Origin of the sequence: Ilyomonas limi, from assembly GCF_005233845.1 — a bacterium.
Lineage (GTDB): Bacteria > Bacteroidota > Bacteroidia > Chitinophagales > Chitinophagaceae > Ilyomonas > Ilyomonas limi.
On sequence record NZ_SZQL01000001.1, the window covers coordinates 230,686 to 288,356 of the forward strand.

Here is a 57,671-nt window from a genome sequence, read left to right on the forward strand (position 1 = left end):
TGCAAGCCCGCATAGTGTTGCGCCCCATATCCGGTAGTGCACATACCCTATATAAATGCCTAACTGGGCTGCCAGCGGACCGGGCGCAAGCTGTGCCAGTGCTAAGCCATCTTTGTATTCTTCTTCACTTATCCACTTCCTTTCTTCCACCAAATCCCGGTGCATATAGCCTACCAGTGCAACCGGGCCGCCAAAGCCTGCATAGCCCAGTTTTAAAAAATATAATACCAGTTGCTTAAGTGTATAAGCAGGTTTGTATGTTGTAGAAATTGCTTCCATCACAAATATTTAGAGATAGGTTTGTAGTAAGATCAATTTTCTCTGTTATTCATTGCTGCTTCTAAGTGGAGTAAGCTTATATCGGTACTTGCTTTAGCAAGAGGCGTCTCTTGATTGAGCCAGCCTGCCGTTCCACCCAGGAGGTAAAAAGTATTTTTAAACCCTTGATGATAGAGCAATTCTGCAGCCTGCTGAGAGCGCTCTTTACCATGAGTACAGATGCAAACAATAATATCTTCTCTATCAAATACTATAAGGTTATCATTAAGATGCTCTGCCGGAATATTCATAACCCTGGGTATATGCTGCTTTTCATATTCCTCTATAGCACGTATATCAACCATTTTTACACTGGCATTGGTCTGCTGCAACAATTGCACTTCTTGTTTGGTAATAGCTGGCCGCATAAATTATCGGGCTTGAAATGTTTTATAATTAAAATACATTGCTTAGGCATTTACCGCTAAGCTTTCCAAATGTGTTTTTCGTCCTGAACGTATTTTGCCCAACTATATAAAGCATCATACATCTTCATACCGATAGAGAGCATTTCATAATCATCTGTATAGTTGTAAGAAAGTCCTGCCGAAATTGCCCAAAGTCCCGCAGCCTGTGGTGCAAGCTGAAAGCTATCAGTATCGGCACCACGAACAATAGCTGCTATTTGCCGGATAGCCGGATCTGTAAGATTGTGCTTTTTAACAATGTAGTCAAAAGTGCAATAGTCGCCTTCGTGGGTGTATTCTGCGCCGGGAATGTCGTAAGGGATAGCCTGTAATTCATCAGCTTTTATAAATACTTTGTCTTTCGGTACATAAATAAATTGTGCTTCTTTATCTACGAAGTTCTTTATCAGCCAGGGGCAGGCAATTCTGTCTATTTTGGGGCGCTCCCTTGTTATCCATTTCATGTTATACCGTTTAGACGCAAATATTGCTTAACCATACACGTTTAAATAGAATGGAATTAACCTTTTGTATCCTTTTTACTTTTATCCCATTCTTTTTTATAAAGGGAGGGGCTTTTGCCCGTATGCTGTTTGAAAATCCTGGTGAAGTGGCTTTGATCGGAAAAGCCTGTGAGATAGGCAATTTCTGTAAGCGTGTATTTGTTTTGTTGCATCAATTCAATCGCTTTTTCAATGCGTAGCTTTCGGATGTATTCACCAAAAGAAAGATTGTTGAAGTGTTTTGAAAATTCCCTGGATAGATAAGATGGGTTGATATCAAGGCTTTTTGAAATCTGGGTAAGATTGATATTGCTATCTATCTGGTCTTGTATAATCTGTTTTAATTCTTTCACCCAGGCTGGCGTTTTCTTTTGTGCAGATTGCTGTTTGATGAACTTATTATATACATCTATAAAAACGTGATCTACCGGGTTTTGAGTATGCTTTACTTTTTGCAAATACTTTGCCCAGTTATATAAGGCATCGTACAGCATCATCCCTTTTTGTAGTAGCTCGTAATCATCCTGAATATTGTAAGCCAGCCCTGCCGATATAGCCCATAAGCCCGCTGCCTGGCTGGCAATATCGTGCCGGTCGGTATCGGCACCCCTTACAATCAAGGCCATGGTTTGCAGCGCCGGATCTGTTAAGCTATACTTCTCAATGATGTAATCGAAAGTGCATTTATCTTCATGATGAGAAAACTCCACATCGGGAATATCAAACGGAATGGCGCCGATTGCCTGGGCTCGCTCCTTTACCTGCTCAGCCGGAACATACATAAATTCCGCTTCCTTATCCACAAAATGCTTTATCAGCCAGGGGCAGGCAATGCGGTCTATTTTTGGTCGTTCTCTGGTAATCCACTTCATCTTTTAACGGCTTAAAATTTGGTAGTTTTCAACATACAAGCTACAGGAAATATTGGTTGTTATAAAGAAAATATCGGCAGCAATAGAGAAGTTGTACAAAAAGGTAAATAATATACAAAAGGTTATTTATATACAATTTTAAGATAAAGGATTGGTGCACCTTACAAGGTTTCATCCACAATTGTAAAAGCACTAAAAAATTAATCTTTATGAAAAGCGCACCGAGCGTAACCAGGCATGCAGTACTATGCTTATCGTTTATTAGCATTACTGCATTGTATCAAACAACAATTGCACAGGTAAACCAGCAACAAACAAACGCCAATAGTACTATTAAGTGGGTTGATACAACAGCTATAGCAAAGATTACCGGCAGGAAAGGCACTTCCAAAAACGGCGAGTTTAAAATCACTATTCCGCAGAATGATTTGAATGTAATGGTAGATAGCTTTCAAATTATTCCTGCTATGGGTTTAGGCACCTGGGTGGCTTTTTCACCATCAGATGACGGCGTAATGGCAATGGGCGATCTGGTACTTACCGAAACAGACCTCAAGCCCGTGCAACAGGAAGTTATCCGGCAAGGCTTAACCATCACTGCCATTCACAACCATTTCATCCGCAATCATCCCAATATCATGTACATGCACATCGGCGGCTCGGGAAGTACAGAGGCGATGGCTCAAAAGGTAAAAGCCGTATTGGATAAAATAAATGAAGTAAGAGGTAGCGACCCGGCAAAAGGAACAGCATCAAACGGCAGTGTTACCAATACCCTGAATACCCAAAAGCTGGATGATATGTTAGGTAGTAAAGGAGAGATGAGTAAAGGCGTGTATAAATATACCATTGGCCGCCCGGATGTACAACTGATGGAACATGGTATGCCGGTATCAACTTTTTTAGGGTTTAATACCTGGGCTGCTTTTCAGGGCACACCCGACAGGGCGGCAGTAGCCGGCGACTTTACCATGCTGGAAGACGAAGTAGCACCGGTAGTAAAAGCATTGATAGAAAATGGAATAGAAGTAGTGGCATTACACAATCACATGGTGCATGAACAGCCACGCATTTTCTTTCTGCATTATTGGGGTGTTGGCAATGCTGAACAACTGGCTAAAGGGCTCAAAGCGGCATTAAGCCAAACCGGAAAAAAGCAAATGGAGCATGGTACAAAAATGTAAACAGTAGTTACAGGTAATAATACATGTAAATTGCTACTCCTGTAAGGGTAACTTTTTAGATTGTGTTTTTAAACGTATGATGATAAGATATGAACGCTGTTCTTTATAACCCAGGGCTTTAGCCCTGGGTTATATTACAGCAGTTGAGGGAATTAAACAATACACTTTTAACCCTCATCATACAATTGGAAACACTACCGCTTTTTAAAGTCATGTTTATGAAAACAATCCCTTTCTTCATCCTGCTTTACTGCTGCATAAGCTGCAATGGTCAGCCACCTCTTGGCACCGATCACCTGACGCTGGAAAAATCCATTGAAATGCCGGAGGTAAGTGGCAGGATCGACCATTTAACAATTAATCTGAAAGATAATCTGGTGTATGTAGCTGCATTGGGGAGCAACACCGTGGAAGTAGTTGATTTAAACAGGGGTAAAGTAATACACAGCATCAAAGGACTGGATGAGCCCCAAGGTGTTTGCTACCTGCCTGTACAAAACGAACTGGTAGTAGCCAATGGTGGCAATGGCAATTGCATGTTTTATAATGCCGTTACGTATGCCACTATTGCCACGGTGCATTTAGGCAGCGATGCTGATAACGTACGATATGATGCCGGTAATAAAAAGATATATGTTGGTTATGGCAGTGGCGGCATAGCAGTAATTGATGCAGCTACCCATCAGCAAACAGCTAATATACCATTACCTGTCCATCCTGAAAGCCTGCAGATAGATGAAAAGAACAAGCTGTTATTCGTTAATCTTCCGGATAACAACAGCGTTGCAGTTATTGACATGCCAACAGCAAAAGTGATTCACACCTGGAAAATAGACAGCCTGAAGGCAAACTTCCCTATGGCATTGGACACTGCCGGCAACAGCGTTATTATTGGTTATCGCAATCCACCAATGTTGGTAAGTTATAATGCTACAACAGGCAAAGAGCGAAGCCGTACAGCACTGATAGGTGATGTGGATGATGTGTTTTATTATGAACCAAAACAGGAAATTTTTGCAAGTGGTGGCGATGGCGCTATTAATATTTTCAAAAAAGCAAGCAACTCCGGCTTTACAAGAATTGCAAACATACCTACGAGGTCTGGTGCGAGGACTTCTTTGCTTATTCCTTCTTTGCAAAGATTTGTCGTAGCAGAAAGGCCTTCTGGTGGGAAATATGCGGCATTAGCCGTATATAAAATCAATGATTAAACACGCAACTGGGCGTAAGCTGCAAACAACTTTGCTCTTTTATATCCTTTTTATCCGTATGTAAAATCATTCCGGTTCTCCTGAGTGTAATTACCCAAACAAAAGCCGGCTAGAAGTGCAATCATCAGCTAATTATTCCATGCGCTTTTAACCAGCTTATTATTCAACCCAATCCGTTATATCATCACTTTAATAGCGGTAATTCTATATTGGAAGGATAGGTGGCACTGTGGTAAATTTTAATGTCAGCCTTCTTAAAATCTTTCTCGGTTGCCGTGTAAATGTTTACAAACTGCTGCGGATTTCTATCTGCCAGCGGAAACCAGCTACTCTGTATCTGTATCATAATGCGGTGTCCTTTTTGGAACGTATGGGCTAAATCCGCCAGCTTAAAGCTTACTTTCTCTACTTTGCCAGGTGTAAAAGGTGCCGGTTTCTCGAAGCTGTTGCGGAAGCGTCCACGGAATATTTCGCCATGCACCAGCATTTCATAACCTCCCATCGGGTAGCTGCGCGAAAAGGCATCGCCATCGCTACCAGTAGTATGCTCGGGATAAGCAAATACATTTGGAAATACATCAATCACCTTTACTACAAAGTCCGCATCGGTACCCGAAATACTGGTGTATAGGTTAGCAACTACATTGCCTGTTACAGTTACGTCATCGGGTAGTGTATCCGTTTGAAAAACGAGCACATCGGGGCGGCGGGCAGCAAAGCGCTGGTCGTCGGTCATGTACTCACGGGTACGTTCAAAATGCACCGCATCTGTATAAGGCACCGGTTTAGCCGGATCGCTGGTGTATTGGGCATAAGCGCTTTTACCAATAGCTTTATTCCAGCCCAAACGCCCGCTGTCCTGCAGATACAGGTTGGTGCGTTGTGCATTAGCAGGTGGCCACTGGTCATACTGTTTCCACTCATTGCTGCCGCTGAGAAAAATAGTAGCTTCTGCCAGTTTGGAAATATCCCCTTTGCCCAAAAGAAAAAAATTGAAGAATGGAACTTCTATGTTTTGCTGATACCACGTGGAAGTGTTGGCGCCCCACCATACATTACCAAGGTGTGTGCCGTCCTTGCTTGCCCATTGCCCATGATACCAGGGACCCATCACAATCTTATTAAACGGCTTGGCAGGATTGTTTTGTTCTGCGGCTTTGTAGGCATTCCAGGCACCCCAGTTATCTTCTGCATCAAAGTTGCCGCCCACCCACAGCATCGCCGGTTCTAAATGCGCGGTAGCCCTGCGCGCATCGCGTGCCTGCCACCATGCATCGTAGATGGGATGCGCGTATAAGTCTTTCCAAAAATGTATACTATCTCCCATCAGCTTCGCCAAATTGGGCAGTGTACCGGTTTCTAAATAAAATTGGTAATTATCGTGCGTGTAGTAGTCAAACGGCGTAGGGCCAACAGTGGTAGGCTTCGGGCGTGGCTTGCCAAAAGAAGAATAAAATGCAAAAGCATCCATAGCAAAGAAAGCGCCATTGTGATGGAAATCATCGCCAATAAACCAGTTAGTAACGGGTGCCTGCGGACTTACCGCCTTCAGTGCCGGATGGTTGCTCGCGGCCGCCATGGTAGAGTAAAAACCGGGATACGAAATACCGAATACACCCACCTTGCCGTTGTTGCCGGGAATGTTTTTTACCAACCAATCTATGGCATCGTACGTGTCGCTGGATTCATCTGTTTCAGTACCTTTTTTATCGGGGTTAAAAGGACGCACATCCATAAAAGTACCCTCGCTCATCCAGCGGCCACGCACGTCCTGCGTAATCATAATAAAACCTTCTTTCAGGTAAGTCATGGTATAGCTATTCCAATAGGCTTTCCATGCACTGTCACCATACGGTGCGCAGGAGTACGGTGTGCGCGTCATCAATATAGGATGCTTTTCGGTAGTGTCTTTGGGCATATACACTGAGGTAAATAGTTTAACGCCATCGCGCATGGGTATGTACACTTCTTTTTTGGTATAATGTTCCCGCATCCAGGTACTGTCTTCATTTTGTGCGCTTACTGCGAGGATAAAGAATAAAGAGCAAAAGAGTAAAAGTGGTTTCAGCATATTGCTAGCATTATGATTAACAAAAAGGAACGTCTAAAGTACAAAAGGAGCAAGTGGCAATAAAATTATTCTTGCTAATAGCTTACCGCCACTTGCTCCTTTGCATCTTATAGCACATACCGCAAAACAAAGTCTTTACAGTATTCCTTTATCATTTCTCTTACTTTTCTAAACTGTTCTCTAATCTCCGCTTCGGTACCGGTGGCTTTTGCAGGATCAGGAAAATTATGGTGAAATTGTTGTGCTTTTGAAGGGAAATAAGGACAACGTTCTTTGGCATTATCGCATACTGTAATCACATACTCGAAGTCTATATTGCGGTACTCATTTACGTTATTGGAAGTGTGCTGCGAAATATCTATTCCGTCTTCTTTCATCGTGGCAATAGCACGCGGATTTACACCATGTGTTTCTACACCGGCACTATACACTTCGGCTTTGCCGTTTGCAAAATGGCGTAGATATCCTTCTGCTATCTGGCTGCGGCAACTATTGCCGGTGCAGAGCACTAATATCTTCTTCATGTACAAATAATGCTGTTTATTTTATATTCAAAAAGTGAATAAAAGTAGTTATCACAATGGTATAATCTATCTGCAACAATCATCCCCGCAGCAGTCCTTGTTTTCCGCAACCGGTTTTTCGGCATATACAGTAATGCTGAATATACCGGTATTGCCTTCTTTGAATTGTTGTATAGCTCCTTCGCTTAAGTAGTTCTTCAATATCTCATCAGGTATAACTATCGTTTTTTCTTTTTGAACGGTTATGTTGGTGAAGCCATTACCTTTTATCAATTGTAAATAGCTCTCTTTTTGTATAGCGCCTGCCACACAGCCGGCATACATTTCAGCCGCTTCCTGCAAGGCATTTGGCAACGCTCCTCTCAGCACCACATCCGAAATACTGAAGTGTCCACCGGGCTTTAATACCCTGTATATTTCTTTAAAAACAGCATCTTTGTCGGGCACGAGGTTCAATACGCAATTGCTTACTACTACATCAGCTACGTTAGCAGTTACAGGTAGCCTTTGTATATCGCCTTCTCTGAACTCTACATTATTATAACCTCTTTTCTCTGCGTTGGCCCTCGCTTTTTCAATCATGGCAGGTGTAAAATCAACGCCAATAATTTTGCCTTCAGCACCAGCTTCTGCGCGGGCAATAAAGCAATCATTGCCGGCACCGCTACCCAAGTCTATTACCGTATCTCCGTTTTTTATTTGGGCAAATTGTGTAGGCAATCCACAACCTAAACCTAAGTCTGCGTCGGGGTTGTAGCCCTTTAATTCAGTATAATCATCATTCATAATGCTATGCACTTCGGTGCTGCAGCAGCCCGAGCCGCAACACGAAGCGGCATTGGTTTCTTTGCTTTGTAAAGCAATGGCTGCATACTTTTGTTTTACCAGTTCTTTTAATTGTTCTTCTGTTTGCATAATAGTTGTTTTATGTGTTAATACTATTCTTCGTTTTTCCTTCTATATTTCAGAATACTATCGTAATATTACGATAGTATTATTCAAAAAAAATCAGCAGCAATTACTGCTGTTTGTTTTATTATAACTTTCAAATAAGTCATTTAACGCTGTCTGTGCCTTTTTCCATTGCTTTTCATCAATGCAATAGCACACTCTGGCACCTTCTATTTCGCCTTTTATCAGTCCTGCTGCTTTCAGTTCTTTTAAGTGCTGTGAAATGGTGCTTTGCGATAAGGGCAGTTCCTCTACAATATCGCCGCAAATGCAAGCCTGCCGCTTGGTCAGCAGTTTTAGTATGGCAATACGCGCCGGGTGCGATAAAGCCTTTGCATATTTGGCAATACTGTTGTCTTTTATTGAAAATTCGGTTGATTTAGCTGCTCCCATATTCTCTATTCTTATCGCAATATTACGATAGAATTTGAAAATAGCAAATTAAATATGTATGTTCTTAATGCCAATGAATCAACACAGCTACACTGCATTCATTCAGTTTATTAATTAAATGGTACGATAATTTGTATATATCCATTATGCAATCTTTGTCAATACAAAAAACTATACGGGCATTACTGCTGTTGGGTCTGCTTGTTGCTTTAGCAGTTCTTGCCAAGCCTTTCTTAGTGCCGCTCCTGTTTGCGGTTGTGGTAGCTATGCTGCTGCTGCCTGTAACCGTGTGGCTTCAAAAGAAACGGCTGCCCCAATGGCTGGCGGTTTTACTTTCCGTCTTAGTGTTCCTGTCAGCTATCGGGATTATTATTTATGTGCTATCGTGGCAGGTATCCAACCTGGTAGAAGAATCGGGTAATATAGAACAACAGGCTACTAAAAAAGTCAATGAGTTCCAGCATTACATACAGCAAACATTTGGCGTACCGGTTAAGGAGCAAAGCAAAATTGCCAGCGGACAAAGTGGTACTTCATCGGGCAGTTATATTGCTGATGGAGTAGCCAAACTGTTAGCCGGCATAGGTGGTTTTATTACCGATTTTATCCTGTTTATCGTATATACATTCCTGCTTATTTACTATCGCGGGCACCTTAAAGAATTTATGCTTCGCATGTTTTTTTCTAAGAGCCGTTTTAAGGCAGATAAAGTAATAGACGATTGCCGGCTGGTGGCGCAACAGTATATTACCGGGCTGGCATTGATGATTCTTTCCCTTTGCATCATGTACGGCATTGGCTTTAGTATAGTTGGTGTAAAAAATGCAATACTCTTTGCTACATTGGCGGCTGTGCTGGAAACAGTGCCTTTTGTAGGTAATATCACCGGCACTTTATTAGCTATACTTATGACTATTGTGCAAGGCGGCAGCAACACAATGATAGTAGGCGTTATTATTACGTATGCAGCTGTTCAATTTATTCAAACCTATTTATTGGAGCCATTAGTAGTAGGCAAAAAAGTAGATATTAACCCGCTGATAACGATAGCGGGACTTGTATTGGCCGAGCTTATTTGGGGAATACCTGGTATGGTGCTGGCAATACCGCTGATGGGTATTGCCAAAATTATTTTTGATAATGTAGAACCGTTGCAGCCACTGGGATTTTTGATGGGAAAAGTGGAAAAATAAAGCAATAATATGCTGCTTAAAGGATATAGAAGAGCATTAAGCGGCTGTTTAAAAATGATTATTTGGCTCACAAAGTCACGAAGAACACAGAGACTATAATAAGGAATAAAATAGTACTTTGTGCCACTTCTTTTCTTCATGACTTTGTGGTTGCATATACTTAGCGATATATGCAACTGTTAATAGAAAAAGCGGCCACCAGACTTTAACTCAAACGTACATCAAACAAAAGTTTACTCCTCTTCTTCACCAGTATTCTTTAGTTTCATTAAAGCAGAATAAGCATTCTTTTTAATAATGGTTTTATTTATCAAACTATTATTGTCACTGCTAAGTGCAACAAAACCACCACCGCTCACTATTGTTTGCACAGGCGTCATTTCAAACTGTCCCGAATCTTTTTCAACAAACACATATTCTTCACTTCCCGAGCGTACAATGGCATCTTCGGGCACGACAATGCTATTGGTGTTTGAAACCTGTACCTGTGCATTCATAAACATGCCGGGCAGCAATGGTGGCTCTGCGCCAATGAAGTGGCAATGCACTGTTGCACTGCGGTTACTATCCAGTGTTTTGCCTACCAGTATTATTTCTGCAGGATACATTTTAGTGGTATCGGAGGTTAAGTAAGCCTGCACTTTTTGCCCGGAATGAATATGGGGCAAATCTTTCTGGAATATTGTTAATGCCAGATGCAGATCGCTTGTATTCACCAGTTCAAACAACACATCAGATGGATTGACGTATTTGCCCACATTCACATTTACCGATGATACATAACCGCTGATAGGCGAAGGAATGGCAACCGTACTACTAATGTTGGCATCAGTTAAACCATCGGGTTGTATGCCAATAAGCAGCAACTTTTGACGCAGCGCACTTACCAATACTTTTTGCGATTCATAATCGCTTATCGTTTGCTCATATACTTTATCGCTGGTGGCTTTGGTAGTGTTTAATAATTTCTGTCGCTCTGCTTCTTTCTGTAAAAACGAGAGCTTTGTTTTTGCCATTAAATAATCTTCCTGCATCTGCACAAACGAAGGGTCTTGCATTACTGCAAGCGTTTGTCCTTTGCGGATGTGCATGCCGGGCAACAATTCGGTACTTTTTACATAACCACCCAAAGGAAAGCTAACGGTGACCATGCCTTCTGGCGGCACATCAATCAGTCCGTTTACTTTCAGTTGCAAAGGCATGCTGCGCATTTCGGGCTTTCCGGTTTCAATACCTGCGTTTTTCAGTTGTGCATTGGTAAGCATTACGATGTTGGAGGCAGTATCCTGCTGTGTAGTTGTTGTATTGGTTTCTGCCTGTTTTTGCGAGCAGGAAAACAGAAAAATGCAACAGGTAAATATTAATATCTTATTCATTGTTTTCTTTTTAAAAATCAGGACTATAACTGTTCAGTTCGGCAACCGTTTTGTTGCGTTCATTCAGTGCATCTATATAGCTTGCCTCCAGGCTGATGGCCTGGTTGATAAGCATTGCCCATTCTAAATAACTGATGGCGCCGTTCACAAACTGCAATGTTGCATTTTCGTAAATAACCGCTACCTGTTTTGTTACTGCCTGCCGGTAATTATTCAATGTTTGCTCTTGCTTTTGGTATTGCAGTATCAACTGTTGCAATGCGGCTTTTTGCAAAGCCAGTGTATCGGCATATTCCGCCTGTACCGCCCTGTACTGCGCCTCACTGCCGCGGATACGGGCATTGAGTGATTTGCTGAAAATAGGAATACCAATGCCTGCTATCACCGAAGAGAACCGTTTCGAAGCATTGAAATATTTTTCTGTTCCGTTTACATGCTGATAGCCGATAATAGATTGGTTGGAATAACCTGCATTGAGTAATGGCAGCTTCTTTGCACGATTCAGTTTAATTTCCTGCAAGGCAATATGTTGTTGCTGTTGCTTGCGCAATATTGCCGGATATTGACTGACAAAAGAAGTATCGGGCAATGACAGTAAAGGAGTGATGGATTCACTTTCTTCGGGCAGCCATAGTGTATTGCTGTTAAGCAAATAGCTAAAGCGGTTCTGTACGATGCGAAAATCTGCTGCTGCCTGTTGCAGTTGAATAAGCGCCTGCATACGTTGTGTTTCTGCTGAAGTCTTTTCCAGCACGTTCACTTCACCGGCATTAAAGCGTTGTTGCTGCCGTTGCAGAAAAGCAGCATAAATACTATCGGCTTTCGTTAGCAACTTTATTTTTTGCAGCATTGTTGCCATATCGTAATACAAAATGGTAACTTCTTTTTTTATATTCAGCCTGACAACTTTTTCATTCAACAGCCCGCTTTTTGTATGTGCCTCATACAAGGCCCTTTGCCGGTTGTACACCTGCGGAAAAGCCATAGATTGCGATACGTTAATACGGGTATCATTAGCAATAGAATTCATTTGTCCATACTCTGCCTGTACAGTAGTAAAAGGAAGGTCCCAGGCTGTGTTTTCGGTTCGCTTCAACACCGCTGTTTGCAATCTTGCCGCCTGAATGCTTAGGTTTTGGTTTAATGCAGTATCAATAGCCGCCTGCAAGGAAATAGTATGCTCCTGCGCACGTACTGCAAGCGATGATGCGCCGGTAAGTAAGAACAGTATAACGATAGCTTTTGTACTAATGTTTTTTGATAAAACCGCTTTGTGTTTACGCTTTGTTTTGATGTTTTGAAATACGCCATACAATACCGGCAATACTACCAGCGTAAGCAATGTGGCACTGATTAAACCGCCAATCACCACTGTTGCCAATGGTCGTTGCACCTCGGCGCCCGCGCCGGTACTGATTGCCATTGGTAAAAAACCAAGTGATGCTACCGAAGCTGTCATTAATACAGGACGAAGCCGGTTGCGTGTGCCTTCTTTGATGCGCTGCAAAGGGTCTTTTATACCATTTTTTTCCAATTGGTTAAATTCGCTTAAGAGTACAATGCCATTTAACACAGCAATACCAAACAGGGCAATAAAACCAACACCTGCCGATATACTAAAAGGCATACCGCGTATGAAAAGCGCAAACACGCCGCCAATGGCAGAAAGGGGAATAGCCGTAAAAATGAGCAGGCTTTCGCCGAGTGAATGAAAGGCAAAATACAGCATGATAAAGATGAGTGCGAGTGAAACGGGTACGGCAATGCTCAACCGTTGTTTGGCTTCTATCAGGTTTTCAAACTGACCGCCGTACGTAACGTAATAAGCCGGTGGAAGCTTGAGTTGTGCAGCCATTTTTTCCTGTAGTTCTTTTACTACTGTTTGCACGTCTTTTCCGCGCACATTAAAGCCCACGGTTGTTCTCCGTTGTGCATTCTCGCGTTGTATCTGGTTGGGTCCTACTTTTATCTGCACATCAGCTATTTGCTGCAACGGAATCTGTTCGCCGCGCGAAGTAGGAATCAGCAGGTTTTGAACATCAGCCAGATTTTGCCGTTCCGCATTTGCTAAACGAACCGCCAGATCGAACCGGCGCTCATTTTCATACACTTGCCCTGCCACCGCGCCGGCAAACGCCGATTGTACAATGTTGTTTACATCGCTGATGGCAATACCATATTGCGCAAGCGCCTGGCGGTTGTAATTGATTTCAATTTGTGGCAGCCCGGTTTGCGATTCTACATACATATCTTTTGCCCCTTCAATCTTGCTGATGATGTTGCCAATGCGCCCGGCATAATGCGCCAATGTATCGAGGTTTTCTCCAAATATTTTACAGATCACATCCTGCCGTCCGCCGGTCATTAGTTCATTAAAACGCATTTGCACCGGAAACTGAAAGCCGGTGGTAATGCCGGGCACTTCTTCCAAAGAAGTACTCATTTTTTCGGCGAGTTCATCAAAACTTTTGGCAGAAGTCCATTCCTTTTTTGGATTCAATACTACCATCATATCCGATGCTTCCATTGGCATCGGGTCGGTAGGTATTTCGCCGCTGCCAATCTTGGTCACTACCTTTTGCACTTCGGGAAATTGTTGTAATAAAATACGCGCCGCCTGTTGTGTTGATTGAATGGTAGTAGTGATCGAGCTGCCGGTTAATACGCGTGTATCCACTGCAAAATCTCCTTCTTCCAGCTTTGGTATAAACTCACCACCCATGTTGAGGATGATGTACAGTGCCACCGAAAACAGGCTTGCCGCCAGCAACAAAACCGTCCCGGGAAAAGAGAGTGCTTTTTGCAATACAGGCCGGTACCAGCTTTCAAACCGCTTCATCATTTTATCGGAGAATGTTTGCTTTGTAATAAGTTTTTTACTCAATACCAAAGAACTCATCATGGGCACATACGTAAGCGAAAGCAGGAATGCGCCTATAATGGCAAATATCACTGTTTGCGCCATTGGCTTAAACATCTTTCCTTCTATGCCTTGCAGCGATAAAATGGGGAAGTAAACAATAAGAATAATGATTTGTCCAAAGATGGCAGCATTCATCAGTTTGCCGGCAGCATGTTCCACTTCGGTGTTCATTTCCTCCTGACTCAACTGCAGTTTATTCTTGAAAAGACTCTTTTGATGCAAGTGGTGCATCACTGTCTCTACAATAATCACAGCGCCATCTACTATCAGCCCAAAATCAAGCGCACCAAGGCTCATTAAGTTGCCGCTTACACCAAAGAGATTCATCATACTGATGGCAAACAACATGGACAATGGAATGATGGAAGCCACAAGCAAGCCTGCTCTTATATTGCCCAAAAACAGCACTAATATAAACACCACAATAAGCGCTCCTTCAATGAGGTTTTTTTCTACTGTGCCAATTGCATTGTTGACCATTTTGGTTCTGTCCAAAAAGGGCTCAATTATTACCCCTTCGGGCAGTGTTTTGGATATATCGGCAATCTTAGCTTTTACATCTTTTATTACTTTCGAAGAATTGCCACCTTTTAACATCATCACTATTGCACCGGCAACTTCACCCTGATCGTTGTAAGTCATAGCGCCATAGCGCGTGGCAAAACCAATCCCAACTGTAGCAATATCGTTGATGGTAGCCGGTGTGCCATCAGGCAGTGTTTTTACAACGATACTTTTTATATCTTCTTCCTGCTGCACCAATCCTTCACTTCTGATAAACAGCGCGGTTGGACCTTTTTCTATGTAAGCACCGCCGGTATTCTGGTTATTGTTTTGCAACGCATTAAACAAATCGGAGATGGTGAGGTGATAGCTTTTCAGCTTATCAGTATTCACTGCTATTTCGTATTGCTTTAGCTTGCCGCCAAACGAACTGACATCGGCAACACCGGGCGTGCCTAAGAGTTGCCTTCTCACAATCCAATCCTGGATGGTACGCAATTCTACGGGCGTATATTTTCCTTCGTAGCCCCGCTTGGGACGAACCACGTATTGAAAAATTTCGCCCAAGCCGGTAGTAACCGGCCCAAGCGTTGGCGTGCCTAAACCCTCCGGAATCTGGCTTTTGGCTTCGGTCAGCCGTTCACTTACCTGTTGCCGTGCCCAATACACATCGGTCTTATCATCAAATACAATGGTGATAATAGAAAGTCCGAAACGCGAGAATGAGCGTTGCTCAATGATGCCGGGAATATTGCGCGTGGCAATTTCTATGGGGAAGGTGATAAGCCGTTCTATGTCTGCTGCGCCCAGCGAAGGCGAGGAGGTAATAACGAGCACCTGATTGTTGGTAATATCCGGCACCGCATCTATCGGCAACCGGGTAACGTTATAAATGCCCCAGCCAATGAGTGCCAGTATAAGCATACCCACAATGAGTTTGTTGCGGATAGAAAATGCAATAATTCTATTAAGCATGTTGCTGTTTTCTGAAATAAAAAAATGGAAAGTCTCTCACAAATGAGGTATAAGCTGCAAGCTGGAAGCAATGAGCTTCGGGCTATCAATAACATACATGATATGTTTTGATAGCACAGCATTAGTCAGAGCGCTACCACTCTTCTACTAAAGCATTTTACAGAGCAACAGTATCTCAATAAATTATCTGTACTTATCTATGTCTGCCAGCGGGCAGGCATGTCATCTGTGAGAACGAAAGCAAATAATCCTATGCCTCAGCGGCCCGGGGAGGTTGAAAAATAGTATTAATAATTTGAGAAGGTTGCCAGTCACCCTTAAAGCTTTGATATTGCTTTTCTATTTCGAAAGCCGGTGCAGGAGGCACAATAGTAAAACCGGGTATTGGTATAGAAATGCTATGACTTGCCAGGAGCACGCCGGCACAGCTTTTAAACGGTAGCTGCATATCCCGTGCATAATCGGGGTTACGCTCATCGCTGTTGAAGTAATGCTCACGGAGGTAAGATAAAAAAGTAAGGCTTTCATCGCCGCCTTTATGCTCGCGGTAATGCTCTAATAAAACAGGCGCCTTGAACAACTGGCACAGTTCGGTGCCGGTGAACAGTTGTAAGCAAAGTAAAAATATAGCAATAACTCGGCGCAAATTGGTTTGTTTAGCAGGTACAAAAATAAGTCTGGACGAGGATTTTAGGAGAACTTTCTGGTGTGGCAGATTGTTCGGTGCGATTTTAAGAATTAATTTACCGCATCCGGTGTGGCAGATGATAACTGTGGTGAGTGAGTCCACGCGCCATAGCAGCAGAAATCTGCACTATTATATTCTAAAGTAAAGCACCTGCTGTAAGTACTTACAGCAGGTGCTTTACTCTTTTACCATATTCTTTTACTTCGTTATGCCATACTTTGTTTTATAACGTTCATACAACTGCTTTTGCTTATTGTCGAGATTGATTTCACTGCCTTTGATGAAGGCGTTAGTTATTTTATTTGTTTCAATATCCAGCACATCGCCTTCGCTTACAATGATGTTGGCATCTTTGCCAGCTTCGAGCGAGCCGGTGGTTTTATCTATACCGAGAATTTTGGCAGCGTTGAGTGTAATGGCTTGCAATGCCTGCTCTTTCGTTAAACCAAAACCTACTGCTACCCCGGCATTAAACATCAGGTTGCGACCGCGATTCATTTCATCAAAATCATTAATGCAGTATAACACACCAGTTTCTTGTAGCTGGTAGGGCAGCTTTGCATACATATCAATATCATCGTCCTGCATTACAGGCAGCGTATGCATTTGGTTTAGTACCACTGCTATGTTATTTTGCTTCAGGTAATCTGCAATTTTATAGCTGTCGGTACCACCCACAATTACGGTGCGAAAGCCAAACTCTTTTGCCAGTTCTACCGCAATCATCATTTCGTTTACAAGATTGCAATGCACAAAGAATATTTTAGAACCATCAAACAAACCTTTTACTGATTCAAACTTGATATTGGTTTGGACATGTGTTGGCTCATTCAAATATGCTTTTGCTTCGCGGAAAAAAGTTCGTACCCCATCAATCTGGTCGTAGGCTTTTTTGAGTAAATCTGTCGCTGGACTTTTGGTGGATTGTGGCGCTAAACCGGGCATGCGAAAATGAATGCCATTATCCATTTTATACACCGCATCTTCCCAGTTCCAGCCATCCAGTTGCATTACCGAAGAAGTGCCGCTGAGAATGCCGCCATCGGGTACTACATTAGCCAATAAAACCCCATTGCTGCGAACCGTATTGATGATTTTTGAATCGGTATTATACGCCACTACCGAGCGCACATCGGGGTTCAGGTTGCCTATTTCATCCTCATCCCTTTCTGCCCGTACGGCGCCAATTTCTATCAATCCAAGATAGCTGTCGGCTAATATTAGACCTGGGTAAACCTGCTTGCCAGTGCAATCAATTACTTTGGCATCACTTGCTGGCGCAGCGGTTCCTACGCTGGTTATTTTGCCATTGGTAAATACAATGGTCCCATTATTAATTACCTGACCGTTACCTACATGGATGGTAGCATGCGTTAAAGCAATGATGCCTTGCTGCGGCGGAGCAGGTAGTACATTGGCTTGTGAAAAAGCGGTTGAAAGACTTGTTGTTAAAAATATGATGAATGCTATTTTTTTCATGGTTTGATTTTTTGTGTTTAAAGTTTAAGGTTTAATGTTTAAAGTTGGAGTGGCACGAGGCACTTCTTTTTTCGTATCCCGCTTATTTTTGTGGTTAGGAGGTATTCAATAAATTTTTGAATGCAACTGCTGATGTAAATGATATGAGCATATAACTCATTGAATTCTTCCTGTAAAAGATACTTTCTGTCTAACACACGGTAAAGCTGTGAGCGCACTTCGCCCGCAGAACCTTTTGCATAGCCTAAGAAAACAATAAATCCAGCTCTGCTGCCCCTTTCAAATCCTTCGGCAATGTTATCCATAATAGAGCCGCTTGCCCTGTCTGTCTGGTCTATTAGCCCGAAATTATTTTTAAACTTTCCACTATCAATAACATTTCCAATCACGTTATAAAAGCTTCTTGCCAGCTTCCATGCTTCAATCTCTTCAAAACATTTAATCATTGCCATAACATTAAACATTAAACTTTGAACGTTAAACCTGTAAATTGTTATTGAATCCCCGAACTAACACGCCTGTCTTCTTCACATTCGTTAATCACATCCGGTGTAAGTACCGCAGGTGTGGTTTTGGCGCCGCCTTTCTTGGCAGTCAGCATTTTTTGAATGAGGCGATTGCGTTCAGCGGCTATGCGTGTGCGCATGATGGAATCTCTTCCCCTATCAAAATACTCGATGCCATCTACCCATGTTTTTTCTACCGTGGCATACACGCTCAATGGGTTCGCATTCCATAATACTACATCAGCATCTTTACCTACTTTAATGCTGCCGACGCGGTCGGCGATATGCAGCATAGTGGCAGGATTTAATGTGCAGGTTTTAAATGCCTGTTCTTCGCTTAAACCGCCATATTTGATAGACTTTGCAGCTTCCTGGTTGAGGTGCCGCGCCTGCTCGGGATCATCGCTGTTTACGGCAACAGTTAAACCTACATCAGTCATCAAAGCAATGTTGTACGGGATAGCATCCTGCACTTCGGCTTTATAAGCCCACCAGTCGCTAAAGGTGGAAGCATAAGCACCGTGTGCTTTCATCTTATCAGCCATTTTATAACCTTCCAGGATGTGCGTAAAAGTATTTACGGTAAAGTTGAAAGAGTCGGCTACATGCAGCAGCATATTGATTTCGCTTTGCACATACGAATGGCAGGTAATGAATCGCTTGTGATGGAGTATTTCGGAAAGCGCATCTAACTCTAAATCGCGCCTTTTATTAGCGTCCATTTTTTGATAATCTTCAGCACGGGTAAAAGCATCTACCAATACTTGCTCAACACCCATGCGTGTATCCGGAAAACGGTTGTTATTGTTAACGAAAGTGCGCTTTACATTTTCGCCCAAAGCAAACTTGATAAACGGGTCCCAATCTGCAAACTTCAGGTCTTCGGCATCCTTACCCCAGCGCATTTTTATCAGCTGCGTTTGTCCGCCAATGGTGTTGCAGCTACCGTGCAGGAGGTGCGCGCTGGTAACGCCATCTGAGAGCTGGCGGTATATCTGAATATCCTCGGGGTCTATTACATCCGCTACACGTACTTCGGAGGTAACGGATTGAGAACATTCATTGACGCCACCGGTGATGGCAATATGCGAGTGTTCGTCAATAATACCAGGCGACAAATACTTGCCGGTTGCATCAATTTGCTTAGTGCCCGATGCGCTTATATTTTTACCAATAGCTGCAATTTTTCCACCTTTAATTAATACATCGGTATTGGGTAAAATGCCAGCGGATTCATTCGTCCAAACAGTTGCATTTTTTATGAGTATATCTTCCTGCTTCGGCATTTCGGCAAAGCCATAGCCATTAAATGGATAATACACTGTTTTATTAATATCCTGCTTCTTTGCCGTATCTTTTTTAGCCGTATCTGCTTTGGCTATATATGCACTGTTGTACAGCATATTCCAGGTTAACGGCTCGCCGTTAGCTGCATAGCCGGTGCCCACCCAGGTGTTGCCACTGATGATGCCGGTTAAGTGATTTACTTTGCTGCTATCCGTTTTATTGCTCCAGCTAAGATTTACCGAATTGTTAAGGATATTAATTTTTATATCGGTTTTAGCAGTATCGCCGGAAGCTTTCAGCGTGGCAGATATTTTGCCGGGTTTGCCGCCTACTTCTACCGTATATTCTTTGGTTTGATTTGGCTGCTTTACAGTCAGTTTGTAATTGCCGCGATAGTCATTCCAGCCGGCATCATCAATAATAAATTTTTTGCCCTGAATCCAGTTTTGCAAAAACACCGTGCTGTCTTCAAATATGGGTCCGGTAGCGATGATAAAATTTGCGAGCTTACCGGCATCTAAACTGCCAATTTTATCATACACACCAATGAGTGTAGCCGGTGTTTTGGTTAATGCATCCAAAGCTTTGGTGGTGCTCAAACCATTATCAATGGCTTTGCGCAGGTTTTGTAAAAATTCTTTGCTGGTAGTGCCGCTGGCAGTGAGGGTAAAATTGAGTCCTGCCTTATCAAACATACCGGGTTCGAGCGGCGCCATTTCCCAATGTTTCATTACACTTAATGCCACCAATCTTACAGCATTCGGGTCTTCTACATCTATCGCATCGGGAAAGTTTAAGGGCAGAATAAAAGAGGCTTTGGTAGCTTTCATTTCGTCCATACGCTGGTACTCGTTGCCACCGCCGCGAAGGATATAGGGTACGCCAAATTCGTTGGCTATCTTTTGCGCGCGCAATACATTCCATTTATCGGCAGCGTCAAAAATTTGTGGTAAAGATTGGTTATTATTCCATGCTTCGAGTGAAAGATTAGTGCCTTCGCTGGTAGACTTTTCCTTTTGTACAGGCGTGAGGTTTTTATACCATTGTGCATCTAAATATGTTTGCCGCAGCAGCGCAATCGCGCCCATCAGCGAGGTGGGATAATCCTGTGTGGAACTGCCCTTATTAAAAGAATAAAAAGCGGCTGCTTTATCCTTCAGCATATCCATATTCTCCTTATCATCACTTAGCGTTACCAGCGTACCGGTACCCCGCGCAATGCCATCCTGCACATGCGATACGACAGTGCCAAAGCCCATGCTGCGCAGGTCTTTGGCTTTATCGTCATTTACCTTAAACAGTTTGGAGGCGTCGGTTTCCGGCCTAATGGCTTGGTTCCAGCCATACGCGCCTTTGGTATTGCTCACCATTTGCTGGCTAAAGCCGCTACGTTGCGGCTGCTCCTGCGGCGCTACACCGTAATCGCTGTAGAGATCTATAAAAGAAGGATAAATATACTTGCCCTTGCAGTCTATCACGGCGGCATCTTTGGGCACCGCGCCTCCATTTTCGATGCTGATGATTTTGCCTTCTTTAATGATAAGCGTTGCGTTGGGAATGGTGGTTTTTGAATCCTTTACCACCGTGGCATGGGTAAAAGCAAAATAGTTGGTTCGATAGTCGTGTACGCCATTCACCGGGAATGTTTCCTGCGCCGATGCTGCCATAAACAGGCATAGGCACCAACAAAGCAGTCGGTATTTTTTCATGTACAAAATATTAAAATGAAAAGATAAGTAGCGCTGCAAATGTAGAGGTTAGGAGGAAAGAATGACATTTCAACAAACGGTAGTTTTTCATCAAACTGTTACAAGCAGCAGCTATGTTCAATATAAATAGATAAACTGGATTTGTTGACATTGATGTTGTAAGAATATAATGAAGACCTCAACGCTGGGATTAGAAAATAAAGAATAATTGTTTAGCCAAAGTGAGCACAGAGGTTAAAATCAACAAAATTTACTTTGACTCTGAAGATTAAAGTACTGGGCTAATAAATACCACTACTGGACACTTATTTACTATCCCTTAGCTGTTTGAAGTTTTTCGATAATTTTATTCATCTAAAATTTAATGCCCATGAGAAAACACTACTTATTATTGGTGCTTTGCAGTATTTGCATATCTGCCTTCTCCCAGACCGGCAGGCAAATATCAGGAACCGTTACCGCTTCCGGCACCAAACAACCACTTGACAAAGTAACGGTAACAGAAAAGGGAACCAGAAATTTTACGCTTACCGATTCGCTGGGTAATTTCAGCATGGTGCTGAGCACCAATGACGCAACGCTGGTATTCTCATATATTGGTTATCAGGACCTGGAAATTAAAGCAGGTAATGCTACCAATGTGGATGTGCAACTGCTGCCCAACACCAGCGATCTGAGTGAAGTGGTAGTAACTGCTTTAGGCATCAAGCGCGAACTGAGAAGTTTGGGCTATGCTTCGCAGCAGGTAAGCAGTCAACAAATAACACAATCTAAACAGCCTAATCTCATCAATGCACTGCAGGGCAAAGTAGCCGGCGTTACGATCTCCAGCACCGGCGGCGGACCTGGCCAGAGTGCCAGCATTTTAATAAGAGGTATCAATTCTTTAGACCCCGGAAAAAATAACCAGCCGCTCTTTGTAATTGATGGATTGCCCATAGATAATTCCACTTTTACAACCGGCACTGAAGGCGGCCGAGGTGTGCAAATGCCTAACCGCGTATCCGATATTAACCCCGAAGATATTGAGAGTGTAAACATTTTGCGCGGCGGTGCGGCTACGGCTTTGTATGGTTTGCGCGGGGCAAATGGCGTTGTAGTCATTACCACTAAATCGGGGCAGGCAGGCACGCTGAAAGTAAATTATTCTTCTACTTACAGCATTGATAATGTAAACAAGATACCCGATATACAACTGAAATATACACAGGGCTTTTCCGGTGAGTATGACTCAAGTAACTTTTGGCCGGCATGGGGGCCAACGATAGCAGAAGCAAAAGCAATTGATCCCTCTCATCCCGATAAACTCTTTAATAACTGGAAGCGGGCTTATCAAACAGGGCATCAGTACAAGAATGCCGTGACCTTCTCGGGTGGCAGCGAAAAAGCTACTTTTTCTTCCTCGCTCTCGCACTTCAGGCAGGACGGCACTATTCCTTTTACCTGGTACCAGGATGTAACTGCCCGCGTAAATGGTCAGTTGAAATTCAGTGATAAATTTCGCATGGGTACGTCCATCATTTATGCAAATACCGATGGTAACTTTTACGATGCCGACCGCTACAACGAAGAACTGATTTACTGGGCGCCCCGATGGGATGTAATGGATTATAAAAAACCGGATGGCACACAAAAGACTTATGGCAACGGCAACCCGGTGTACCTTGCAGCTACCAACAAGTTTCGCACGAGAGTGGATCATGTGATTGGCAGTCTCAACTTTGCGTATTCGCCCTTTACATGGCTTACCGCCAGCTACCTGCTGGGTATGGATGAATATAGTGATGCCCGCACGGCAACTGCACCGGGCCCGCAAGGTATTCCCGGTGAAATACCAGGCGAAGACAATGGGTTGGGCTTTGTGCATGAATACCGGCTGAATTATCACCAGTTGAATTCTAATTTACTCTTAACCTTTGATAAAACCTGGGCAGGAAAATTCCAGACTACTTTACGCATTGGTAATGATGTATTGAATAGAAAGCTCGACCGTACCAGTGCGATTGGCGATGAACTGGATGTATATAATTTATTTAACCTGAGTAATGCAAAACAAGTAAGCATTGCCCAATATAAAGAAAACTACCGCATTGTGGGCGCCTATGGCGATTTAACGCTTGGCTACGATAATTTCTTATACTTAAATCTCACCGCTAGAAACGACTGGACTTCCACCCTGGAAACAGCTAACCGCTCATTCTTTTATCCATCGGTAAATCTGAGTTACATTTTTACCCAAAACCTCCAATTGCCTGCATGGATTGGATACGGGAAATTGAGGGCTTCGCTTGCCGGTATTGGTAAAGATGCAGCACCCTATCAAACCAGCATTACCTATTCGCCTTCGTTTGGTACGCCGGTAAATGGGGTAATTGGCTGGAGCCGCGATGATAATGGTGGTATTGCTTCATTACAACCAGAGAAAACAACATCATTTGAAGCAGGAACCGATCTGAACTTTTTCAAGGACCGGGTTGGATTGAATTTTACCTGGTATAAATCTAATAGTAAACAGCAAATTATTCCGGTGTCCACCGCACCTTCTACCGGCGGCACTTCGTTTACGCTTAACTCGGGCGAAATAGAGAATAAGGGCGTTGAACTCACCCTGCGCGGAACGCCGGTGAAAACTAAAGATTTTAATTGGGATGTAACTATTAATTATTCTGCCAACCGAAGCAAAATATTATCTATTTATCCCGGATTGGCAGAAATTGTAGTGGGTAGCCAGTTTGGTTATTCCAATTCTACTGTAACCATGAAGTATGTGCCGGGGCAATCGGCAGGCGATATTTTTGGTACGCCGTGGGCAAGATATAATGATACAAAAGATCCTTTATATTCTGATAAAAGCCTGCCTTTGCTGATCGGCGATGATGGCTTCCCGGTGCTAACACCTTATTCTACACAACGCGTGTTGGGCAATGCGTATCCAAAATGGATTGGCTCTATTGGTAACACCTTTAACTATAAAAACTGGAGCCTGTACATGCTTTGGGATGCCAGGCAGGGGCTGGAGAAGTACGACCAGTTCTCCAACTTTATGGCAGCATTTGGTATATCTGAGATAACACTGAACAGAGACCAGACGATTGTATTTGATGGCGTGCTGGCAGATGGTACCAAAAACACCAAGCCCGTTTACCTGGGGCAAGGTGTTGGCCCGGATGGTGTGGACTATAGTGCCGGCTATTACCGCAACCGATACCGGGGCATTGCCGAGAATTTTGTAGAAGATGCATCGTGGGTGCGGCTGCGATCAGCTTCGCTGTCTTATACATTTCCCAATAAAATGTTTGGCAACTCTATTGTAAAGAACCTGAGCCTTGGCGTTACGGGCAACAACCTGCTGCTCTTTACCAAATACAAAGGCTTCGATCCCGAATCAAGCTCTACGCCTGCAGGCAGCAATGCCAATGGCTTTGCCGGCTTTACGTATCCTGCCTTGCGCAGCGTTGTCTTCTCCTTAAATGTTGGCTTTTAAAAAGAAACTACTTATGAAAAAATTATTGCGATATAGTACCGTTTGCCTCCTTTTACTTACCGCTTTCGGCAGTTGTAAAAAGTATTTAGACATCAATAAAAACCCCAATGCGGCCGAAGAGCCGCCCATAAGCGGCTTGCTGGCAAATACCACTTACAATACTGCTTATGAAGTGTACAGTGCCAGCAACTATACTTCGTATTACGTGCAGTATTTAGCATCGCCCAACCCTGCCAGCGATGTGGATATATATAACACCGTTGACCCCAGCACTACATGGTATCGCTTTTACAACATTATGACCGATTTGTATGATATGCGGAAATTTGCTGTGCAAAAAGGGCAAACCGATCATGTTGCCATAAGCGATATACTAATGGCTTTGCACATCAATATGGCTACCAACCTCTGGGGGGATATTCCCTATAGTGAGGCATTTATTGGCGTTAATAACTTAACACCTGCATTTGATAATCAGCAGGCTTTATTTGATACCGCTTTAAATATGCTTGATGCTGGTATTACCCTTTTGCAGCCGATAAACGATACAACAATAGTAGACTCTACCAGCGATTTTATTCACAATGGACAAACTTCGGCATGGCTTAAAACAGCCCATGCTCTTAAAGCCAGAATGTTGAATCAACTATCTAAAACGAACTCTTATAGCCCTGATGCAGTACTGGCAGAACTACAAAATGCTTATACTTCCAACAGAGATGATGCACAGGTTACTTCTTTTGAAGTACGTAATCCCTGGGCGCAGGTAGCTTTAGATAATGCAGGCTTGGACCTTGATGGCTGGCTGTCTGCTTATTTTGTAGGAGTTACCAAAGATTCTATTTATGATGTATTTGACCCCAGGCTTCCCTTAATAGGGACCATTACGCGTTATGGTGACTATCGCGGCACACCAAACGGTAAAGGGCGTACTGGTACCGGTACCGAAAATAAAGAAAGCTATCTTGCCGTAGGTGGCTGGTATTCCTCCGATAACTCGCCTTTGCAGATTATTACGTATTCGGAATGTAAGTTTATAGAAGCAGAAGCGCAATTTAGAAAGGGCAATAAAAATACGGCTTATGCAGCGTATATGGAGGGTATTACAGCCAATATGGAAAAGATGGGCGTTGCTGAAACTGCCATTACAGACTATACCACCAATCCTGTGGTGGCGGTAGGTGCGGATGCACTTACCCTGCAGCGCATCATGGCAGAAAAATATGTAGCTTGTTTCCTGAGCCCCGTAACCTGGGATGATATGCGCCGGATGGATTATGACTACAAAGGTTTTATGCTGCCGCAAAATGCTGCTTTAAACACCTTTATCCGGCGGTTGAGCTATCCGGTAAATGAATCTTCGGCCAACAGCGCCCATGTGCCGGACGTGCAGCTTACAGATAAGTTGTGGTGGGACCAATAATGTGAGTAGCGAGTTGTGAATTATTGTAGGTCGAAAGCTTAAAATAAGTAGTGTTGAAGGCAGTGTGAATACAATATGTGAAGGACATAAAAAATTAGTTTATAAAAAAGTACCTGGATTTTAAATTCAGGCACTTTTTTATATGTATTATGACTATAAAATACCCGGTATGAACAGGACCAAACCAATGTATAGCTTGTTAAGCGCTTTTTTATTGGCAATATGTATTGCATTTACTTTACCCGCCTGTACTGCCAAAACAGATGATGCTTCCATTCAGCAACGGGTGAATGAGGAATTGAAGAAAGACCGCGCAGGTGCGGCATTAAATGCAACAGTAGATAACGGTGTAGTTACCATTACCGGTGAGTGCAGCGGCGATAACTGTGCGCAAGATGTAGCCGACAAAGTAAGAAAGATGCAGGGCGTAAAGGACGTGCAAGTGCAGGTGATTGCCAAACCTTAGTATCAATTTTTATGAAGCATCTTCCATAGCTCCCGAACTGATCTCAACGGGTTGTTTGCAATTGTTACCACACGCAAAGCAATGCCAGATTTGTTCTGCAGCTTTTGTTTTATTGCCAAACAATTTATTGATTAATACAGCAAACAGATTAGTCTCTTTTTGTGGTATGTCAACCATTTGGATCTCGTGGCTGCTGCAATGGGGGCAGGCATAATGCGGATGTTTATTGCCTGCTGCCTGCTTTAATATTTCGACAGCACGGGGCACCTGCACTTTTGCCACCATCAGTTTAATGCCGCCAACCGCATTAGCAAGTATCGGATCAATCGTTACAGTGTATTCATCCTTCAGCCAGCAATTGATGTGCTGCTGCTGCAAATTGCCCATAGCGATATGCGCTTCTACATAATTATTGAAAGACTGTACGGGAATAAATTCCATATTGCTCATGCTTTAGTAATAGCTTTTACATTTATAAGAAAAGATATACAATTAATAGTTCACGAAAGGTTAAACCTATACGCGCCGTTTGAGCGGCGGGTAATGCGGTGTAATACCATTCTCAAATAAGTTACACTGCATAAGCTGCAAGCAGGAAGCTTAGAAGTAAGTATTTGCCGGTGAAGAACACCGGCAAAGGCATGAAATACTATTTTCAATTAAGTTGCCCTATATTTAAGCTGCAAGCGGGAAGCTTAGAGCTTTGAGTCAGGCATATATTATGCTACTTGATCTCACCGCTGCCGGTGTTCTTCACGATAAGTAAAGTATTTGCCGGTGAAGAACACCGGCAAACGCGTGAACACCGGCAAACGCATGAAAAAGGTTCGAAATTTTATCTATCCACCCTTGTAATAGCTGCATTTTTTGTGTACTCCTCCCATAGCTCGCTGAATGTTTTACCGGTATGCTCTCTGGCAAAATCATCTGTATATGTTTTGCTCCGCATAGCAGCATCCAGTTGCTTTACAAAATCTTTATCATGGTTTTGCTCTATCCATACAAAAAAGCGGGCAGTAATGCGGTAGCTGTTATCATAGTTTTGCTTTGCATTATATTCAGTCAGTTTCCAGTTGGCACCGGCATTATCTACGCCCATTTTATAACGCACATAATCGGCAATACCTTCTGTTATCCAACCCGGCCCGGCGTCATCGGGATATGCCTGCACAATATGCATTACTTCGTGCGTTACCACATCAATATCGCCGGGGTGCTTGTGAAACCATTCCGGGTTAAAACGTACTATATCGCCGCTGGTAGCTGCCACACCATCATAGGCCGGGTCTATAATAAATGTTACTTTTTTTGCCGTATTCGGGTTATACATATCGGACTCTTTAGGATATACTGCAAAGAAAGCATCTATCAGGCGCTGCTTTACAGTAGCATCAAGTGCAGTGTCTTTATTAATAAACAGCAAGGTATATTTCCCTTTGGTAATGCTATTGGTGGATATCGTTTTATATTCCTTTGCGGTATCCTGCGCGGAAGAAGAAATGACTGCTGCCAGCAATATGCATAACAGCAAAAAAGAGACTTTTTGATTTTTCATTAGTTATTATTTGAAAAAGAATACGGATAATCTTTTGCATCGGTGCCTTTTGAAGTGTTAGGTTTATTGCCCATTACCACACTAAAGCTGCCGCCAGCTTGTATATCGGGCTGGCTTATCCAGTTATGTGTGTACTGCTTACCATTTAATGTAGCACTTTGCACATAACGGTTGCTATCGCTGTTGTTGGGTGCACTAATAACAAACTGTTTCCCGTTATCCAATGTAAGCGTTACTTTTTTGAACAGCGGCGTACCCAGCACATACTGGTCGGTTGCAGGGCATACGGGATAAAAACCTAATGCCGAAAATACATACCATGCAGAGGTTTGCCCGTTGTCTTCATCGCCGCAATAACCATCGGGTGTGGCTCTGTATAAGCGGTTCATTGCTTCGCGCACCCAATACTGTGTTTTCCACGGTTCACCGGCGTAGTTGTATAAATAAAGCATGTGCTGTATAGGCTGGTTGCCATGCGCGTACTGCCCCATATTGGCTATCTGCATTTCGCGTATTTCGTGTATCACACCCCTATAATAACTATCATCAAAAACGGGTGGCATTTTAAAGACAGAATCGAGCATATTTACAAATACCTTTCTGCCACCCATCAAGTCAATCAAGCCCTGCACATCATGAAATACGCTCCACGAGTAATGCCAGCTATTGCCTTCGGTAAATGCATCGCCCCACTTGAATGGATTGAAAGGCGTTGCAAAAGTGCCATCTTCGTTTTTGCCGCGCATCAGGTTGTGCGAGGAATCAAATAAGTGACGATAGTTCTGACTTCTTTTTGCAAATACATCAATTTCTGTCTGCGGGCGCTTCAATGCTTTCGCCAATTGATAAATGGTAAAATCGTCATACGCATATTCCAATGTGCGCGCTGCATTCTCTCTTATCTTTACATCATAAGGCACATAACCCAGTTTGTTGTAATAGGCAACGCCGGTTCTGCCGGTACCTTCGGGACCTTCGTTGTTGGCACCATGCACCAGTGCTTCATACAGGGTGTTAATATCGTAGCCACGCAAGCCTTTGATATACGCATCCGATACCACTGATGCGGAATTATTGCCTACCATTACATTGGCATAACCGGGACTGCTCCATTCGGGCAAGAAGCCACCTTCTTTATAATCGTTAATCAAGCCTTCCTGCATCTCTCTGTTGATGGATGGGAACATGAGATTTAGAAAAGGATATAAAGCACGGAACGTATCCCAAAAGCCGGTGCCTGCAAACATATAACCGGGTAACACCTGCCCGTTGTAAGGACTCCAATGTACCGGCTTACCATTAGCATCTATCTCATATAATTTGTTGGGAAACATTACCATGCGATATAAGCAAGAGTAAAGTGTACGCACCTGATCTACGCTGCCGCCTGATACGGCTATTTTACCCAGCACTTTGTTCCATGCAGCTTTGGCTTTCCGTTCTACTGTTTCAAAATTGTCGTTACCTATTTCCTTCAGGTTTTGTGCTGCCTGTTCCGGGCTAATGAAAGAGGAAGCTACTTTTACATTTACCTGTCCGCCTTTATTTTTTATGCTAAAGCCCACCAATGCGCCCACATGATCCTGCTGCATTTCCAGGCTATTTTTTTCCAGCACGCTATCGTGCCAGGTGTAGGTAATGGTAAATGGCTGATCGAACTCCATTACAAAGTAATTTTTGAAATTGGTGAGCTTGCCGGCAGCGTATTTGGTAGAATAACCAACAATCTTATTCTCTCCCGGAATTACCTTGATATATGAACCTTTATTAAAAGCATCTACTACTACAAAGGCGCTATCGGTTTTGGGAAAAGTAAAGCGAAAACGTGCGGCGCGTTCGGTAGGCGTTATTTCGGTGGTTACATCGTGGTCGGCAAGATATACGCTGTAATAATAAGGCTTTGCCACTTCGGCTTTGTGTGAAAACCAGCTTGCACGGTCGTCTTCTTTAAACACTGCGTTGCCGGTCACCGGCATAATGGCAAACTGACCATAATCGTTCATCCATGGCGAGGGCTGATGCGTTTGCTTAAAGCCTTTTATTTTATCGGCATCATACGTGTATTGCCAGCCGCTGCCCATATTGCCCGTTTGCGGTGTCCAAAAGTTCATGCCCCAGGGCACAGCAACAGCAGGATAGGTATTCCCGTTGGAAAGTGAAGGTTTGGAATCGGTGCCCATTAAGGTGTTTACATATTCTACGGGGTCTTGTACTTCATTAACCAATTGTGCATTGGTGATAGTGCATACACACATGCACATCATTAATACAAAAAAGCTTTTCATGTTGTTTTATTGGTGTTTTTTGTTTGAATCACAAACCTGCCTGTTGGCAGACAGGGCGTCAAAGTAAAGAAGATTCACAAAGAAGTATCTTGCTTATTTCAAAATTCTTTATGCTCAGCGCACTTTCAGCTAAATATGTTTAGTGTAGGATAAATCTGTTTAGGTTGTAAGTGTTTTTGAGTGTGATTTCTTATAATCAATTATTGTTTTCCTTTTTTCTCCTGAAAGAAAAAGTAACAAAAAAGTATGAATGTATTGATGTCTTTTTAATGGTATTCATGAGAATGCTTCGCTTAGTTATTTCGTGAACTACTATTTTCTTTTGCCTCAATGAGCTACTCCGTGGGTTCAAGGACGGCATGATCGCTCCGCGCGTTTGTCCGGCCAACGCCTCCACTTACTCTAAGATGGATTTTTGTTATTGAGTTTATGGTTTGGCTAATATAAAATATTCTTGACCTTAGCGCCTTTGCATCTTAGCGGTTCAACAAAAAACTACCGATCACCTGCCACCTGCCACTTATATGTTGCAGCAACTGAAAGGAGTTGACTTCAAATGAAGCATTGTATTGTTGGGTTGCATATTCTTTCCAGGCTTCTTTAAATTGTTGCAGATGCAAATCGCGGTAAGCAATGGTAATGTGTGGCGAAAAATGGTATTCATTATTACTAATGAATTCTTTAGAATAAGCTTTTGCAAACTGATGCAACACTTCTTTTTGTAAATGAACAAGTGGTTCGTTCATTACCGGCTGCACATATATTACCGGATTGTGTTTGTTGCTGAAAGCACCAAAGTCTTTTATTTCCTGCGTAAAAGGAGGAGTGGCAATATTCATTTCATTAAACCACTGCAATACCTCTTCGTGCATGTTTGCAGGCACTTTAAACGGTGCCTTGAGTGTGATGTGCGATGCCGTTCTTAATGCCCCTTTGCTTTGGAAACGTTGTGCCATATCGTTTTTAAATCGTATGATTTCCTCATCAATTGAATAGGGCAGCATAATGGCAATAAAGTAAAGCTGTTGCTGTTTCATGTTATTTATTATACGTCAGCCTGTAAGGCGTTTATTACATTTTTGTGCCGGTGTATATTTGCCTGAATAAAATTTTATTGATAGAAACTTATTACCACAGCACAAAGGGAGTATAGGCACGGTGGAACACAGAGTAATTAAAACATACTTTGTGAATTTTTGTGCCGTTGTGACTTCGGGATTCAAAAAGAAGCAGGTGGCTTATAAAAATTACAAAGGCGGCATATACAGCCGCCTTTGTATGTTGTGTTAATAAGAGCATATTTAATCGCGTGTTACCAGTCCTTCGTCATTGCTGGGCAATATAACACTGTCTGATGCATAAGAAGGTTCAATGGCAATCGCCGTGCCGGTGGTAATAAAACTTACCAAATGATTGCTAAGACGATTTTTATCGGTGTAAAACAAACCATGTGGCGACCCTTCATAATTGATGCACTGGTTAACAGGTATCAGTTTGGAAGATTGCTGGCTGCTGGTTTCAGGCGGCACTATCTTATCGGCATCGCCATGAATGATGAGCGCAGGCACATTGATGGCGGTTGCATCTTTACGGAAATCGGTATAGCTGAATGATTTGATACACTCCAAAGTAGCCCTTGGCGATGCCATTGCTGCAATAGTGCGATAATATTGCAGAGAGGCGTCGCTTACCGGATGGCTGAGGAAATGAACACCAAAAAACTCTTTACCAAAATTGTCTAAAAAACCAATGCGATCTTCCTTTACGCCTGCGAGCATACCATCTATGGCATCTGCCGGAACACCGTCTGGGTTATCATCTGTTTTAAGTACAAAAGGTACTATCGAAGATACAAGTACTGCTTTGCTAACCCTTTCGCCGCCATACCTCGTAAAATAACGGGCTACTTCGCCGCCGCCCATAGAGAAGCCCACCAGCGTTATATCATTAAGATCCAGTTGCTCTATCACTGCACGTAAGTCGTCGGTTAAAGTGTCGTAGTCGTAGCCAAACCACGGACGGTCGGACATACCAAAGCCGCGGCGGTCGTAGGCTATTACACGCAAGCCTGCATTGATTAGATCATCTACCTGGTATTCCCACATTTCTTTACTTAATGGCCAGCCATGTATCAATATCACGGGCTTGCCGGTACCATAATCAAAGTAAGCCAGTTGTACTGCTTCGCCGGTGGTCTTGTCTGTTGATTTTATAAATTTCATAGGAGGAGTTTTTAGATGTGTAAGAAGCAGTAGTAAAAGTATGCCATTTTTAAAGAAGGATTTGATAAGGAATAGAACGAAGGTACCAAGACAATGGAAAGACATATCCGTTTTTAACCAAATACAAAATCAGATTTATATTTACTTTATGCTACCTACAGATTCCGTACAAAGCCGCCGCTGAGTTTGATTGTATTTAAGTTTTTGTACTGGCGGCAATTGCGGAATGACGGTGTCAATTATTACATTAGTAGAAAATAATTCTCCGCAGGCACTTAATAAAACATTCGTAGTATATTTATCCATCTATATTTACCGCTGCTGCTTTTATAACCGCCACACTTATACTTTGCTTTAAATCTACATTAAAAAGACGAAGGATGGACGCAGGATGAACGAAGGAACTATGGCTTTACTATAACTTTATCATAAAGCATTCTACGCTATGGCCAAGACTACTGACCCCTTATTTAAACAGGTGAAGGGTACCATTGGAAAGCAAATCGTAATAAAACAATACGGTGATACAACAGTCATCAGCAAGCACCCGGACATGAGCAGGGTGAAGCCGAGTAAACTGCAGCAAAATGGCAGAAAGCTGTTTGCCGAAGCAGTGGCTTATGCAAGAGCTGTTAACAGGAATCCCGAGCAAAAAGCGACTTATATACAAAAGGTACCCTGCGGGCAAAGTGTATATCATTATGCATTGAAGGAGTACTTGGAGAAGAACAGGGAGGGGTGATATCCTTGTATGAGTTTGTTGCAATTGCAACATTATCAGCAGCGATTTTTGATTGCAGAACTATGAAGTTAGAGAAGATACGATTCCGGGTAGAAATCCTTATTTTGTCAATATCTTACTTTGTTTAATATCACCTTTACCGAAAAGGCAATTTTGCTTTTTGCATAGGCTATTGCAATTACCTAACTTGACAGCAAAATCCTACAACTTAATACTATATGAGAAAACAACTTAGCACCACCTGGCTATAATAAACAAGGCGACTTGCGCCGCCTTACATGTTTTCACAACGGAATAATCCTTATTGTGATTTGCTTTCAAATTAGAATGCTAAAATAAAAAATATTAATCAATGAATAAGAAAATTCTTGGACTTGACTTGGGTACTAATTCTATCGGCTGGGCTTTAATTGAGGAAGATTTTGACAAACGTATTGGTAGCATTATTGGAATGGGAAGTCGTATTCTTCCAATGTCGCAAGATGAACTTGGAAAGTTTGATAGCGGTGCGCCTATCAATACAGGTACTGCCGAACGCACTAACTTCAGAGGCATTCGTCGGTTAAGAGAAAGACATTTGTTAAGGCGTGAAAGACTGCATCGTGTTTTAAACCTCTTACGCTTTTTGCCCGAACATTATGCTGCTCAGATTGATTTTAAAAAAAGAGTAGGTCAATTTAAGGAGGAATCGGAGCCCAAATTGGCTTATGCTTTTGATGCTGCAACCAACAAAGCTGAGTTCATTTTTAAAACTTCTTTTAAGGAGATGCTGAACGATTTTGCACAGCATCAACCGCCACTTGTTTCCGATAACAGGAAAGTGCCGTATGATTGGACCATTTATCACCTACGCAAAAAGGCATTAACTGCGAAAATACAAAAGGAAGAGCTTGCATGGATTCTGCTTAATTTCAATCAAAAACGCGGCTATTACCAGTTGCGCGGCGAAGAAGAAGCAAATGAAACGCCTGAGAAAAAGGTGGAATTTTACTCGTTGTTAGTTACAGATGTAGAAGCAGCCGAAGACAAAAAAGGTGCTGATACCTGGTATAACGTGCATCTTGAAAATGGCTGGATTTACAGACGTACCAGCAAAGTGCCATTGGATTGGGCAGGTAAGATGAAAGAGTTTATCGTAACTACCGATTTAAATGAAGATGGTACGGAGAAAACAGATAAGGAAGGGAAAGTAAAAAGATCTTTCAGAGCACCATTGGAGAATGATTGGACACTCATCAAAAAGAAAACAGAGCATGATATTGATAAAAGCCATAAAACCGTTGGCGAATACATTTATGACACCTTGCTTGCCACGCCTAATCAAAAAATCAAAGGCAGGCTGGTAAGAGTAGTAGAACGTAAGTTTTACAAAGAAGAATTAAAAGCTATTTTAGAAAAGCAAAAGGAGTTTCATCCTGAATTGAATGACGGAGATTTATACAATGCCTGCCTTGAAGAATTGTATCAAAATAATGAAGCGCACCAGAATAGTATTGCCAAGAAAGATTTCACACATTTGCTTTTGAATGACATCATTTTTTATCAACGACCACTCAAGAGCAAGAAATCATTAATCAGTAATTGCAAATTTGAAGAGCGCACTTTTGTAAAAGATGGCATTAAGCAAACACAGCCCTTAAAAGGAATTGCAAAGTCTCATCCTTTGTTTCAGGAGTTTAGGTTGTGGCAGTTTATTCAGAATTTAAAGATTTATAAAAAAGCCACACCGGAAGATGAAAATATTACCGACACTTACCTTTCTACAGAAGACGATTATGTAAAGCTGTTTGACTGGTTGAACAGTCGAAAAGACATTGATCAGAAAACACTGCTTAAACAATATTTCAAAGTAAAAAATGCGGATGCTTACCGCTGGAATTATGTAGAAAATAAAATTTATCCTGCCAATGAAACAAGAGCAGAAATACTAAAGCGTTTACATAAAGCCAATGTGCCCGAAGATTTTTTAACTAAAGAAAAACAAGAAGCTCTATGGCATATTCTGTACTCGGTAGAAGATAAAAGTGAAATACAAAAAGCGCTTACAACATTTGCATATAAGAACAGCTTGCCCGATGAATTTATAGAGCAGTTTAAAAGATTTCCACATCTGGAGAAAGAGTATGGTTCTTATTCAGCCAAAGCTTTAAAGAAATTACTCCCGCTGATGCGTATGGGGAAATATTGGGATGAACAAACCATTATTGATAGTACGCCTTTATATCAGCACAATATTCAACAGGTAATAACCAATCTTCAGAATAAAGAAAAAAAACTGACAGAAGAAGATAGGCAAAGAGGTAAAACAATTAATAATAAGCTACTCGAAAAGCTGCAGCGGCTTGCTGATGATCCAGCCGCTTATAAAGGTTTGGAGCATTTCTTAGCCTCCTATCTCGTATATGGAAAACATTCAGAAGATAGTGATGTATTGCAATGGAAAACACCGGCAGCTATTGAAGATTATTTGCGGGAATTTAAGCAACATTCGCTGCGCAACCCGATAGTGGAGCAGGTAATTACAGAAACATTGCGGGTAGTAAAAGATGTATGGAATTTTTATGGAAATGGAGAAGAAAACTTCTTTGATGAGATACATATAGAACTTGGCAGAGAAATGAAAAATCCGGCCGAAGAACGTAAAAAGATTACTGCTCAAATGAATGACAATGAAAATACCAACTTACGTTTGAAGGCCTTATTATCGGAGTTGATGAGGGATAGTGAAGTAGAAAATATACGTTCTTATTCGCCTTATCAGCAGGACATTTTAAAGATATACGAGGAAGGTGTTTTAAATGCCAATGATGGAAATATTCCCGATGATATTTTAAATATTTCCAAACAGGCACTTCCTACTGCTTCTGAATTGAAGCGGTATAAATTGTGGCTGGAACAAGGTTATCGTTCTCCTTACACCGGTTTAATCATTCCGCTAAACAAGCTATTTACACCGGCTTATCAGATAGAACATATCATTCCGCAATCAAGGTATTTTGATGATTCGTTAAGCAATAAAGTGATTTGCGAGGCAGAAGTGAATGCGGATAAAGGCAACATGACTGCTTTTGAATACATAAAGAAAAAAGGTGGTTCTAAAGTAAACGGCTCACCAATAACGCTTCTTGCTCAAAATGACTACGAAGATTTGGTAAAAAGAAGTTTCTCAAAAAGCCGTAGTAAAGCCAAAAAATTGTTGATGGAAGATATACCAGAAGGCTTTATAGAACGGCAATTAAATGATAGCCGATATATCAGTAAAATAGTAAAAAATTTGCTTAGCAATATTGTACGCGAAGATGATGAGCGGGAAGCCATATCCAAAAATGTAGTGCCTGTAACCGGAGCGGTAACTTCGCAATTAAAGCACAACTGGGGCCTGGAACATATTTGGAATGAATCGGTAACACCGCGTTTCATCCGATTAAACACTCTTACCGGCACTACCAACTTTGGTAGTATCAATCCAACAACAAATAAATTTTTACCACAAGTTCCATTGGAGCTACAAAAAGGTTTTAATAAAAAAAGAATTGACCACCGGCATCATGCTTTGGATGCTTTGGTAATTGCATGTACCACCAAAGATCACATCAACTATTTACATTCCCTTAATTCTGAGAGAAAGAACTTCAGTTTGGTTTCAAAGCTGCGTGAAATAGAAGAAGCCCAGGTAAATGGTACTATTCGTAAAGTACCAAAAGCCTTTATTAAGCCCTGGGAAACTTTTACGCAGGATGCTAAAGAAAAGTTTCAACACATTATTGTGAGCTTTAAACAAAATACACGGGTAATTACCAAAACAAACAACAGGTATGAGCACTGGGAAAAAGATACAGACGGTAATTTGAAGAAAGTGCCTATCAGGCAAACCAAGGGTGAAAATAAGGCAATCAGAAAGCCGATGCATAAAGATACAGTAGCTGGTTTGGTTAAGTTGGGATTCAGGAAGATGGTTTCGCTTGCAGCAGCATTAGACAGTTGGGAAATGATTACAGATAAGGAGCTAAGAAATGAAATAAAGCTGCTTGTAAGTAAGGGATATGATAAAAAGAAGCTGCTACATTTTTTTAAGACTAAAGAAAACAAGTGGAATAATAAAGAGATGAGCAAAGTAGAAATTTTTTATTGGGATGTAGATAAATACGGCAAGCCCAACAATGCCGCCTCAAGAGTAAAGCTGGATGAAACATTTAACCCTGTAATGATTGCTTGCATTACCGATACCGGTATTCAAAGAATCCTGTACAATCATCTGTATAAATACAATGAAGAGAAAGGAGGTAAAATTATTGAACATCCTGAATTAGCTTTTTCTCCGGACGGCATTGATGAGCTCAATAAAAATATTCAGGAACTAAATGGGGGTAAATGGCATCAACCTATTTATAAAGTGCGCACGTATGAGCCACGGGGCAATAAGTTTAGCATTGGACACACAGGAAACAAGAAAGACAAATACGTAGAAGCTGCCAAAGGCACTAATTTGTTCTTTGCTATTTATAGAAATGAAAAAGAAAAGCGAAGCTTTGATACCATTCCGTTAAACATAGTAATTGAAAGAAAGAAGCAGCATTTATCGCCTGTACCCGAAAAGAACGAACAGGGAGATATATTGGAAATGTATTTATCACCAAACGATTTGGTGTATGTGCCGGAGGAAGGTGAAAAGCAAAATATTCATTCAATTAATTTTAAAGACTTGTGTAAGGAACAGGTAGATAGAATCTATAAAATAGTTAGTTTTACCAATAACAGATTGTATGCAATTCCTTTTGCAGTTGCAAAATCAATTGTTGACAAAGTAGAGTTTACACAGCTAAATAAACTTGAATTTTCTCTGGACAAACGATCCATAAAAGATGGATGTATTAAGCTAAAAGCCGACCGTCTCGGAAACATAACACTCGCATAAGTTTAATGCTATGGTAAAACGCACTCTCTACTTCGGCAATCCAGCTTATCTCAAAACCAAAACCGAACAACTCGTCATTGAATCGGCAGAAAGAGACGAGCCGGTAACTGTACCTATTGAAGATATTGGATTGCTCATTGTAGATCATGCACAGGTGACCATCACATCGGGACTGATGGCAAAACTGCTGGAAAAGAATGTAGCTTTAGTTACCTGCGATGCCACGCATCATCCCACCGGGCTAATGCTGAACCTTGACGGGCATACGCTGCAAAGCAAGCAATTTGCTGCCCAGTTGGAAGCGCCTTTACCTGTAAAAAAGCAGCTTTGGCAGCAAACCGTAACGGCAAAAATCTATAACCAGGCAATGCTGCTAAAGCAGCAGGGAAGAGAAAATAAGTTGTTGCTCAACTATGCAAAGGATGTAAAAAGCGGCGACAGCGAAAACCACGAGGCTAAAGCTGCCGGCTACTACTGGAAAAATTTGTTTCCGCCAATTATTGAATTTAAACGCGACAGGTTTGGGATGCCACCCAATAATATGCTCAATTACGGTTATGCTGTGTTGCGTGCGGTGGTCGCCCGTAGTTTGGTGGGCAGCGGCTTGTTGCCTACGCTCGGCATTTTTCACCGTAACCAGTACAATGCCTATTGTCTTGCCGATGATATTATGGAGCCTTACCGCCCATTTGTAGATAAGCTCATCTGCACAATGGTGAACCCGCTGGAACCGGAATTTGACCTGACACCAGCGCATAAAAAGCAACTGCTTACAGTGCCTGCCATGGACGTGTGTGTAGATGGCGAAAAAAGTCCGCTGATGGTGGCAATCCAACGCACTACTGCATCACTTGCCAAATGCTTTGAGGGCAAAGCAAAAAAGATAATATATGCCGAACTGGAGTAATTTTTTTGAACCACAAAGAATAAAAGGTACTAAGATTCACAAAGTAGTGGTTTGTGTTTTCCATTGATTTGACAATGAACACTTATACATTTCATGATTGAATGGTAATTCATCAAAACAGCTTGAATGTTTGAAAGACTAAACGCTTACCGCATTATGTGGGTACTTGTACATTTTGATTTGCCTACCGAAACGAAGAAAGAACGGAAAGCTTATACAGAGTTCCGGAAAAAAATTATGCAGGATGGGTTTCAGATGTTTCAGTTCAGCATGTATATACGCCATTGCAGCAGCAAGGAAAATGCAGAAGTACACATGAAAAGAGTAAAGAAAATATTACCAGCAAAGGGGCATATAGGCATCCTTTGCATTACCGATAAGCAGTTTGGGATGATGGAAATTTACCACGGTAAGGAAAACGTAAAAGCGCCAGGAACAATTCAACAACTGGAGATGTTCTGAAGAAAAAAATGTCAAAAAACGAAAAAAGAGGCTCAAATTGCCTCTTTTTTCGTTTGAATAATTTAGTTCTAATGCAGTTCTGATGGGGGATTTAGCAAATGCTGATGCAAAAGAACTAAAGTTGAAAGCAAATCACAACACTTGTCGCGTGATTGGTGAATAATATAGTGATGCAAAAGAACTAAAGTTGAAAGCAAATCACAACTTGTGCCAGTTTTATCAGTGCGTGCCTGTGATGCAAAAGAACTAAAGTTGAAAGCAAATCACAACGCTCTTTCACCCTACTTCCGGCTCAGTGGGATGCAAAAGAACTAAAGTTGAAAGCAAATCACAACTACTAAACGAGGGCAACGAAAAGGATGGGCGATGCAAAAGAACTAAAGTTGAAAGCAAATCACAACGGACACTACGCCCGATAATGTAAAATCATGGATGCAAAAGAACTAAAGTTGAAAGCAAATCACAACTACACTGCCTGATGATTCCGCTATCAGTCTGATGCAAAAGAACTAAAGTTGAAAGCAAATCACAACTAGTTTGCCCTATATATCGCACATTTAAAGGATGCAAAAGAACTAAAGTTGAAAGCAAATCACAACGCCATTCTTGCATACTACTTTACCACAACGATGCAAAAGAACTAAAGTTGAAAGCAAATCACAACAACAGCACATAGGTTTGCGCGTGCCTGATAGATGCAAAAGAACTAAAGTTGAAAGCAAATCACAACGACCCCTTCGGTGGAAGCGGAACAGTGTGGATGCAAAAGAACTAAAGTTGAAAGCAAATCACAACATGTTACTTGTCCCTGCCGCGTTGCTTTGAGATGCAAAAGAACTAAAGTTGAAAGCAAATCACAACAATCCTTCACCTAACCTGTAGTGTTCAAAAGATGCAAAAGAACTAAAGTTGAAAGCAAATCACAACGAAAAGCTGAACGGATTGTGATAGCTTACGATGCAAAAGAACTAAAGTTGAAAGCAAATCACAACGTAGCTGCTACGCCAATTCTCAGTAACCAGATGCAAAAGAACTAAAGTTGAAAGCAAATCACAACGGACTTGCAGCGATAATCCGCTTAATACCGGATGCAAAAGAACTAAAGTTGAAAGCAAATCACAACTATGATGGTGCAGGTAGAACTGCCCACCGGGATGCAAAAGAACTAAAGTTGAAAGCAAATCACAACGCAAGCAGACATTAACAGCCACGAATGTAGATGCAAAAGAACTAAAGTTGAAAGCAAATCACAACAAGCGAATCAAGAATGCCTTGCATTTCATTGATGCAAAAGAACTAAAGTTGAAAGCAAATCACAACTTGAATGTTACTGATGGCAGTTGCCCGCCAGATGCAAAAGAACTAAAGTTGAAAGCAAATCACAACAAGTAAATACTCCAGCATGGCCTTTATATGGATGCAAAAGAACTAAAGTTGAAAGCAAATCACAACCACATCGACGAGTAGGAAAAACGGCTTGCAGATGCAAAAGAACTAAAGTTGAAAGCAAATCACAACCAATACCGCCATCGGGCGAATAGCCTTTAGGATGCAAAAGAACTAAAGTTGAAAGCAAATCACAACGGCACTCTATGCAGTTGCCACACCCTACTGGATGCAAAAGAACTAAAGTTGAAAGCAAATCACAACAATAATGAGACCATTACCATTATGACGGAGATGCAAAAGAACTAAAGTTGAAAGCAAATCACAACATGCACCGATACGCTTTAAATGATTTACGGATGCAAAAGAACTAAAGTTGAAAGCAAATCACAACACCCAAAACAAAGGCGTCGTATTCACCCCCGATGCAAAAGAACTAAAGTTGAAAGCAAATCACAACTCATCTATTACCATTACAAATAAGTCAAAAGATGCAAGAGAACTAAAGTTGAAAGCAAATCACAACCTGGCTCATTAAGACCTATTCCAATGAAAAGATGCAAAAGAACTAAAGTTGAAAGCAAATCACAACTCCTATTTGCAAGGAAACATTACACCTGTTGATGCAAAAGAACTAAAGTTGAAAGCAAATCACAACGCGCAAATAGGTCGCGCATCGGAAACAGAAGATGCAAAAGAACTAAAGTTGAAAGCAAATCACAACTTATATGCAGCATAATTGCAAAAAAACAAGATGCAAAAGAACTAAAGTTGAAAGCAAATCACAACATGTTCGCCGATACGCTGCATAGCATCATTGATGCAAAAGAACTAAAGTTGAAAGCAAATCACAACGGCTTCATGTTCGTGGAGCTTTATTTTCCTGATGCAAAAGAACTAAAGTTGAAAGCAAATCACAACTGATTTGTGAGCGGTTTATAATCTCAAAGGATGCAAAAGAACTAAAGTTGAAAGCAAATCACAACCAATATAGGAGTTGGGACAAATGGTTAAAAGATGCAAAAGAACTAAAGTTGAAAGCAAATCACAACTCATACCACAACAGCACCTCTTCAAAATCAGATGCAAAAGAACTAAAGTTGAAAGCAAATCACAACTTAAATGCTTCTACAAGCGACAGATAGGTGATGCAAAAGAACTAAAGTTGAAAGCAAATCACAACTCGGGCAGTGGTGGTACAAGTGGTTTATCGATGCAAAAGAACTAAAGTTGAAAGCAAATCACAACATGCCTTGTGCGTTGCTGTTTGCTGCCAGTGATGCAAAAGAACTAAAGTTGAAAGCAAATCACAACTATTGCCCTCACAGGGGCTTTGTATTAGATGATGCAAAAGAACTAAAGTTGAAAGCAAATCACAACAGCTTCTTATCCTTCATTCTGCCATCCCAAGATGCAAAAGAACTAAAGTTGAAAGCAAATCACAACACCTTTCTTCAACAGGCTTACCAACGAATAGATGCAAAAGAACTAAAGTTGAAAGCAAATCACAACGGTGTTTGATTGGTTGTAAATGCGCCTAAAGATGCAAAAGAACTAAAGTTGAAAGCAAATCACAACATTATGAGGGCAGACTCTATAACAGTGAGGGATGCAAAAGAACTAAAGTTGAAAGCAAATCACAACATCTTTTTATGCTCGAGCACCACGAGGGATGATGCAAAAGAACTAAAGTTGAAAGCAAATCACAACCTACTATAAATTGGCATGGTGAACAGGATGGATGCAAAAGAACTAAAGTTGAAAGCAAATCACAACCCTTAATCCGCGATGCCGATACGCATGGTAGATGCAAAAGAACTAAAGTTGAAAGCAAATCACAACCTTTCTGCATAATATACGCATCACAGGTAGGATGCAAAAGAACTAAAGTTGAAAGCAAATCACAACGAGCAGTACGGTAAGGCCGCACCGGATATTGATGCAAAAGAACTAAAGTTGAAAGCAAATCACAACGCAGTGTCCATTACTACAGTATCTCTGTACGATGCAAAAGAACTAAAGTTGAAAGCAAATCACAACGAGGACAGGAACCGGATGTCGGGGCCCTCCGATGCAAAAGAACTAAAGTTGAAAGCAAATCACAACAGCTCTACTGCGTACCGCACAAAACGCAAAGATGCAAAAGAACTAAAGTTGAAAGCAAATCACAACCAAGTGGCGTGGTAATACCCAAGCCCCATTGATGCAAAAGAACTAAAGTTGAAAGCAAATCACAACTTCTATATTGTTATTATAACTCATACCATGGATGCAAAAGAACTAAAGTTGAAAGCAAATCACAACACTATCAATAAAGATGTCTTGCCATCTGATGATGCAAAAGAACTAAAGTTGAAAGCAAATCACAACATAATCGGTTATGTCACATCCTTTGAAGATGATGCAAAAGAACTAAAGTTGAATGCAAATCACAACAAAGAGCTTCTTTTTATGTTGCGGGTGCAGGATGCAAAAGAACTAAAGTTGAAAGCAAATCACAACCCGATTGATAAATGGGTGCTAATGCTTTTAGATGCAAAAGAACTAAAGTTGAAAGCAAATCATAACTGTCTGCTATGAAGGCTTAAAGTTTGTCGTGATGCAAAAGAACTAAAGTTGAAAGCAAATCACAACTGCTATTAGAGCATTAATAACATTTACAACGATGCAAAAGAACTAAAGTTGAAAGCAAATCACAACAAGCATTGCGGAAAGGAAGTACCGGTTGGTGATGCAAAAGAACTAAAGTTGAAAGCAAATCACAACTATCTTCCAGAATAATAAGGATTGAAATGCCTTTCGTCCGGAACAGATGCTATTTTATCATTGTGATATAAGGTAATTTCCTTCGTCAGCATAACAAAGCCGGAGTTTGATTACTGAATGTAAATGCAATAAATTCCAGGCATTTTAATGTTTCGGACACCTATGGTAATACACTCCGCCGGGTTTGTAAAATAGAAGCCCTACTAAACCAAGGGTAACAGAACAGTAACAAAAGCAAACAATGCCTTATTCCCCCTCCACATTGTCGCAATTGCACACCCTGCACACGGGTGGTTACCATTAGTTTTGCCATAAATAAATACTATATGAGAAAACTAAAATTACAAATGCAACTATCCGTGGACGGGTATGTTGCAGGACCTAATGGAGAACTGGACTGGATGACCTGGAACCTGGATGACGGGTTAATACAATTCATCAACGATTTAACAGACAGTTCCGGTACCATTTTGCTCGGCAGAAAAATGACCGACGGATTCATGAACTATTGGGAGGGTGTGGTAAATAACCAGCCGGAAAGCCCTGAATACCCGTTTGCTAAAAAGATGGTGGACACTCCTAAAGTTGTTTTCAGCAAAACCCTGCCCGCATCCAAATGGACCAATACGACGCTGGCAAACGGTAACCTGGCTGATGAAATTGCCAACCTGAAAAACCAAAGCGGAAAAGATATTATTGTATATGGCGGAGCCGGCTTTGTTTCGTCTCTCATTAAAGAAGGACATATAGATGAGTTCAACCTGTTTGTAAACCCTGTAATGATTAACAAAGGCATGCGGATTTTTGACCTCGCCGACAAACGGCAAAAGCTGTCTCTAATGGATACCACAGCCTATCCATGCGGCATTACCGTATTGCGCTACCAGCTCGCGCGGGAATAATAATTTATCCTGTACCCATGCCTATGTTCTTCAGAGTGTTGGCGGTGTACGCCCTGAAGAACATAGGATTTTTTACACATACCCTGTGGTATTAACCGGGACAACCCACCGGTTGGCATTTACAGCCGGTTACCTATTTCTTAGCAGGATTTTAGATAGCTATTAGTTAAAAACTGTATTCCCTTAAAGAGGACAGCAGGATTAAAATAGGATGAAAATAGATGGAAGGCAGCTAAAGGTATCCCCTGTTTACATATTTTTATTTTTTTAAATACATTTTGTACATCGTATGTTTAACAGGATATTGCTGACTGCTTGTATCTGCCTTTATTTTTTTTCAACCTTTGCCCAGCCTAAAGTTCCGGAACATGTATTTTATCAAAAGCTGGAAAACGGATTAGAAGTGCTTGTTCTGGAAGACCATACCATTCCATTTACTACCATCGAAATTGCCTGTAAAAATGGCTCGTTTACAGAAACTCCGGACTTCAACGGGTTAAGCCATTTGTACGAACACCTGTTTTTTAAATCGAACAAGGACTACAAAACACAGGATGATTATTTGAAAGAGATAAGTGACCTGAATATAGAATTTAATGGCCGCACGCGGGAAGAAGTGGTTACCTACTATTTTACCCTGCCTAAAGCAAATACGGAAAAAGGTATGCAATTTATGAACGCTGCCATAAGATACCCGGTCTTTAAAAAGAAGGATATGCAGAAGGAAAACAGTACCGTAGATGCAGAGTTTCAAAGACAGGAATCGAGCCCGTACTATATGTTGATTGATACCCTCGACCATATGCTATGGGGCAGCAACTACAGCCGTAAAAACATGATAGGCAACCATAACATTATTCTTACTGCTACTCCCGAAAAAATGGAAACCATACAAAACAGGTATTATTATCCTAATAATTGTTTGCTTGTTGTTGCCGGCGATGTGGAGCACACCGAAATTTTTACAGAAGCAAAAGGCATTTTTGGTTCGTGGAAGCCATCGGAAAGAGACCCTTTTACAAAATGGCCGATACCGGAGGTAACACCTTTACAGCAAAATAAATTTGTAGTTATCGAATCGGAGCTTGCGCAGATGCCTTTGCTGCTTTTTCGCTGGCAAGGCCCCGATACGAGGCACGACTTACAGGCAACTTATACTGCTGATGTGTTTTCTTATATCCTCAACCAGCGGTTGTCTAAACTAACAGCCGCATTGGAGGATAAAGGGCTGGCAACAAACATTGGGGTAAATTATTACTCGCAAAAATATACAGGGCCTATCACCCTATCGCTTACTCCCAATCCACATAAAATTAAAGAATGTTACGAGGCCATACAAAAGGAAATAGCACAATGGGACGACGATAGTTATATAACAGATCAACAGATTGAACGGGCTAAAAAGATATTGTACATTACCCAGGTGGAAGAACGCGAAGAAGTACAAAGTTATGCCGACCTGCTTTGTTTCTGGTGGGCTTCTGCATCCATAGAATACTACACGTTTTACCGGGAAAATCTCAATAAAGTTTCCCGCCAGGATATAAAGGACTATGTGAGAAAATATATTAAAGGAAAACCTTTTTGCGCCGGACTTATTGTTCCGCAAGGTGCAGACATGAATGCTGCCAACAATTTTTACTCGTCTAAATAAATAAGATAATGCAATTGATTGTATGTAAAACCGGTAAGTTAATGAGCTTGCTGGCGCTGCTGTTTTTATCATTCACTGCTTTTGCTCAAACCACTACGGTAGCATTTGAAGTAAATGGCTTAAAAGTGATATTGAAACAAACCCAGAAAGAAACCTTGGTAATGAGTATGTATTATAAGGGTGGCTTAACGAACTACCCGGCTGCGGATGCAGGTATAGAATCGTTGGCCTTATCGGGCATTATAGATGGTGGCAACCATACCTTTTCTGCTAATGATTTTAATGACCAACGGGACGAGTATGGAATACACCTCACCGGGGAAGCTGCCAATGATTATGGCGTTGTTAAGTTAAGATGCATTACCAGGTATGCCGAAGAAGGCTGGAAGTTATTTGCATCGGCTATTACGGCTCCCATCTTTGATGCAAAGAAGTTTGATATTTTAAAACAACAAAAAACAGACGAATTAAATGCAGGGCTTTCCAATGCCGATGCAAGATTGAGCCAACTGGCTACAGCAACAGCTTTTGCCGGCACTCCTTACGCCAATAATCCCGCCGGTACTGTTGAAAACATAGCCCGTTTAACACGCGATGCGGTAGAAGATTACTATTACAATATCCTGTTGAACAGAAAAAGAATGTTCCTGGTAGTTGCCGGCAATATTTCGAAGGAAGATCTTGAACAGAAAGTGAAAAATGCTTTTTCGGACATTCCCGAAAAAGCGTACACACCTGTGCCTGTTAAAGAGGAGCCCTTTACAAGAGATGTGTATAAAATAGAAGGCAGGTCATTGGCTACCAATTATGTTTGTGGTATTGTGAATGCTCCAGGTTTAAACAGCCCGGACTACCCGGCATACAGATTAGCCGTTACTATTTTGCACAGCACGCTATTCAGGGAAATACGGTTATCAAAGCGCCTCTCTTATGCACCTGCCGCCTACCTGTCGGGAGGTAAAATCTCGTATCTTACGATGTATGCCAGTACAACACAACCACAGGAAACGGTAAAAGCAATGTATAATGTGTTATCGCATGTAAGAGCATCCATTTATACAGATAAAACAGTTGCCGACCTGCAGAATAGTGTGTCGCTGAGTTATCTTAAACAGCAGGAATCTATGTCGAATATCGTGGATGCATTGGGTGAAGCGGAAATAATGGGCGACTGGAGACTGGCAGAGAATTTTGATGTCCGGGTGAGTGCAGTTACGGCAAAAGAGATTCAAAGCGTATTCAAGGCTTATACAAACAATATTACCTGGGCTTATATCGGAAATCCTGGTTTAGGGGAGCAGGCGTTTACGCAGTAAGCGCTTGTTGCCGGAAGGAAGGATGCTACAGAGCATTGCAGCATACTTGAGATTCTTTTTATCCTTTTTTCTTCGGGCATCTTCGTCTCCCCGTTATGCAGTGTGGTAATGAAAGAAAGATTCACAAGACGACTATGGAGTTGATATAACGTTGCTGAGTTAGTAGCCTTGGCGACGGCCAAAAGTTGAGATTGCCCCGACGGCTGTACAACCCTATGACATCTTAGCAATCAGATGGTACAAAAGCATATAAAACTTTGTTGAACTGGCAGATTAAAAGTATTTTTCGGTACTATTACTCAAAAATATCAGCCAGACAATACAAGCCTATGCCTGTACAAACAAAGAAACATTGGCAGCAGCGATTGCACGATGTGGTGTATGAGTCTAATACAATAGCGGGCAAAGCATTCGATATTACACTGTTGCTATTGATTTTTACAAGCATACTCGTAGTGATGCTGGATAGTGTAGAAGCATGGCATTCGCGCTATGGTTATATCTTCAACATACTGGAATGGGTTTTTACCTTTTTATTTACTATTGAATATATACTGCGCCTCATTTGCATAAAAAAACCGTGGCGTTATGTTACCAGTTTTTTAGGCATGGTAGATTTAATAGCTATTATTCCCTCTTACCTCAGTGTATTCTTTGCCGGGGCAAATTCGCTGCTGGTGTTCCGGTCGCTACGGCTGTTACGCGTATTCAGAATATTCAAGCTGACGAATTTTATTTCCGAAATGCAGTTTTTAGGTGCTGCCATCAGGGCGAGCCTTAAAAAGATAAGCATCTTCATGTCTATTGTACTGATGCTGGTGGTTATACTCGGTTCGGTGATGTATCTCGTAGAAGGCAGGCAGCATGGCTTTACCTCTATTCCCGAAAGTATTTACTGGGCTATCGTAACCATTACTACGGTAGGTTACGGAGATATATCGCCCGCTACACCGCTGGGCAAGCTGGTAGCCAGTCTTATTATGCTTATGGGCTATGGTATTATAGCGGTGCCTACCGGTATTGTAACCAACGAAATGGTAAATGCCGTACGAAACAAAAAGCTGCATACCGAAACCTGCCCTGTATGTGGCAGGGAAAGCCACGATGCAGATGCGAAATACTGTAAGTACTGCGGTGCCAAGCTGTAAGCCGGTATGTTAGAGAATCTATTACAATTGCTGTTTCTACAGGAATAAATGGATTCGCTTTTGTGCTAAGCCGTGTTAGCGGTAGTAGTTCCATTCATTTGTTCCAATACTTTTGGCAATTTCTTTCTTAGTTGTTTTTTCCAACCCATTTGCATAATCAAACTGATAATTACAAGCTTTAGTCCCTTGTAACCTGAATGCTCCAAAGAGAGAATCGTGCCGCCACAAGTTGGTTCTAATGTAAAATTTAGTACGGTGTCTAACTTTGTAAAAATTCCTTTTGTTAGTTTGTCTGCTCTGTCGGAATGAATACCTGCACAAGCTAATGCCTTTTCGCCTGTTGCTTCGCCACGATAAGTATAAGCAATGTGTTTTTGTGGTTCAACCGCTATTACTTCACAATGTGTTATTCCATCCCAACCTTTTTGCGGGTTCATTTTAAATGTGAAATAATGTCCTACCGTTGGTTCAATATTGTTTTCCATAAACCAGTTGCCCAATTGTTTTGACTCTGTCAATGCCTGCCAAACTCTATCCTGAGAATACGGCAATACCGTTCTTAGTTTAATTGTCCGTGTCATTGGTTATTGCTTACAAAGTGATGATCATATCATTACCGCCAACAAATCAATCAGATGCAAATGTAAAAGCATATCGTAAGATACGCTTTTACATTTGCTTAAGGGTGTACTGAATAGTGAAGCTATGCTATGTATGCTTTACCTGCCAAACGTTCAAATTCCTGCATTAAATTAATGCGTGCCTGTTGCTCATATTTATCGGCGAAATAACGGGTCTTATAAATCTGGTCCATTTGTAAAAAATGCGCTACTACCTTTAGCCTTCCCCGTTTATAAACTGCATCCGGGTAGCAGCGATATTCTTTTCTTATTTGCTCTGTATAAAGCAGATAATTATCACTACCCGCACCTAAAATGGACAGGTCGGCATCGGTGAAGTAGTTGATGTCTGTATCTATACTTTTACTGTGCGATGCAGTAGCCATAATAAACCGGCTTAATTGTTCCAACTGTTCTGTATGAAGTATAGCTGCCAATTCCTTCTGAGCGTACATAGCACTTTCTTCTTCATTATTATGCTTTAGCACATTATAAATTACATCGTGATAAACTATCGCTAACACCAATATATCCCAGTCTTTAATCTGCGGTTGAACCGGTAACAGTTCACTAATAAGATGATCTAAATGTTGGATGGTATGATAGTGGCGTGGAGCAGATGTGTAATGATTAACAATGCTGTTCCATAGCAATGTCACTTCCGATTCATTATTGGTATATTTAGCCAGTATTTCTTTGAAGAGTTGCTCTATCATACAAGAAAATGGTGTTATAGGAACGTACAGTTTGCAATAATACTCAAGGGGATAATATTAGTTGTGTTTTTAAATGTATGAAAAGCAAAAGGAACAGTTCTCCAGCGAGATAAATGATTACATCTTAAAGCATAGTTGCTAACCCGCCGGCATTTCCGGTGAGAAAAATAATTACAGGCTGTTACATACCTATTGTTTCAATTTGTAATTCAGGTAATGGTGAGTGTAAATAAACTGCCTCACCATTCACTCCTCACTATTTCCATTATTTCAATACACACAACGCCAGCACCTTCAAAGAACATTAGCCCTTTTGCCAGGGGCAGGTTGAAAACTGCCTTTATCTTGTACTCCTGCACTGGCGTTAATACCTCGAAAAACAAGGGTATTTATTGAACGAGGCGAATGCCTGTGGATAGGGTACTGAATTTTGTTTCTAATCTATTAATACATTGCTGCATTTCGTCTTTGGCGGCAGTGCCTTTGCGTGTTAAGCCATACAGTGTTTCTGAAAGATTTTTTAAGCCGGTGGCAAGTATAAATAAGTTTTGCTTCCCATCGGTTTTAAGCAGCAGTATAAGGTCACTTATTTTAAGTGATGCATTTGCAATGCTACCTGCATGCGCTTCCATTTCGCCAAACTTGTCTTTATTCATTGCAAGGTGAATACTATTTATCCGCTGTTCTATTTGCTGCAACGATTGATATATTGTATCCAGCAACGGCGCGTTGTTGGAGGTGGTAATGGCAGTAGGATCTACCGCTTCTACCAGCACCGCATGACTGCTGTTTGCTGCCGTGGAGTTGCTGGCTGAACTGTGTTGTTCAACCACCGGCATGCTGTCTGCTTCCACTGCTTCGTTACTCTCTTTGTTGTCCATACCGGATGGCTGCTGTAGTGCCGTTTGATAAGCGGAACGGAGTGCCTTGCGGAAGCTACTTTGCGCCTGTTGCAAAGTGTTGAAAGCCCTGGTTATGAATTTATCCTTGCCCGAAAAAGCATTGTTTAATACTAATTTCTCAAACTCCTCTATATCAGTGCGGCAAGCACTTACAAGCGGGGATAAACGATAGTAATATTCATCGGGCAGGTATTCCATTTCTGCTTCTATCGAATCGATGTACACCTTTATATTTTCTGCCTGTTGCATCGTTGCCTGCTGTTGACCACCTGCTATGCTACTGCTAATTGTTGAAAGGAATTGTTCTATGCGGCCTGCATATTTTTGAATATTACCGAGTGTATAGCCGGTTGAATCGTCCTGGCTTTTTGCCAATGAAAAACACAAGGCTAGTATCAGGAGCATTCCTATCTTTTGCATACTATTTCACTTAAATAATTATAGCGCAGCGGGAGCCGTCGTAACGTATTCTGCTGATACAGACCTTGGAAATTGCAATAAGTTTATACTGCTTTCTATCTTATCAAAACGTTATGGAATTGAATAAAATTTTGCTGTGGGTGCGGGATTCGATTAAAATGGAAGATGCGGGCATAAGAGCTTATTGGACAGGTGGGAAAGAGTTATTTTAATCCTTACTTTGAGGTGCGCTGGCATGGCATCTGCCGCTCCGGTTCGTGTCTTCACGAACCGCAGTTGAGTTAAGTAAAAAGGCCATTTAGTGGTAAAGAGAACACATTCGAAATGTTTAGTACTTTTGAAAAATCATCTTCTGATATAACGCAGTCGGCGGTTCGTGAAGACACGAACCGCGGCGGAGGGATTAAGTAAATAAGGCTATTTAGTGGTAAAGAGCATGCAATCGGATGTTTAGTATTATTGAAGAAAGGTCTTCTAATATAACGCAGTTAGCGGTTCGTGAAGACACGAACCGGAGCTAAGGCTTTTACTTTGATGTGGTGATTCAAGGAAAAAAATCTTTATCATTCTCTTCCAGGTGCGCAGCGCACCTGGAAGAGAATGGGGATAAAAGCGTTCACACAACCTGCTGTTTTATTTCCACCAAATACTTCTCTTTTATCCTTTTACAATTTTATATATCGCGCCACGAACGCCTGCTTTGGAACTATAGAATCCTGATAGGTACAACTCATTATCATACCCTCTGTTGCAATTACAGATAAGAAAAGTTTCTTTGGAAGGATTAGCAACCTTCAATGTTGCTCTTACCCACTTTCCTGCATCATTTTTTGATAAAGAAAAAAGTTTACCTGTAAGATCGGCAAACACATAATTATTCCGGAGAAAAGGAACGCCTTCGCCGTAATAAAAATCACCTCCTATTACACAAATACCTTCTTTGTGCGAATAGGTATTAATGGGCGCGGCATACAGCCCGTGAACTACTTTTGTTGTAGTATCATAAATGGAATCACCTTCCATTGCAGGCCATCCGTAGTTACCGCCCTTTTCAACCGAATCAATTTCTTCCTGGTTTATATCGCCCACGTCACCACCAAACAAAGCACTTGTTTTAGGATCGAATGAAAAATGCCAAAGCCGCCTGAAGCCGTAAGCATAAATTTCGGGCTTTGCATCTTTCCTGTTTATAAAAGGGTTATCGTTGGGTATCGCATAAGGTGCAGCGTTCACATTTATACGCAACAGTTTGCCGTTATAAACGTGCAGGTCTTCCGCCCTGTTAACATAGGCAGGACTTCCATGATCGCCGATGGCGATGTAGAGATAACCATCTGGCCCGAATGCGATCTGACCGGCAAGATCATACACTTCCTTACATTCAAATGAAAATATGCGACGTTCTGATTGTAGATCCGCCTCATCCTTCCTTCCGTTTGTACTAAACTCAGCAATAAGAAGCATGCAATCATCAGCCGTGTCTTTTGCAGGTGCATTGTAACACACATACAACTTACCGTTTTTAGCAAAGTCGGGATGCAGCGCAATGCTGAACATAGAATGCGCACGACCCGTTGCGACTTTCTGTTCAAGCTTTGTACTAAGGTTAAGAAAAGGTTTCTTATTTACAGAATCGTTGTTGAGCATCCATATTTTACCCGATTGATCGGTAATCAACATGCTGTGTGAGTTACCGGGCAAAGGCGTTACCTGTATCGGCATAATATCGACGGCTGAAGTAATCAATTGAAGTTTGATGGAGTCTTGTGCGGATTGCTCCGCTCCATTTTTATCAATTGAATTACAGGCACAGAAAAGGAGGGCAAAAGAGGAAAGGAGGAAGAGAGAAAGCAATTTCATAAAGCGGCTGTTGATGGCGCAATGTAGCTTAGTTTAAGCCGCGCTGCAAATAACCCGCAATGTTTTTCAATGTGTTAGCGTATTAAAAAAATAGCTCTACTGTGAAACGATGTGTAAAGTACTATAGCACTTCATTATTTCAACACATCATTGTTCTTTTAAAATCAGGTAAGATTATTCAACGCTGTTTCGTGCGGTTTTCATAGCCGGTAGGTGCAAGCAGGAGACTTTCCGTTGTAAGAGGTTGCCGTCATGCTGAATTTATTTCAGCATCTCTTGACAAAATGCTTAGGTTCTTCGAAGTATTAGCGCAGAAGTAAAAGATAAAAATATATCTCTAATATGCTCATTCTTCAGATAAGTGGAAGCAGTGCCATTTGCTTTCTTATTATGCTAGCTTACAGTATAAAGAACGATTCTGAAGAATTATTTTTATCCTTCTCTTCGAGGTGCGCTGGGCTAACACCTCGAAGAACGTGGGACGTTGTTGAATAAATTAAATTCTTTCCATTTCTTCGTAAATATTTGATATTATATTACCTAAGACCTTTCCATAGATTTTTTGTACTTGGTTAGGCTGTTTACTTTCCATAGTCTTTAAGTATTCAAAAAAAAGTTTTACGAATCCTTTCCTAAATTCTAAATTTCTAACACCTTCTGAATTTGATTTTGGAAAATCTTCTTTTAATGAGTTAAAATAATTGATATCAAAAATGGGAGTATCTTGAAAAATTAAATCATAATAAAGAAATCTATTAATAAGCTCATTTAAATAATAATGTCCCTTGAGAGTTAAATACAAGTTGAAAGATGTGGGTAGCTCATTCCAGTTTATATCTGACAATTGTTCATCTGTATCAATGAGAGCGCCTTTGATTAAACTTGATAAAGCTGAATTGACGACATTAGATTTATATCCCCTGCTTGGCGTAGTCTCCAGACTACGTCACACCGTCAGCAAATCTCCTGATTTGCATAACGTTTTACAACAAATCTATCTCCAGTACACTCTTCAATCCTGCATAGTTTCTCGCACTGCTATATAAATAATCCTCCGGCTTTTCTACTATACCTGTTCGTACCGGATTGTTGTGAATATACTCCATCTTTTGTTGCGTAAAAGCAGGTGTAAACAATTCAACAGCATGGTTCTCATGCGTCCATAACTGATAATGACTATTTCGTTGATGCTCACGTGCGGCAAACTCAAAACGCTTCATTATCCAATCGCTGCGGCTTTCCTGTGGTAGTTGCAACAGCGGTAACAGTTGATTGGCTGTAAACTTTTTAAAATCACGGATGATATCAGATAATTGAAAAGGTTCTTTGGCACGTGCAATCAGGTGAATGTGGTTGGTCATCAGCACATACGCGTACAGTTCCAACCCTTTATGTTTACGGCAATAATCAAAGCTGTTGATGACGATTTGCTTGTATTCGTTTCTCGTAAAAACATCTACCCATTTCACAACTTGAAACGTGAGATAATAGGGGTTATTCTGGTCGTAGATTTGGAAGCCTTGGCTCATATAGCAAAATAAGAAAAAGGTGGTATATGCAAATCTGGAGATTTGCTGACGGTGTGACGTAGTCGGGAGACTACGCCAAGCGGGGCGCCAGCGCAACCTCGAAGTAAAAGATAAAAGCATATCTCCAGATTTGCTCAAAGCCCTGCCGAAACACAATCATTCATCCTCCAACCCTCTTCCACTCCACAACACTATATTGATTCACACCCCCCTTTGCAACGCCACTTCTTTTTATACTGCCTTTCTTTGCAGCAGCAGCCCACAACAGTTCCACTTTTACCAGAGTTGGATTCAACTGTTCATCACTTTCATATAGCGTAGCAGGTTGAATGTTATTACCAAATACCCATGCAGTTAATTGATAGCTGTCGGGGTCTGCTGTATGCAACGTGGCTTTTGCAAGTGGCAAAATAGTGCCCGATTTAATAAACACCGGAATCTCTTCCAGCGGTACCTCTATTTCGTACTCCTTTTTACCGCTGTACCTTTGATACGACCAGAAATGAAACCACTCACCTTCAGGCAGATATATTTTACGCATCTTTTCTCCTTCCACCACCGGAGCCGCCAGCATGCTGTCACCTACTAAAAACTGGTTGCTGATATCTCTTACTGCTTCATCACTGGGATAATCCATCACTAATGCCCTGAACGGCGGAATACCTTCTTTTTTATAGCGTACAAAAGCTGCATGGAGGTAAGGGATGAGGCTCATTCGTAGCTCAATAATAGCGCGGCATTGTGCTTCCAGTTGTTGCCAGCCTTCGGCAAACTGTCCTTTATTGTTTGCCTCTCTTTCAATCTGCTTCCACGGCGCATTCTTCAGGTACCACGCATTCACCATAGCAAGGGGCGAAAAGATAACAGACTGTAATCTTCTGATAAGGTCTTCATTGCTGCTTGCATCCCGTACTTCGGGTGTCCACAACAGCCCGGTAAAGCCCGATTGTGCAATGGCATGAATAAAGGTGCGATGGTTATACAAATCGCTGTACAACACAAACGGGTAAGGTGCTGCTAATGCACCGGAAGAACGCACCAATCCATACGTAGGCACACCTTTTTGATTGAATACATTCAACAGCGTATCCTGGTAACGCAATCCAAACAAGCTGTGCATTTGCTCACCATCTGCACCGGAAGGAAAGCGGCTTAGTTCGGGAAAAGACCAGTTGCGGGTGAAGTCCGAATTATCACATTCATCTGCTTTATAGCCCGATACACCAATATCCACATGTTCCTTTTTGTGAAAGGCGCCGAATATATTTCTCCCTTCTTTTTGCAGAAAATCAGGCACCAGCCCATCCCACACCAGGTAATCACCGGAGTAAGGTATTAACGCATCATAAAAAGGAGCAGTGGGATGCACAAACGCATGTTCCCACAGGTTTACTCTAAAGTGGTTGTCTTTTAAATCAGCCAGCATTTGTGCAGGATCAGGAAAGTTACTACTCCACACATACGAGCAGGAATAAGAATGTGTTTGCCAGTGCGGTTCCAGCCCTAATACATCACAGGGTATTTTACTATTGCGAAAGTAGTTGCCCATTCCTTTTACTTCCTCCTGGGTAAGATTAGATTCCACTCTATACCAAAAGCCCAGTCCCCAGCGTGGCGGCACAACGCCTCCACCCGAAAATAAGTTGTAGCGCTGCACGGCATTGAGTAGTGTTGGACCACCAAAAATATATACGTCAACACCCTTAGCTACCGGCACTTCAACCAATATTGCACTATCGTCTCCCAAGCCATATCTATCCTCTTTATTTAACCCATTCCATCCGGCAGTACCTTCTTTTGCATTGTCGGGTTTAGCTGCATTGGCAGGCTGTTTCTTTTTATTGCCCATGTAAAAAGTAGCATACCGGGCGGTATCTACCAACACACCATAGCCACCTGTAGATACAAAAAAAGGCACGGGTGCATGGGAGTCGCCGGAGTCTATCACAGGGTCAGCGTTCACCCGTAATTTCTTCTTTAATCCTCTTTGCTGAAACGACTGGAACTGCAATCCTAAACCATATAAATATTCATTTGGCTGTAGTGGCATGCTGATGATAACACCACGTTCATTGATGTCACTGGTAACTGTAACAGGACAATCTTTCACGCCGGGTAAGTGCTGTAGTGATGCAGCGTCGGGAGCTATTAGCCTGGTGGATTGTGGTGTAATATTTTCCGGGGTGCCGAAAGTGAACTTCCAGATGCCCGGATGTACCTGTTGTGGATCGCTAACGGGCGTATCTGCTGATGCAGTCCCTTGTTCAGCAAATGCCGGCGGCATCAGCATCATACCGGATAAAGCACTCACGGTATTGATAAATTTTCTTCTTTGCATAATGCATGTAATCGTTTTTTATTTCGCTATCGGTAGGTGTTTCGCCAACCGGAATAATACATATTGATGAATTGCGGGCTTATCCGTTGCTCCTGAATAATATCAGGTGCTTCGTTGAGACATCAACTAATAGCAATTTGATTTTTTATTGCCTGTAAGAAATCTATCCCCAACCTAATTATCCCCTTTTTCTGATCAACTCCAGCAGTTTCCTATCCAGTTGATGACCATGCCAGTCTTCATACGCCACATCGCTCCTGCCGGAGTCCAGGATGCCGAAATCACCTATAAAGTTCCACAGGGCAAAACCAATCTGGTGAGCATGTAAAATATCTACCACATCACCAAACCATGCAAGAAATACATCATGTGGCGTACGCTTCCAGCAGCCACCTTCGCCACAATGCACGCCCACCCCCTTACCAGCCAATTCAATCCAGGGTTTATAAAAAGCTTCCAGTTTAGCCCTGTCGAAGTACGTATTACCCATTTGTCCCGGATACACAGGTGTAGGCAGGTTGGTGGTGTCTTTATTAGCCCACGGTGCTTTATAATGCGATATCTGCCCGGGATAATACG

General features: G+C 41.8%; 41 protein-coding genes and 1 CRISPR repeat array (2 of these 42 only partly in view). Of the genes, 14 read left to right on the forward strand and 27 right to left on the reverse strand.

Annotation, left to right across the window (positions count from 1 at the left end; all coding sequences use genetic code 11):
- The 4 genes from FC093_RS00950 to FC093_RS00965 form a co-directional block, all read right to left on the reverse strand.
- Positions 1-279, reverse strand: the 5' portion of a protein-coding gene (locus FC093_RS00950; RefSeq protein ID WP_137259863.1) for a chromate transporter. The gene continues 909 nt to the left of window position 1, outside the view; only the first 279 of its 1,188 coding nucleotides appear in the window; its start codon is at positions 277-279; the stop codon falls past the left edge of the window.
- Between the two features lie 32 nt (positions 280-311).
- The gene (locus FC093_RS00955; RefSeq protein ID WP_170970951.1) at positions 312-653 is read right to left on the reverse strand and encodes a rhodanese-like domain-containing protein; all 342 of its coding nucleotides are present in this window, start codon (positions 651-653) and stop codon (positions 312-314) included.
- Positions 654-742: 89 nt separating this feature from the next.
- Positions 743-1,189 carry a chromate resistance protein ChrB domain-containing protein gene (locus FC093_RS00960; RefSeq protein WP_137259865.1) on the reverse strand — a complete coding sequence of 149 codons (447 nt, stop codon included), beginning with the start codon at positions 1,187-1,189 and terminating at the stop codon, positions 743-745.
- Positions 1,190-1,245: 56 nt separating this feature from the next.
- Positions 1,246-2,100, reverse strand: a complete 855-nt coding sequence (locus tag FC093_RS00965; protein WP_137259866.1) for a chromate resistance protein ChrB domain-containing protein — start codon at positions 2,098-2,100, stop codon at positions 1,246-1,248.
- A gap of 209 nt (positions 2,101-2,309) precedes the next feature.
- On the opposite strand from FC093_RS00965, the gene FC093_RS00970 reads away from it, so the two are divergent.
- Both FC093_RS00970 and FC093_RS00975 read left to right on the forward strand, forming a co-directional pair.
- Positions 2,310-3,284 (forward strand): DUF1259 domain-containing protein, encoded by a 975-nt coding sequence (locus FC093_RS00970; RefSeq protein ID WP_137259867.1) that lies wholly within the window; start codon positions 2,310-2,312, stop codon positions 3,282-3,284.
- A gap of 218 nt (positions 3,285-3,502) precedes the next feature.
- Positions 3,503-4,495 carry a YncE family protein gene (locus FC093_RS00975; RefSeq protein ID WP_240743141.1) on the forward strand — a complete coding sequence of 331 codons (993 nt, stop codon included), beginning with the start codon at positions 3,503-3,505 and terminating at the stop codon, positions 4,493-4,495.
- A 184-nt stretch (positions 4,496-4,679) separates the two neighbouring features.
- Here the strand turns inward: FC093_RS00975 and FC093_RS00980 are convergent, their stop codons facing one another.
- The 4 genes from FC093_RS00980 to FC093_RS00995 all read right to left on the reverse strand — a co-directional run bounded on the left by FC093_RS00980 (position 4,680) and on the right by FC093_RS00995 (position 8,434).
- Positions 4,680-6,566 carry a CocE/NonD family hydrolase gene (locus FC093_RS00980; RefSeq protein ID WP_137259868.1) on the reverse strand — a complete coding sequence of 629 codons (1,887 nt, stop codon included), beginning with the start codon at positions 6,564-6,566 and terminating at the stop codon, positions 4,680-4,682.
- 107 nt (positions 6,567-6,673) lie between these two features.
- Positions 6,674-7,090 carry an arsenate reductase ArsC gene (locus FC093_RS00985; RefSeq protein ID WP_137259869.1) on the reverse strand — a complete coding sequence of 139 codons (417 nt, stop codon included), beginning with the start codon at positions 7,088-7,090 and terminating at the stop codon, positions 6,674-6,676.
- A gap of 66 nt (positions 7,091-7,156) precedes the next feature.
- Positions 7,157-8,005, reverse strand: a complete 849-nt coding sequence (locus FC093_RS00990) for an arsenite methyltransferase (protein ID WP_137259870.1) — start codon at positions 8,003-8,005, stop codon at positions 7,157-7,159.
- A 93-nt stretch (positions 8,006-8,098) separates the two neighbouring features.
- Positions 8,099-8,434: an ArsR/SmtB family transcription factor gene (locus FC093_RS00995; RefSeq protein WP_137259871.1), complete on the reverse strand. Its 336-nt coding sequence runs from the start codon at positions 8,432-8,434 to the stop codon at positions 8,099-8,101.
- A 146-nt stretch (positions 8,435-8,580) separates the two neighbouring features.
- Between FC093_RS00995 and FC093_RS01000 the strand changes: the two genes are divergently transcribed.
- On the forward strand, positions 8,581-9,627 hold the full coding sequence (locus FC093_RS01000; RefSeq protein WP_137259872.1) for an AI-2E family transporter: 1,047 nt from the start codon (positions 8,581-8,583) through the stop codon (positions 9,625-9,627).
- 233 nt (positions 9,628-9,860) lie between these two features.
- Here FC093_RS01000 and FC093_RS01005 read toward each other — a convergent pair whose 3' ends face one another.
- From FC093_RS01005 to FC093_RS01030, 6 genes are all read right to left on the reverse strand, one after another.
- Complete coding sequence (locus FC093_RS01005; protein ID WP_137259873.1) at positions 9,861-11,003, reverse strand: efflux RND transporter periplasmic adaptor subunit; 1,143 nt, start codon at positions 11,001-11,003, stop codon at positions 9,861-9,863.
- Positions 11,004-11,013: 10 nt separating this feature from the next.
- Positions 11,014-15,405 carry a CusA/CzcA family heavy metal efflux RND transporter gene (locus tag FC093_RS01010; protein WP_137259874.1) on the reverse strand — a complete coding sequence of 1,464 codons (4,392 nt, stop codon included), beginning with the start codon at positions 15,403-15,405 and terminating at the stop codon, positions 11,014-11,016.
- A gap of 250 nt (positions 15,406-15,655) precedes the next feature.
- Entirely contained in the window at positions 15,656-16,051 is a 396-nt protein-coding gene (locus FC093_RS01015; RefSeq protein WP_137259875.1) for a hypothetical protein, read from the reverse strand.
- A gap of 240 nt (positions 16,052-16,291) precedes the next feature.
- The gene (locus FC093_RS01020) at positions 16,292-17,572 is read right to left on the reverse strand and encodes an amidohydrolase family protein (protein ID WP_137259876.1); all 1,281 of its coding nucleotides are present in this window, start codon (positions 17,570-17,572) and stop codon (positions 16,292-16,294) included.
- Between the two features lie 38 nt (positions 17,573-17,610).
- Positions 17,611-18,024, reverse strand: a complete 414-nt coding sequence (locus tag FC093_RS01025) for a four helix bundle protein (protein WP_137259877.1) — start codon at positions 18,022-18,024, stop codon at positions 17,611-17,613.
- A 41-nt stretch (positions 18,025-18,065) separates the two neighbouring features.
- Positions 18,066-21,074, reverse strand: coding sequence for an amidohydrolase family protein (locus FC093_RS01030; RefSeq protein ID WP_137259878.1), 3,009 nt, complete (start codon positions 21,072-21,074; stop codon positions 18,066-18,068).
- A gap of 370 nt (positions 21,075-21,444) precedes the next feature.
- On the opposite strand from FC093_RS01030, the gene FC093_RS01035 reads away from it, so the two are divergent.
- The 3 genes from FC093_RS01035 to FC093_RS01045 all read left to right on the forward strand — a co-directional run bounded on the left by FC093_RS01035 (position 21,445) and on the right by FC093_RS01045 (position 26,447).
- Positions 21,445-24,558 (forward strand): SusC/RagA family TonB-linked outer membrane protein, encoded by a 3,114-nt coding sequence (locus FC093_RS01035; RefSeq protein ID WP_137259879.1) that lies wholly within the window; start codon positions 21,445-21,447, stop codon positions 24,556-24,558.
- Between the two features lie 13 nt (positions 24,559-24,571).
- Positions 24,572-25,981 carry a SusD/RagB family nutrient-binding outer membrane lipoprotein gene (locus tag FC093_RS01040; protein ID WP_170970952.1) on the forward strand — a complete coding sequence of 470 codons (1,410 nt, stop codon included), beginning with the start codon at positions 24,572-24,574 and terminating at the stop codon, positions 25,979-25,981.
- A gap of 169 nt (positions 25,982-26,150) precedes the next feature.
- Positions 26,151-26,447: a BON domain-containing protein gene (locus FC093_RS01045; RefSeq protein WP_170970953.1), complete on the forward strand. Its 297-nt coding sequence runs from the start codon at positions 26,151-26,153 to the stop codon at positions 26,445-26,447.
- 9 nt (positions 26,448-26,456) lie between these two features.
- Here FC093_RS01045 and FC093_RS01050 read toward each other — a convergent pair whose 3' ends face one another.
- The 5 genes from FC093_RS01050 to FC093_RS01070 form a co-directional block, all read right to left on the reverse strand.
- Complete coding sequence (locus FC093_RS01050; protein WP_170970954.1) at positions 26,457-26,888, reverse strand: putative signal transducing protein; 432 nt, start codon at positions 26,886-26,888, stop codon at positions 26,457-26,459.
- 394 nt (positions 26,889-27,282) lie between these two features.
- Positions 27,283-28,002 (reverse strand): basic secretory protein-like protein, encoded by a 720-nt coding sequence (locus FC093_RS01055; RefSeq protein ID WP_137259883.1) that lies wholly within the window; start codon positions 28,000-28,002, stop codon positions 27,283-27,285.
- Positions 28,002-30,287 carry a GH92 family glycosyl hydrolase gene (locus FC093_RS01060; RefSeq protein WP_137259884.1) on the reverse strand — a complete coding sequence of 762 codons (2,286 nt, stop codon included), beginning with the start codon at positions 30,285-30,287 and terminating at the stop codon, positions 28,002-28,004. Before FC093_RS01060 ends, FC093_RS01055 begins: the two co-directional genes overlap by 1 nt.
- Before the next feature lie 476 nt (positions 30,288-30,763).
- Complete coding sequence (locus FC093_RS01065) at positions 30,764-31,324, reverse strand: 2'-5' RNA ligase family protein (RefSeq protein ID WP_137259885.1); 561 nt, start codon at positions 31,322-31,324, stop codon at positions 30,764-30,766.
- A gap of 264 nt (positions 31,325-31,588) precedes the next feature.
- Positions 31,589-32,509: an alpha/beta fold hydrolase gene (locus FC093_RS01070; RefSeq protein ID WP_137259886.1), complete on the reverse strand. Its 921-nt coding sequence runs from the start codon at positions 32,507-32,509 to the stop codon at positions 31,589-31,591.
- A 445-nt stretch (positions 32,510-32,954) separates the two neighbouring features.
- Here FC093_RS01070 and FC093_RS01075 point away from each other — a divergent pair, with 445 nt between their 5' ends.
- From FC093_RS01075 to FC093_RS01110, 8 genes are all read left to right on the forward strand, one after another.
- On the forward strand, positions 32,955-33,251 hold the full coding sequence (locus FC093_RS01075; protein WP_137259887.1) for a hypothetical protein: 297 nt from the start codon (positions 32,955-32,957) through the stop codon (positions 33,249-33,251).
- 352 nt (positions 33,252-33,603) lie between these two features.
- Positions 33,604-38,166, forward strand: a complete 4,563-nt coding sequence (cas9, locus tag FC093_RS01080) for a type II CRISPR RNA-guided endonuclease Cas9 (protein WP_137259888.1) — start codon at positions 33,604-33,606, stop codon at positions 38,164-38,166.
- A gap of 10 nt (positions 38,167-38,176) precedes the next feature.
- Positions 38,177-39,073: a type II CRISPR-associated endonuclease Cas1 gene (gene cas1 / locus FC093_RS01085; RefSeq protein WP_137259889.1), complete on the forward strand. Its 897-nt coding sequence runs from the start codon at positions 38,177-38,179 to the stop codon at positions 39,071-39,073.
- 126 nt (positions 39,074-39,199) lie between these two features.
- Positions 39,200-39,535 (forward strand): CRISPR-associated endonuclease Cas2, encoded by a 336-nt coding sequence (gene cas2, locus FC093_RS01090; RefSeq protein ID WP_240743142.1) that lies wholly within the window; start codon positions 39,200-39,202, stop codon positions 39,533-39,535.
- A 103-nt stretch (positions 39,536-39,638) separates the two neighbouring features.
- Positions 39,639-43,687: direct repeats of the CRISPR family, unit length 36 nt; unit sequence GATGCAAAAGAACTAAAGTTGAAAGCAAATCACAAC.
- 326 nt (positions 43,688-44,013) lie between these two features.
- Positions 44,014-44,589 carry a dihydrofolate reductase family protein gene (locus FC093_RS01095; RefSeq protein ID WP_137259890.1) on the forward strand — a complete coding sequence of 192 codons (576 nt, stop codon included), beginning with the start codon at positions 44,014-44,016 and terminating at the stop codon, positions 44,587-44,589.
- 289 nt (positions 44,590-44,878) lie between these two features.
- The gene (locus FC093_RS01100; RefSeq protein WP_137259891.1) at positions 44,879-46,243 is read left to right on the forward strand and encodes a M16 family metallopeptidase; all 1,365 of its coding nucleotides are present in this window, start codon (positions 44,879-44,881) and stop codon (positions 46,241-46,243) included.
- A gap of 8 nt (positions 46,244-46,251) precedes the next feature.
- A complete protein-coding gene (locus FC093_RS01105) occupies positions 46,252-47,559 on the forward strand; it encodes a M16 family metallopeptidase (protein ID WP_137259892.1) in 1,308 nt (435 codons plus the stop codon).
- A 329-nt stretch (positions 47,560-47,888) separates the two neighbouring features.
- Positions 47,889-48,707 (forward strand): ion transporter, encoded by an 819-nt coding sequence (locus FC093_RS01110; RefSeq protein WP_137259893.1) that lies wholly within the window; start codon positions 47,889-47,891, stop codon positions 48,705-48,707.
- A 65-nt stretch (positions 48,708-48,772) separates the two neighbouring features.
- Here the strand turns inward: FC093_RS01110 and FC093_RS01115 are convergent, their stop codons facing one another.
- The 8 genes from FC093_RS01115 to FC093_RS01150 form a co-directional block, all read right to left on the reverse strand.
- On the reverse strand, positions 48,773-49,288 hold the full coding sequence (locus FC093_RS01115; RefSeq protein ID WP_137259894.1) for an SRPBCC family protein: 516 nt from the start codon (positions 49,286-49,288) through the stop codon (positions 48,773-48,775).
- 122 nt (positions 49,289-49,410) lie between these two features.
- Entirely contained in the window at positions 49,411-50,043 is a 633-nt protein-coding gene (locus tag FC093_RS01120) for an HD domain-containing protein (protein ID WP_137259895.1), read from the reverse strand.
- Between the two features lie 389 nt (positions 50,044-50,432).
- Positions 50,433-51,350, reverse strand: coding sequence for a hypothetical protein (locus tag FC093_RS01125; protein WP_137259896.1), 918 nt, complete (start codon positions 51,348-51,350; stop codon positions 50,433-50,435).
- A 672-nt stretch (positions 51,351-52,022) separates the two neighbouring features.
- Positions 52,023-53,225, reverse strand: a complete 1,203-nt coding sequence (locus FC093_RS01130; protein WP_137259897.1) for a PQQ-dependent sugar dehydrogenase — start codon at positions 53,223-53,225, stop codon at positions 52,023-52,025.
- 496 nt (positions 53,226-53,721) lie between these two features.
- A complete protein-coding gene (locus FC093_RS01135; protein ID WP_137259898.1) occupies positions 53,722-54,069 on the reverse strand; it encodes a hypothetical protein in 348 nt (115 codons plus the stop codon).
- Positions 54,070-54,208: 139 nt separating this feature from the next.
- On the reverse strand, positions 54,209-54,754 hold the full coding sequence (locus FC093_RS01140) for an REP-associated tyrosine transposase (protein ID WP_137259899.1): 546 nt from the start codon (positions 54,752-54,754) through the stop codon (positions 54,209-54,211).
- Positions 54,755-54,914: 160 nt separating this feature from the next.
- Positions 54,915-57,092 carry a TIM-barrel domain-containing protein gene (locus FC093_RS01145; RefSeq protein WP_137259900.1) on the reverse strand — a complete coding sequence of 726 codons (2,178 nt, stop codon included), beginning with the start codon at positions 57,090-57,092 and terminating at the stop codon, positions 54,915-54,917.
- 178 nt (positions 57,093-57,270) lie between these two features.
- Positions 57,271-57,671, reverse strand: the end of a protein-coding gene (locus tag FC093_RS01150; protein ID WP_137259901.1) for a glycoside hydrolase family 5 protein. Its footprint extends 739 nt past the window's final position; 401 of the gene's 1,140 nt are visible here — the last part of the coding sequence; its start codon lies off the right edge, out of view — the gene reads right to left on this strand; it ends in the stop codon at positions 57,271-57,273.

Coding starts and splice junctions, on each gene's coding strand:
- FC093_RS01035 (WP_137259879.1), top strand. CDS start 21,445: ATGAGAAAACACTACTTATTATTGGTGCTTTGCAGTATTTGCATATCT.
- FC093_RS00960 (WP_137259865.1), bottom strand. CDS start 1,189: ATGAAATGGATAACAAGGGAGCGCCCCAAAATAGACAGAATTGCCTGC.
- FC093_RS01060 (WP_137259884.1), bottom strand. CDS start 30,287: ATGAAAAGCTTTTTTGTATTAATGATGTGCATGTGTGTATGCACTATC.
- FC093_RS01100 (WP_137259891.1), top strand. CDS start 44,879: ATGTTTAACAGGATATTGCTGACTGCTTGTATCTGCCTTTATTTTTTT.
- FC093_RS01025 (WP_137259877.1), bottom strand. CDS start 18,024: ATGGCAATGATTAAATGTTTTGAAGAGATTGAAGCATGGAAGCTGGCA.
- FC093_RS00965 (WP_137259866.1), bottom strand. CDS start 2,100: ATGAAGTGGATTACCAGAGAACGACCAAAAATAGACCGCATTGCCTGC.
- FC093_RS01110 (WP_137259893.1), top strand. CDS start 47,889: ATGCCTGTACAAACAAAGAAACATTGGCAGCAGCGATTGCACGATGTG.
- FC093_RS01020 (WP_137259876.1), bottom strand. CDS start 17,572: ATGAAAAAAATAGCATTCATCATATTTTTAACAACAAGTCTTTCAACC.
- cas9 (WP_137259888.1), top strand. CDS start 33,604: ATGAATAAGAAAATTCTTGGACTTGACTTGGGTACTAATTCTATCGGC.
- FC093_RS01030 (WP_137259878.1), bottom strand. CDS start 21,074: ATGAAAAAATACCGACTGCTTTGTTGGTGCCTATGCCTGTTTATGGCA.
- FC093_RS01050 (WP_170970954.1), bottom strand. CDS start 26,888: ATGGAATTTATTCCCGTACAGTCTTTCAATAATTATGTAGAAGCGCAT.
- FC093_RS01055 (WP_137259883.1), bottom strand. CDS start 28,002: ATGAAAAATCAAAAAGTCTCTTTTTTGCTGTTATGCATATTGCTGGCA.
- cas1 (WP_137259889.1), top strand. CDS start 38,177: ATGGTAAAACGCACTCTCTACTTCGGCAATCCAGCTTATCTCAAAACC.
- FC093_RS01010 (WP_137259874.1), bottom strand. CDS start 15,405: ATGCTTAATAGAATTATTGCATTTTCTATCCGCAACAAACTCATTGTG.
- FC093_RS00985 (WP_137259869.1), bottom strand. CDS start 7,090: ATGAAGAAGATATTAGTGCTCTGCACCGGCAATAGTTGCCGCAGCCAG.
- FC093_RS01000 (WP_137259872.1), top strand. CDS start 8,581: ATGCAATCTTTGTCAATACAAAAAACTATACGGGCATTACTGCTGTTG.
- FC093_RS01115 (WP_137259894.1), bottom strand. CDS start 49,288: ATGACACGGACAATTAAACTAAGAACGGTATTGCCGTATTCTCAGGAT.
- FC093_RS01075 (WP_137259887.1), top strand. CDS start 32,955: ATGGCCAAGACTACTGACCCCTTATTTAAACAGGTGAAGGGTACCATT.
- FC093_RS00995 (WP_137259871.1), bottom strand. CDS start 8,434: ATGGGAGCAGCTAAATCAACCGAATTTTCAATAAAAGACAACAGTATT.
- FC093_RS01095 (WP_137259890.1), top strand. CDS start 44,014: ATGAGAAAACTAAAATTACAAATGCAACTATCCGTGGACGGGTATGTT.
- FC093_RS00970 (WP_137259867.1), top strand. CDS start 2,310: ATGAAAAGCGCACCGAGCGTAACCAGGCATGCAGTACTATGCTTATCG.
- FC093_RS01120 (WP_137259895.1), bottom strand. CDS start 50,043: ATGATAGAGCAACTCTTCAAAGAAATACTGGCTAAATATACCAATAAT.
- FC093_RS01070 (WP_137259886.1), bottom strand. CDS start 32,509: ATGAAATTTATAAAATCAACAGACAAGACCACCGGCGAAGCAGTACAA.
- FC093_RS01105 (WP_137259892.1), top strand. CDS start 46,252: ATGCAATTGATTGTATGTAAAACCGGTAAGTTAATGAGCTTGCTGGCG.
- FC093_RS00980 (WP_137259868.1), bottom strand. CDS start 6,566: ATGCTGAAACCACTTTTACTCTTTTGCTCTTTATTCTTTATCCTCGCA.
- FC093_RS01140 (WP_137259899.1), bottom strand. CDS start 54,754: ATGAGCCAAGGCTTCCAAATCTACGACCAGAATAACCCCTATTATCTC.
- FC093_RS01040 (WP_170970952.1), top strand. CDS start 24,572: ATGAAAAAATTATTGCGATATAGTACCGTTTGCCTCCTTTTACTTACC.
- cas2 (WP_240743142.1), top strand. CDS start 39,200: ATGTTTGAAAGACTAAACGCTTACCGCATTATGTGGGTACTTGTACAT.
- FC093_RS01005 (WP_137259873.1), bottom strand. CDS start 11,003: ATGAATAAGATATTAATATTTACCTGTTGCATTTTTCTGTTTTCCTGC.
- FC093_RS01145 (WP_137259900.1), bottom strand. CDS start 57,092: ATGCAAAGAAGAAAATTTATCAATACCGTGAGTGCTTTATCCGGTATG.
- FC093_RS00990 (WP_137259870.1), bottom strand. CDS start 8,005: ATGCAAACAGAAGAACAATTAAAAGAACTGGTAAAACAAAAGTATGCA.
- FC093_RS01065 (WP_137259885.1), bottom strand. CDS start 31,324: ATGAAACAGCAACAGCTTTACTTTATTGCCATTATGCTGCCCTATTCA.
- FC093_RS01125 (WP_137259896.1), bottom strand. CDS start 51,350: ATGCTCCTGATACTAGCCTTGTGTTTTTCATTGGCAAAAAGCCAGGAC.
- FC093_RS00975 (WP_240743141.1), top strand. CDS start 3,503: ATGAAAACAATCCCTTTCTTCATCCTGCTTTACTGCTGCATAAGCTGC.
- FC093_RS01045 (WP_170970953.1), top strand. CDS start 26,151: ATGAACAGGACCAAACCAATGTATAGCTTGTTAAGCGCTTTTTTATTG.
- FC093_RS01130 (WP_137259897.1), bottom strand. CDS start 53,225: ATGAAATTGCTTTCTCTCTTCCTCCTTTCCTCTTTTGCCCTCCTTTTC.